Raw genomic sequence first — 57,671 nt, forward strand, 5'->3', positions numbered from 1 at the left:
TTCTTGTACGCCACAATGTACCTCAGCCGAAATTTAATTGTAATTTTTTGTATTAAAAATGACTCGGAACTCAAACAATTTTTAGGCTATCTGCCTAATTTTTAAAAAATAATCTCAATTAGAATAAATATTTATTCTATTTTTATCAACAACTTAATGTGATACTTTTAAAACTGGTTAGCAGACTGGGATCACTGAAGGATACTAAAAGGCATCCTTCTTTTTTTCCCTAATAATTAATATTTACTGAATCTTAAAGACTTTAGTTTTAGAGATTCAGTTAGTAACACAACCTAAAACATTATTATTTTTCGATGGTTATTACTAATGAAACTACTAAGCAAATTTTTTAGTGTGTATTTGAACAATATAAATGTAAACAATAAATACTTTAATTTTAGAGATTTTAAGGAAAATAAAAAACCTTTGATTTAACAGAATAATTTTAAAAAAAACTTATCAGTATTTAGATCTGATCTAAACTTTCTGCGAGACAATAAAATATGTCAAAATCAAAAAAGGGGATTCAAAATTACCGTGTAGCTGTAAAAAATCTGCACTTAAAGTGTTATCCAAAATGTATGCATGCATATCAAATATGGATAGCTTTATTCCTCCAATTGAGTGATAAACAACAGAACTACCATCTTGATTTAGCTTTTAAACAGAATATCGACATTCCACTCATTACCACTAACACACTGGGTCACTATTTTTTTAGTAGTCATTTCAGCTGGATCTATGCCTATTTTTACAACAAGAATAAAAATGAATTTACGTTTAGAGCTTATGAGAAAAATAATTCCTACGAATTCACAATCCAGGCTTTAAGCGAAGTAATGGCCTTACTGTGTTCCGGATTACATCACTCAATTCATGGCTTAGATATCATCGCGCATTGGCTAAATGAACAATACTTAGCCGCACATCTTCAGGAAGTTTTCGGACAGGAAGTTTTAACTATCAATCATCTAAGAGAATTATCAGGGCTATCTAAATCCCAAAGTCCAGTAAGTTCTATTTCAAATTATGCTGGTCCACTTTCATTAGAAAAAATTCTGGCTGGAATATCATCATGAACGGATATAGTTACTTAGAAGATACTCAAGAATTAAAGCTTGAGCCATTTCGAGACTTCTATCAAGCACTGGCAGAAGCAAAGCTAGAAAGTTTTCAAAATTCAATCAAACTCAATGACTTCATTAAACCTACTGAAATTATTGAACTTAACAATATTATAAATCAAAAACTTATAGAAAAATCAATCAGTGAATATCCTCTGGTTCATTATCTTATTGCAGTCATTAATACCCCTTCAGCATATCAAGCTAATGCCCTGAAATGGGCCATTTTCAATACTAGATGTATTGAATTGCTTGATAGCAAAGAACATGCAGCCACCGTAGCAAATCTTTGTATGCGTTTTCGTTTAGCCTGCAGAAAAAGGGAATACCATTGGCTTTATAACTTCTTACCAGCTCTCCCGATGGAGTTGGAGGATCTACTTGAGTTTTTAAATAAAGCTGAAACAGAGAATAAAAATTTACTTGAACGTTCTACTCCAAAATTAACAGCAAAACAAATTGGACAATTGGCAAATATCCGCGTTATTTATACGTATGCGCATACGCAATCAGATCGGCAAAAAAGACACAGGCAAAATAATCCAAGCGCCCAGGAGCCTCCTCAAATCGATGTTAGGAAAACATCAAAAATAACTATCGATGATGAGCAAACACATCAGACTTATTTTGAACGCGGTATAGCAAAACAACCACGTGAGGATAAAACTATAGAAAAAGTTGAAGACCATAATTTTGAATTCAACCCACTAGAGCAATCTTCTATTACAGCTCAGATCAATAATCTCAAAAACAGAATTCTGCATCAAAACAAGAATGAATTAATGAGCAAGTCAAATCCTCATGTCTTCGATTTACCTACCGCACAGTACATTATGCAAATTTTATTAGAACGGGCAGAAAACTCTCCAATTCATGCATTGCTTTTATTCTCAGTACTTAGTTTCACGCATTATGAAGAGCTACTGGTATTCAGAACTCGTTTCTTTCTAAGCTCAAGAAGTAAAGAAATCCGTTTTAGTCATGAAAACTGTTTTTTCAAGCAAGGTATTGATAATTCGAAATTTAAAGATGCATTATTAAAAGAATATATGCTCAACATTGGTAATTCTTTTACCATCCCCTTACCCAAAGTTTATTTAGATCGAATCTTTCAGTTAAAAAATTGGGATAAAGCTGATATTGCTTCTGATGTACAAGATTATCTACGTAGAATCAGTGATGATCTTACTTTCCCTTTAACAACTCAAAATCTTCCTCGTTTAATCAGTGACATTACATTGAATGAACTAGGATATGAATTAGAAAGTAAATTATTCGCTGGAGAAAATGTTAATAACTACACTCCATGCCATTATTTCTCAACGAAAATTATTGATATCTTAGATATTTATATTCAAACACTTGATCTGGTTTGCCCTCAGCTTGACACTGGATATATTGAGGAATTTAAATCCCCTATTACGTTTGGCAGTCAGCAAGTACCGAATCTCCCATTCGTCCAGTCTTTTTTTTACCAGCTTGACCACAAAGTTAGGAATAATCTCAATCCCTTTCAGACTTTAAATCATTATTCGATGTGGCTTTGGCATATTTGCATGTTGACAACTTCAGCACGGCCGAGTGAGTCCTTCCCGCCCAGTCTAGATTATATTGACCTTGACAACAAATTGATGGCTGTTGCAGATAAAGAGCAGCGTTATTCAGGCACCATTGGACGCTATTTACCTTTTAATAATTTTCTTCGTGATGAAATACAGCATTACCTAAAGTATTTGAAATATTTTCTGCAGCTCGCAAAAGCCTATTTGACGCAAGAACAAGTACAAGCAATCCAAGAGGTCTTCGATGGTGAACGTCTCTTGCTCTTATTTTACGATTCGAAAGGATATGTCCGAAATCTGGAACTTTCTGATATTCAAAAATACTGTACCGAAATAGCATTACAGCGCAATTGGACCCGCCATTTCGCTCGCTATTTTTTTGCCCAATACTGCAATGAAGATCTAATAAATGGCATCTTTGGTCATGATGAAGCTATGCAGGAACTGTTTGACCGCTATTCAGGTTTTAAGACAATAGATTACGATCAGATTAGAGCAGCACAAGACAAGCTGGTCGAAATCTTAGCGCTTAAAAGCATGTCTACGTTTACAGGAATGACTATTGCATGAGCAAACATCCGCACTCGCTAAAACGATTAAAAAAGCAAAGAGAGAAAAAAAAGTTTTTTTTGCAATTATTTAGCGAAAAATTCACAGAACTCACACCCGAAAATTATCCAGAAATTTTTCGACAAGTTGACGATCGACTTTTAGAGCACTGTAAGTCAAATATCCGAAGCTACCAAATCGCACGTATAGAATTTGCTAAATATATCAAGCGCTTTAATCTTTCATCGAATCACCACTATCCGGTGCCTGCCGCCCCCGTGAGGTACGAAAGGTCTCTGCCACTACAAAATATTGAAACCTTAAAACATGGCAAAAAGGTGACTCAATTTGCCAAAAATTTGATTGCTCACTGGACAGAACATAATGACTTCAGTCCAACTCAATCCCTCGCTTTTTGTTTGATCAGTTCAATATTATTTAATGGCATTTATAACCATGCCGAATTGCAATTTTTTTTAAAAATTATTTTAAAAACAAAGAAATTTCAAAGTTTTTTAAACCTAAATCATATGGTAACACTCGAAATCCCGAACCGGAATTTCGGTAATCAGCGTATAAATGACCCTGATTTTTCAGTCAGCTATACAAAAACGTTTGTGCTACACGACATTGTGAAATGCTGGATCTACAGACTAAAACATCAAAAGTTTGATTTATTTTCGGATATTGAAGATGCAGAACATCTGATTAACGCTTGTATTATTGAATGCTTCCCCGAGGAAAAGCTACGTTGTAAAGACCTGTTAAAATACGGTTTTTACTATACACAGTTCCTGAAAAACAGCGGACTGGATCAAATGTCCATTTGTATCTTAAAAAATGAAATTTACAGTTCCAGTCCTCTCGAAAAACAATTAGAAGCTTATTTTGTTCAGTTTGAACAAAAGCACACCAATAACATTAAAGTTGAGAATACTTGTGAAAACCATCAGGCCCACTCTAGAGTCAATATCGCATCAGATATAGCAGAAACTCTTGTAGAAATACGTCAAGCCATTCGTGCAAAAAACTATAAAGATCAACTCATAGGGTTATATTCCAGAGAACTGTCTCCTGCCTTAGAGCGTTTGTTGCTGTGGAGCATTCTACGTTCAAAATTAACGGAACCTCAACTGGACCTTCTCAATCATATTATTCAGCAGCAGCAACGATTTAAGCGCAAGCTTATACGTGCAGATTTTCAGCCGCTCAAGCAAAGTTCTCTGAAGACCATGTTTTCACAGTTTGCAGTCCATTGGCTGCAGGCAACGCAAGACAAAGATATTTCATCATTTTCAAATGCTGATTTTGAAGATCTGTATGGAGAAATGCTTTTATTAAGGAAGGAAACAACTAGAGAGACTTTACAAAAACGTCTACAGGAGTTTCATCACAAACAGACATTATTTTTTAACGCGCCCACTGTGGATCTGGATAGTTTAATCCAAGTAAAAATCTGCAGAACCGCATTGATCTCGCCCCATATTTTTTACCGCATGCTAGAGCAGCTCGAAAATACTCAAGATATTTCAATTCAGGATAAAAATATATTTAAACTGATTTTTATTCTGGGGTTCAGAGTCGGACTACGGATCAATGAAACATTGAATATCTTCGTACGTGATCTATTTATTGGTGCAGATGCTGTGATACTCACCATTCGCAACAATCGCAATAAAAATCAAAAAAGCTACTCAGCTTACCGCAAGATTCCTTTACATCATCTACTTAAAGCCGATGAATTACATGCATTTAAAACATATAGTCAGAATAGAAAACGCCTGCTAAAAGAACAAAGAAAATCAGTTACTCAACCGCTATTTTTAAAACAGTCCCTAGAAGAAACTCACGAAAATGAAGTCAATGCTCTCTTGAAACAATTGATCCAGTCTGCTTCTGGAGAACACAGTTTTACTTACCATACTCTGCGTCATTCAGCATTTAATCATCTCTATCTGGTTTTAAAACACTCACCGCTTGCTGATGCATTTACAGACTATACGCCAAATGATCAACTACGCATCCGTTATGCATTGCTGCGAAACAAAAATACTCAGCAAACCTGGTATGCGCTTTCTCATTTTGCCGGGCACCTAACGCCTGAAACCACTTGTTCAAGCTATCTGCATTTAATGCATCTAGCAATTAGCTACCAGCTGAATCAAATGCACAGCCCGCTTCCTAAAGAAGCCTATTTTAATATTCTGAAACATGATGATTCTATTAAATATCCTGTTCAGCAGCGGGCGATCAAACAGTTTTTATTTGAGCAACTCACTAAAGACCGTTACAGGCAACATGATCATCAATTTCAACTAGGTCAACAGAAATCGCCTGATTCACTGATGCTAGGAGCTCATGACTCAGAGATGACTTTTGAATTATTGCATCACATTCTTGCAGTAGAAAAAGAACAAGACCTTATGTTACCTGAAGCCATTCCTTTGCAAATCGCGCAAAAATTACGTGCTAGAGCCCAGCATTTGAAAACCTCCTGTGTAAACCAAAAAAAATCATCGAGGTTATTTACCACAGATTTTTTAAGGAAAACTCCGAATGCATTGGTCACCATGTTGCCAACCAATCAGGAGGAAAAAAAGGTCATTCAACATGTTCAGGAGCGTTATGCAAATGTACAAAGTAAATACAAAAAACAGCTTCATACGATCTACTCAATTTATCTTGAAAAAGTTCAGCCCAATTCAGCCCAGTTAATTTTTGAACTCAATGAAAAACGGCAACTGAAGAAACTTCTTTCTTTTATTCATAGCCTATTTCCCAAAAAATATCTTCATTTAGAACTCTCTCAGCAGAGCAAGACAGAGCTCAAAAGCACATTACAGGATTTAGCATTACGGACAGAAAATTTTAGCCTGAATGAGGAGGAAGAGCGAATCAAGTTCTCTTTCAAGTATAAAGATGCAAAAGCACTTGGGGTATTCAAACTACTGATGTATCTCATGATAGTTTCTCATCTTTAATGCAAATTATTGGATAAGTTTGCCACGCATTCTTATTCGTGGTTTACCAGTCATTCCTGTAATGATTTAATATAGACTTCCAAGCGTGAGTGATTAAATTAATCATTTTAAAGAGCAATAACTGTTTGTCCCACTAGCCAAAAATGTCTGTCCAAGTTAGCACAAAATTTAATGATCATTTAAACAAGAATTTGCAGTATTGATTTACAATTTGAAGTGAATAAAAAAAGTATAAATTGCCGCAGTGGGATGAAATTGAAGCAATATTTTCAGAATATGATGAATAAATTGTGAATCGGTACTAAATTAAGGTATCAGGCAAGGCAAAGCGCTGCCCATCGACCTCATTGCTCCAAACCACTTGTACCAGATATTCCAGATTAACCTGATAGCAAATACCGGTTCCTCGCGACAACAGGCGAAACTGATTGAGCTTAAAGCAGGTTGTTAGGCTCTATTAGATTGTAAATGTCTAATTAGACTTCTTTAATCTAATAAGATCTAATCAGGCCAATTAAGCACCCTCCTTACCGATCAAATGGCTTATTTTATAAATCCATTATTTTGTGTTTTAATAGATATATATAGATATAAGACCCAATATTATGGATTTAAAATTCAAAAAACCTGAAGAGGTTGTTACTTTATTATGTGAAAGGCTTCGCAAAGAACGACTTTATCTAGAAATGACTCAGGCAGACGTCGCTACACGTGCTGGTATTAGTGTGAATACAGTATCTAATCTGGAAGCTGGTCGAAATGTTTCATTTGAAAATTTAGTACGCGTTGCCATGGTATTGGGCCGATTAAAAGAATTAGAGGAACTCTTCAAACCTCATTTAAACAGTGTAAATGACATTCTCCGCTATGAGAGCAATACGGCTCGCCAACGTATCAAAAGGAAATAAGTGCATGCTCAAAAAACTTAATGTTTACTACAATGGATGGGGTGAATATTGGCTTTGGGGTACACTGGTCTCCTCAACCGCAATCACAGGTCGGCCATTAATCGCCTTTGAATACAGTGCAGAAGCGATCAGTAAAGGTTTAGAACTTTCCTCTTACCTACTTCCATTAAAAGGTGACTCATTAAGAACGAACTTTCCTACACATCAAATGGGATTGCCAGGTCCTATATATGATGCCCTACCCGATGGTTGGGGCATGCTTCTTATGGATCGCTTATTTAAAAAAAATGGACTCAATCCAGCACGGATTGGGCCATTAGAACGACTCACGTATATTAATACACATGCAATGGGGGCATTATCCTTTGAACCTTCAGCACCTGAGTTAGCATTAACTGAAAATATTCCACTGATTAAACTCGCTCAAGAAGTTCAGGAAGTTCTCAAAGGAGAAGGTGCAGAATTTTTACAGCATTTATTAATTATGGGTGGATCTCCACAAGGTGCAAGGCCAAAAGCGCTCGTCTACCGTGATCCTGTCACCAACGAATTCTCAACAGTTAGCTCACATCAACATGAAGCATGGCTGATCAAATTTCCCGCTCAGCAAGAGCATCCTGAAGTTTGTGCAATTGAAGCTGTCTATGCAGAATGTTTGCGTCATTGTCATATTGACACCCCTGATACTCAATATTTTACTCTTCCGAATGGATTAACCGCATTTGCATCAAAAAGATTTGACCGCCATGAAGGTATGCGTATCCCTATGCAAAGTTTAGCTGCCTTCACCGGAGCTGATTTTAAATCACCAGGGAGTTTAGACTACAGTAACTTTCTTCGCGCTGCACACTTTTGCACCAATGATGTTCGCGAAAAAGCAATTGCATTCAAGCGAGCTGTTTTCAATGTAGTCTTCAATAATCGAGATGATCATTGCAAAAACTTTTCATTTCTGATGTCCCAAAATGGGCAATGGAAACTCTCCCCTGCCTATGATGTTACTTTCTGTGAAGGGCCAGGTGGATATCATCAAATGGATATCATGGGTGAGGCACTGGATATTCCTCGACAAGCTCTTGTAAAACTTGGTACTCAGGAAGCGGAACTTTCTGCCCAAGAAGTCGATGAAATTATTAGTTCGATTTGTAAGGTTGCAATCCGATTCAGCAATATCGCTCATGATCTATTACCTGGACAAATTCAAGCAGAAACTATCCAAATGATCCAAAATAGGATTGAGCATAATATTCATTTATTGAATTGAATATAAAACATTTTCATGAGGATTAAGAATCATTATATTAAATCATATAATATTGTTATTTCTCATGAAAATCAGTATCAAAAAATAGGTGACTTTTACAAACTAAAATGTCTAAAATAAAGTGACCAAAATACCCTTAAATGATCTAAATTACTAAAAATTTTACTCCACCAAAAAACACATACTATCAATTAAATCATATACTTATAATTAGCGTCATTTAATGGAATAAATCTCGGTGACCTTGCCAAGGTTGGGGTCGGGAGTTCGAGTCTCCTTTCCCGCTCCAGATTCAAAAAAGCCCTAGTCGAAAGATTAGGGCTTTTTTCTTGTGCTTTAGTTTAATCTATATTTTTAAATCACGGGTTTATTCGCCTCTACCCATGCTTTAAAGCCGCCCTCTAAATGCGCTACATTACGATATCCCAATGCCTGTAATGTCTTTACTGCCAACGCCGAACGTCCACCACCCGCACAATGTAGAATGGTTCTGGTATTCGGTTGTAATTCAGACTTATACAGTGGGCTACTCGGATCAGCAGCGAATTCTAAAGTGCCACGAGAGATATGCAACGCGCTTGGTATTGTTCCAGCAACACGCTCTTCTGCGTCTCGCACATCAACCAAAACTGCCTGTCCTGAGGCCAATTCTTGTTCAACTTGATCTGGGCTCAGATTTTCAATCTCCAATTTTGCCTGTTTAACCCATTCAGCAACGGTATTCATTCTGATCATCCTTTCTATGTTATGGACTCACTCGAAATACTAGCGCATTTCAATTTAAATAAGCCCCAATAAATACACTTTGCAACAAAGCTTAAAAATCAACCCGTTTCTGATACCTAAATATTTGATGCTCCACGTGGAACCTTTTAAAGCCTTCAAAGAAAAAGGTGCTTCTAATGATAAACAAGCACCTTTTCAGATTCATTTCTTATCCTTAAGACGGTTCTGTGACTTTGGCTTGCACACTGACTGCTTTTTTGCGCTCGGTTTGCATCCCCGCCAGCAGTCCATCCCGTGGCATAAAAGTGGTCGAGATAATCGCAATCACCGCCATACTGCCAATATAGATCATAATCAGATGTGGGCTGCCGCCACCGACACTGAGTAGCTTTGTCGCTATCAACGGCGCTAGTCCACCACCCAATACCCCCGCCAACTGCACCGAAATCGAGATACCGCTATAGCGAATTTCTGCGGGAAACTGACGGGCAAAAAGCTGTGCCTGTGGTGCATACATAATCGGGAAAACCACCCCGATCGCCAACACGATTGCAGTCCAGACCAACACAGGGTCTTTGGTATTGAGCATGCTAAAGAATGGATAGCTATACAACGCCAGTACACATAGGCCAAACATAAACATATTGCGCTGACCGACTTTATCGGACAAATGTCCACATAATGGGGTCATAAACATAATCACAATGGCCCCACAAATGGTGGCAAATAGGATCTCTTGTCTTGCAATCCCTAATTGCGTGGTGGTGTAGGCCAAAGTAAAGGTCGAGGCAATATAAAACCATGCATTTTCAGCTGCACGCGCCACAATAATGGTGATCAGTTGCTTCGGATGATTTTTAAAGACCTGTAAAGCAGGGACTTTAACTTCTTCCGCCTGCTGCTTCACTTTTTCAAAATCGGGAGACTCTGGCACTTTGACTCGAATGTACCAACCGACTGCCAGTAACACGATGCTGGCAAGAAACGGAATCCGCCAACCCCAACTAAACAAAGCCTGCTCAGGCAATAAAGACACCAATCCTAGTGCAATTGAGGCGAGCATTAACCCACCGCCAGTACTGGCTTGAGGCAGGCTGCCCCAAAAGCCCTTTTTACCTTCTGGCGCATGTTCAACCGCCATCAGCACTGCACCGCCCCACTCACCGCCCATGGCCATACCTTGGATAAATCTCAGGATCACCAAACAGATGGCGGCCCAATAACCAATCGACTCATAAGTGGGTAACAAACCAATCAGTACTGTTGGAATCCCCATCAACATCAAGGTGAGCAATAACATCGATTTTCGGCCAATCTTATCACCAAAATGCCCAAACACCAGACCACCCAATGGCCGCCCGATGAATCCCACTGCATAGGTGGCAAATGCCGCAAGTACACCCGTCAGCGGATCTAAATTGGGGAAAAATAATTTATTGAAAATTAAAGCTGCTGCTGCACCGTAAATAAAAAAGTCATACCACTCAATGGTAGTCCCAACCATACTGGAGATACCTGCCAATCGATGGGATGACTTTTTAGCAGATGAACCGTATCCATGTATTTTTTGCATCATTCTGTTCCTTTCTTGGATTTTCTTGTTTTATATTTTTTTGCTGATCATCAATCCTGACCATCAGCATGTCTGACGTTTTACTACTCCTTCTATGAGTCAATATGCATGATTGGATTTAGCTGAGTTTTTCCAGAATCTGTTCCAGCTCGGGGTTCCGTTGTTGCCATTGCGGCTGTTTGTCTTTGTCCACAATCAGAGCACGTACTCCTTCAATAAAATCACCGTGTTCAAACCAGATATCTTGTAGGTCTCGCTCCAGTTGCATACATTGTGGCAAGGAAAGACCACGGCCTAAATGTTGTAGTTTCAAACTGGTTTGTTTGGCAATGAATGAGCGTTGCTGCAAGATGCTGAGCATTTTTTCTGCCCAAGGCTGCAATTGCTCATCCTGCTCATTCGCGAGGCTTTGCTCGATTTCGTCCAAATGCTGAAAACCGAAATGTCTGCGAATACCATCTGCCAACTGTTTCAGTTCACTTTCAGCAGGTCGGGTAATAAAGCACGCAACAATATGCTCAATATTCTGTTTGCTTAAATTCGGCTCATTGATCAATGCCTCTTGCAAAGCATCCAACTTGTCACTGGGTACGTGATAGTCGATCAAGTCTAAATAAAGGGCATCACTACTACTGATCTGCTCGCCCGTAATGGCCAGATAAACGCCGATATCATCCAGTCGAGACAGGAAATGGGTCGCACCGACATCAGGGAAAAAGCCAATCGCTGTTTCAGGCATGGCAAATCGAGATTTTTCACTGCTCACCACAATATGACACGCTTGTGCTAGCCCAAAACCACCACCGAGCACATAACCATCAAGCATCACAACAACAGGCTTTGCATAGTCACGCAGCAGGTTCAGCATTTTATATTCGGCACTAAAATAACCTTTATAATCAGCCGTATCATTTTTATAGCTATCATATAGATAGCGAATATCCCCACCTGCACAGAAGGCTTTAGGGCTATTCGATTTAATCAAAACAGCTTGAATCGCTGCATCATACCGCCACAGTTCCAGTTGGCTACAGATGCCCTCAATCATCTCTAGTGACAAGGCATTTAAATGTTTGACCCGATCTAAGCTAATCAGACCAAGACCACCTTTTTGCTCAATCATTAACTGATTTTCGATATTCATTGTTGTTGATCTCTTATCGGTTTTTAAATTTCGCCTGACGTTTTTCCACAAAAGCCTGCATGCCTTCTTTCTGATCCGATGTGGCAAAAATGGAGTGGAACATCCGTCTTTCAAAACGTAAGCCTTCGGTCAGATTGACTTCAAAGGCGCGATTAATGGTTTCTTTCAGCATCATGTTGGCCGTTAAAGAGCGCGCAGCAATGTTTTCTGCGGCTTGCAGGGTTTGTTCAAGCAATTCTTCCTTACTAAACACACGTGCCACCAACCCGCTTTGTTCAGCTTCGACTGCGCCCATTTGCCGTGCGGTAAAGCACATTTCCATGGCTTTGGCTTTGCCAATCGCATGGGTTAAACGTTGTGTACCGCCAATCCCTGGAATCACGCCCAAAGTGACCTCAGGCAGACCAAACTTGGCATTGTCTGCACAATAGATAAAGTCACACATCAGGGCCAACTCACAACCACCACCCAAAGCATAGCCACTGACCGCAGCAATCAACGGTTTACGGCGTTGCGCGATACGATCGGCAAGATGGAAAAAATCATCAAAATAAATATCGGGAAAGTTCAGATCCGCCATTTCCTTAATATCGGCACCTGCGGCAAAGGCCTTTTCTGAGCCTGCCAACACCATGCAGCCAATCTCACGATCTTTTTCTAATTCATCTAAAGCCTGATTCACTTCGCTAATTAATTCACTATTCAGCGCATTCAAGGCTTGTGGACGATTCAGCGTAATCAACCCTACGCCATTACGTTTTTCCAATAAAATGGTTTGCCACTGCATCACGGATTCCTTGTTCTCTGGTTATAAGCTACGGGCGATGACTAAACGTTGAATATCGCTGGTGCCTTCATAAATCTGACAAATTCGAGCATCGCGATAGATGCGTTCAATCGGGAAATCTTTGAGGTAACCGTAGCCACCAAACACCTGTAACGCAGCCGAACACACGCGTTCCGTCATTTCTGAAGCAAACAGCTTGGCCATGGATGCTTCATTGAGACAAGGCTGCCCTGCTTCTTTGAGACGTGCAGCGTAGTGCACCAGTTGTCGAGCTGCTTCAATCTCGGTCGCCATACTGGCAAGTCGGAATGCCAGTGCTTGATGCTCAAAAATCGGTTTGCCAAAGGTCAGACGCTCTTTGGCATAGCGCGTAGCTTCTTCCAATGCTGCACGTGCCAACCCGACCGCCTGTGCAGCAATGCCGATGCGACCACCTTCCAGATTGGCAAGCGCGATTTTCAGTCCCTCACCTTCCGCACCCAACATCAGGCTTTTATGAATACGCACATCCGTCAGGGCAATTTGGCAGGTATCGGAGGCATGTAAACCCAATTTCTCTTCGACCCGAATCACTTCGTATCCCGCTGTATCACGTGGCACGAGAAAAGCACTAATGCCCTTTTTACCCGCACTGGGATCAGTCACGGCAAATACGATAATCACCCCAGCATTGTCGCCCGAGGTAATAAACTGCTTAGCACCATTGAGAATATAGTCATCGCCATCTTTCACGGCACGGGTTTTAATCGCTGCAGCATCTGAACCAGTATGCGGTTCAGTCAGGGCAAAAGCACCGATCATTTCACCTTGCGCCAATGGTTTTAAAAAGCGTTGTTTCTGCTCATCGCTACCAAATTTTAAAATTGGCACACAGCCCACCGAGTTATGCACGCTCATGATGGTTGAAGTGGCACCATCGGCTGCGGCCACTTCCTCAAGTGCCAACACATAAGCGAGATTACCTGTGTCAGAACCACCCCATTGCTCAGGAATCAACATGCCCATAAAGCCGAGTTGGCCCATCTGTGCCAGTGCAGCTTTCGGAAAAGTGCCATGTCGATCCCAGTCACTGGCATTGGGCTTGATTTGTTCTTGGGCGAAGCTTTTCGCCATGTCTCGAATTAAGCTTTGTTCTTCAGTTAATTGCATCTTATCTTCCTTACCCTGCCTTTGCTTGCTGTTTCGCAATTTCCTGATTACGTAATAAAAAGCGCTGAATTTTGCCACTTGGAGTTTTTGGCAGTTCAGTGACGAACTCGACCAAGCGTGGATAAGCATGTGCAGACAGACGTTTTTTCACAAACTGACTCAATTCCTCAGCCAATTGCTCTAAAGGCTGAATGCCTGCCGATAAAATCACAAAGGCTTTCACCACCTCGGTCCGCTCTGGATCAGGTACCCCGATGACCGCTGCTTCAACCACCGCATCATGCTCGAGTAAGGCACTTTCCACATCAAAGGGGCCAATCCGATAGCCCGAAGTGGTGATCACATCATCACTGCGTCCGACAAAACTCATGCTGCCGTCGGCATGCAACTCGGCAGTATCGCCCGTCAAATAGTACTGACCGATAAAAGGCGATTTACGCGTTTCATGATAGCCACCAAACCACATCATCGGGGATTGGCTGATATCCACCGCTAAAATCCCGGGTGTATCTGCAGGCAGTTCTTCGCCTTGCTCATTTACCACGGCAACACGATAGCCTGCACTGGCAAAACCCGCTGAACCAGCACGAACCTCATGGCTTAAACCATGGTGATTACACACCACCATGCCCACTTCAGTTTGCCCATAATGATCATAAATTGGTGCATCCAACACCTGTTTAAACCAGCGAATCACTTCTGGATTCAATGGCTCTCCTGCACTGCTGACCACACGGAACTGGCCTTTTAGCGCGGCCATCTGGGCAGGGTCTGCTGCCATCATCATGCGATAAGCCGTAGGTGCACCTGCCAGATTGGTAATCTGATAATCCTTCACAATTTGACACAGGCTGTCAGTACTAAAACCACCGTCATAGAACAAGATGGCATGCCCTAAGAATAAGGGGCCAGTAATACCAAAGTACAAGCCATACGCCCAACCTGGATCGGCAATATTCCAGAATGAATCCTCTTCTCTGAGACCAACCGCATCTTGCATATAGCGCGCAAATGCCAATAAGGCTTTTAACGGCACTTCTAAAGGTTTTGCAGGTCCTGTCGTTCCTGACGTAAACATCAATAAAAATGGATCTTGAAGGGTTCGCATCACCAAGTCACAGTGCTCAGGTTGATGCTGTACTTCATCCCAGAAATTAAAGTCTTCTGGATTTAACGGTGTCGCTTGCTGATCTGCAACCGTGACAATTGCGGGGCAACGCTCAACTTCATCGAGTTTGCTGCGGTTACCTGTATCCGTCACTACCAACTTACTTTGTGCCAGTTGCAGACGGTGCTCGATTGCCTTTGGCCCAAATGCAGTAAACAAAGGTTGATATACCGCACCAATTCGCCAAGCGGCGAAAATCGTCACCAACAGCTCTGGTGTTCTTGGCAGTAATCCTGAAATACGATCACCTGCTTTTACACCCTGCGATTTTAAGAAATTGGCAAATTGACTCGACCATTGCTGTAACTGGCGAAAGGTATACTGTTCTTTTCGGCCATCTTTGCCTTGCCAATACAATGCGATCTTGTCGCTTTGTGCATGGCGATCACAACATTCATAACAGGCATTCAATGCATCGACTGAACCTGACAGCATCTGTGTTGCTGTACTTTGCAAATCAAAAGCCTGTACCGTCTCTTTATAATTCAACATCTATGTTCCCTCAGTCTGGTTTGATTGTTATTCATGACAGGGTTTAATTTTTTGATAGCCATCCTTTGGCTTGAGCTGTTATGCCTCTGGCGGCAGGTATTGCTGAATAATGCTGGAAAAATCGAGATGCGCATTGCCACGCATACACATTTGCTGATACAGCTGCTGTACCATCCCACCCAACACAATCGGTTGTTTGACTTGCCCTGCCGCTTCTACCGCAAGACCCAAGTCTTTCAACATCAACTGCGTGGCAAAACCATCTTGATAGCCGCGCGAAGCGGGCGCATTTTCATTAATCTGTGGCCATGGATTACAGACTTCCGAACTCCAGCAACGACCACTTGAGGTGTTAATCACCCCAGCCAAGGCTTTTGGATCAATGCCCAGTTTGGCACCGAGCGCCATGCCTTCTGCCACGGCAGCCATAGAGATTCCGAGAATCAGGTTATTGCAGATTTTGGCAATTTGACCTGCACCCACCTCACCGCAATGCACCACGTTTTTGCCCATGTGACTGAGTACGGGTTTGACTTCATCAAAAGTCTGATCATTGGCACCCACCATAAAGGTCAAGGTCCCCGCTTGTGCACCAATGGTGCCACCCGAAACAGGTGCATCACAAATGTGAATATTTTTACTTTGGGCAACCGCAGCAATGTCCTTGATGGTTTGTGGGTCAATGGTACTGCTATCAATACATAAGCTGCCTGCTTTCAGTACTTCAAGTACTCCATTTTCACCAAGATAGACCTCTTTAACATGTTTGGCCGCAGGTAACATGCTGATCAGCACATCGGCTTGTTTGGCCGCTGCTTGAGGGCTGTCACACACCACGCCACCTGCCTCGGCAAAGTGCTGAATGGCCACTTCGCTGAGGTCATAACCATAGACGGTAAGTCCGGCTTTAAGTAGGTTGTGGGCCATTCTGCCGCCCATATTGCCTAGACCGATAAAGGCGATATTCATCCGTGATCCCCTTGTTAACGTAAACTGATGGTGGTATTGACACCGCCCACTTCATGACTGTCTTCAAACCAGCGACTGGTAATGGTTTTGGTTTGAGTATAGAACTGCACGGCTTGTTTGCCGTAAGGGCCTAAATCACCGAGTTTTGAACCACGAGAACCCGTAAAACTGAAGAACGGTACAGGGACAGGAATTGGGATATTGATGCCGACTTGACCGATATCAATCAGGTTCTGGAAAGTACGCGCAATCGCACCACTTTGGGTGAATAATCCCACACCATTACCAAATGGATTGGCATTGATCAGCGCAATTGCTTCTTCAAGCGTATCGACACAAATAATCGCCAGCACAGGACCAAAGATTTCTTCTTTATAAATACGCATATCCGTACTTACACCACTGAAAATCGTCGCCCCGACAAAGTTGCCTGACTCATAACCGTGTACCTGAACATCGCGGCCATCAAGCAGTAGTTCTGCACCTTGTTCAACACCACTATTGATCAAATCCAGTACACGCGCTTTGGCACGTTTTGAAATCACAGGGCCAATATCAGTATTCGGTTCATGCCCTGCATTAACAGTTAATGTTTTGGCCTTTTCAACCAACTCTGCAATCCAGTGTTTACTGTCTCCGACCATCACCGCAACTGACAACGCCATACAACGTTGCCCTGCTGCACCAAATGCCGCACCGACTAAAGCATTCAGCGTTTGTTCTTTATTGGCATCAGGCATTACCGCGACATGGTTTTTCGCACCCATCATCGACTGCACACGTTTGCCATGTTGTCCTGCAAGGTTATACACATGTGTGCCCACTGCGGTCGAACCGACAAAGGAAATCGCTTTAATATCAGCATGGGTACACAGGCGATCAACCACCTCTTTACCACCATGTACCACATTGAGCACCCCTGCTGGAATGCCCGCCTGAATCGCAAGTTCGACTAACATCATGGTCGAAAGCGGATCTTGCTCAGAAGGCTTCAATACAAAGGTATTGCCACATACAATCGCCATTGGGAACATCCAGAGCGGAATCATGGCAGGGAAATTAAATGGCGTAATACCTGCACACACACCCAAAGGCTGCTGTAAGGTATAGGTATCAACACCACGTGCGACACCTTCAACATATTCACCCATTTGCAAGGTGCCAACTGAACAGGCATGCTCAACCACTTCTAAACCGCGTTGAATATCACCTTCTGCATCCGCCAAGGTCTTGCCTTGTTCCGCAGTCAATACCTGTGCAATCTCCTTCATATTGGCACGAATCAAATCTTGCAGTTTCAGCATGATACGCATACGCGCCTGAATCGGGGTCTGACGCCAAGACGCAAATGCTGCTTGTGCAGACTGAATTGCCGCATCGACTTCCTGTACCGTCGCAAATGGCACACGACCAATCACTTCCTGCGTTGCAGGATTAATAATGTCTTGCCATTGTTGAGTTTCAGATTCGATAAAACTGCCGTTAATGAGTAACTTGGCTGTTTCCAATTGAATATTTTGGATTGTGTTCATAACCTCTCCATAGGCCGTATTTTTATTGTGTTCAGTGTTCAGAAAATATCGATCGTCGTATTTTCTTTATTCAGGTTTTATTCGAGACTAGCAAAGAAAGCTTTGACCACCAACGCAAATTAATGCACGATCGTTGTGCAAATATGCACATGGACGACAATAACAATGAAAGTGGATTGGGATCATCTACAGTTTTTTTTAGTGTTGGCACGGACTAAAACCTTGACCAATGCAGCACGGATCATCGGCGTGGAACACAGTACCGTGGCACGGCGGATTCAGGCGTTGGAGCAAGCTTTAGGGGTGACCTTATTTAAACGTGAGGCCTCTGGTTATGAGCTGACGCTGGAAGGAATGGCATTGGTGCCACGGGTTGAGCAAATGGAATATGCCTTTCTGCAAATTGAAAAGCCTGATCAACCTTTGCAAGGCCGTGTGCGAATTGGCACACCTGAGGGTTTTGGTACCGCATTTTTGGCGCGCTTGTTAGCGGAGTTTTCCATACAGTATCCCTCGCTGACCATTGACCTGATTCCAGTGCCGAAAATGATCAAGCTGTCGCATCGTGAAGCAGATATTGTGGTTTCAATTGAACGACCCACCTCTGGCCCCTATATCATTACGCGACTCTCAGATTATTGTTTAAAAATTTATGGCAGCAAAAGCTATCTGTCTCAGCATCCCCCGATTCGGCATTTACAGGATTTAACCCCACATCGCTTCGTCAATTATATTGATGATTTGGTCTATAGCCCCGAGTTGTACTGTCTGGAACGCTTACCTTTAAAACTGAATGCAAACTTTCGCAGCAGCAGTATTTTAGCGCAGCAGATTGCAGTGAGTGCGGGCGCAGGATTGGCGATTTTGCCCAAGTTTTTGGCCGATGATAAGCCCGAGCTTGAAGCCGTACTGGAGCAACAGGTACGCTATACCCATACCTTTTGGATGCTGACCTTTGTCGATCTACAGCATGAGCCCCGTATTAAACTGGTCTGGGATTATCTACGCAAACAGGCTGATCAATATCAGCACTTATTGGTGGATTAAACACATTGGCTAGACCATAAAAAAACCGATCAATGTAGATCGGTTTTTTACTGAATAGACAAGAATTATTGTGCCAATTCACGACCCAGTTTTTTCATGCGTGGTTTATACATCAGCTGATAGGTCACAGCCAAAATAACCACCCACAATGGACTAACATACAGGGCTTTTAAGGTATCTGGTTCAAGTGCCAAAATCACCAAAGCGAATAACAGGAAAGCAATCACGATATAAGACATGAATACGCCACCCGGCATTTTAAACTTCGATTGTGCATGCAGTTCTGGACGTAGCTTTCGGTAACGCAGATAGCACACCATGATCAGGCTCCAAACACTGATGAATAGAATCACACACAATGAACTTGCCAGCGTAAAGGCCTCAAGGGTATTCGGTACAAAATATTGTAGTACGGCTCCGCCCATGATGAAGACACAAGAGAAAATCAAACCATTGGCTGGGACGGCACTTTTGGATAAACGACCAAAAGCATTCGGTGCCTGACCATCTTTAGACAGACCAAACAGCATCCGACTGGTAGAGAACACACCACTGTTCATGGAAGACATTACTGAAGACAATACCACCAAATTCATGATGATGGCCGATGTCACAATCCCAGCATTTAAGAATAACTCCACAAATGGGCTCTTATCTGCACGGATAATGTTCCAAGGTGTCACTGACATCACCACCAATAAAGCCAACACATAGAACAAGATAATCCGAATCGGAATCGCATTAATGGCCTTTGGCAAATTCTTATGCGGGTCTTTGGTTTCAGCAGCAGTGGTTCCAATCAGTTCCACGCCGACAAAGGCGAATACAGCAATCTGAAAACCTGCCAAGAAACCATCCAGACCTTTTGGAAACATACCACCATGCGACCAGACATTACTGAGCGAAGCGACAGCACCATGAGGTGCGTGGAAATGGCTAAAGATCATATAGCCACCGACACCGATCAAGCCAATAATCGCTAAAATCTTGATCAGGGCAAACCAGAACTCAATTTCACCAAATAGGCGCACGGTGAGCAGGTTTAAGAACAACACAAACAGCACGCAGCCTGCACTAATAGCAGCCTGTCCAATTGGAGTAAACATGGTGCCTTCAGGCAGCCAGAAGGTGAGATAATTGATCACGGCGGCCAGATCGGCAATCCCGACCAGCACCCAACCTAACCAATAAGTCCAACCCATGTAATAGCCGGCCCATGGTCCAATCAGATCATGCGCCATATCGACAAAGGATTTGTAATGCAGGTTGGCAAGCAACAATTCACCGAGCGCCCGCATTAAGAAGAAAAACATGCCACCAATAATCATGTAAATAAACAGAATTGATGGGCCTGCCAAAGAGATGGTTTTGCCTGACCCCATAAAGAGCCCTGTACCAATGGCACCGCCGATGGCGATCAACTGCAAATGGCGATTGGAGAGTTTACGTTGTAAGTCTTGGGGCGACTGTTCGCCTTCTGACTGATGAGATGTAACCGTCATATAAAGTTCCTTTTACTTTTTTCCTAAATGAGTCAGCACTTGATTTATACGCCATACCCTAGCTGTCTTTTAAAGACGGCTGACTCATTTCGATTGCAAGAAAATACGTATCTGACTACGTTTTATCTACTGCAAATACGTTACTTTTCTTCTTTTTTTATATTTTTTAAACAAAAATAAAGCGGATCGCTTTATTTTTGTGCTGCAACGACTGCAATTTCGATCAACCACTTCGGATTGACCAAGTCTGCCTGAATGGTGGCACGCGAAGGTGCAACATGACCTTTTAACCAGTCAATCCAGATGGTGTTGACCACTGGGAAATCGGACAGGTCTTTAAGAAATAATTGCGCCGACAATAAACGTGATTTATCAGTTCCTGCTGAAGCCAAAAGTTGTTCAATGGTGGCCAACACTTCACGGGTTTGCCCTTCAATATCTAAGTCGGCATTTTTAGGCACTTGTCCTGATAAATACACCACTTGATTGAAGACCGTCACTGCGCTCATGACTTCATTGGTATTGAGCTTTTGAATATCTGAATGAGACATAAGAAATCCTTATTCCTGAGTAATAAATGAAACACGTGCAGTCACACCACACATCAGTTCATAACCGATGGTGCCTGAACCTGCTGCCACTTCATCAATGGCTAAAATTGTGCCTGAACTGGATTGGCCCCAAAGCACCACTTCACTGCCAACATCGGCATCGCTGATTGGGCTGAGGTCTACCGCCAGCATATCCATGCTGACCCGTCCAATGATCTGGGTCCGAATCCCATTGACCAGTACTGGGGTTCCTGTTGCTGAAATACGTTGATAACCATCGGCATAGCCACAGGCAACGATGCCAATTCGGATCGGCTGCTCGGCCACATAACTGGAACCATAACCGACACTTTCATTGGCACTGAGTTCTTGTACGGCAATAATCTCGCTGCGCAAACTCATGCTCGGCGCAAGGCCCCAGTCCTGAATGGTATGTTTGGGATAATCGGGCGAACTGCCGTACAGCATGATGCCGCCACGGACATAGTCCGACTGTAATTGAGTTTGATATCTTAAGATTGCAGCACTGTTACTAACCGATCTTTCTCCCGGTAAACCTTCAATGCTGGCTTCAAATTGCTGCAGTTGATAGTCAATGCCAGTTTCACCAAAACGGTCACCATCGGCATCGGAGAAATGCATCATATGGGTGATGCTGGCAATGTTGTCTGACTGACTCAGCTGCTGCCAAATGTCACGATATTGTTGTGGTTTAAACCCTAAACGGTTCATACCACTGTTCATTTTCAGGAAAATATCGAATTGAGCAGGATAGGCATGCTGCTGTATCCAAGCCACCTGTTGGGTATTGTGTACGGTAAAACTCAGTTGGTATTGCACACAATCAAACAGGTCTTGGGCCGAGAAAATTCCTTCCAACAATAAAATCGGACCGGTCCAGCCCAAAGCCCGCAGACGTTTTGCTTCGTCCAAATCCAGCAAGGCAAAACCATCGGCGCTTTTAAAAGATGCATAAACACGTTCAATTCCATGCCCATAAGCATTGGCTTTGACCACCGCAAACACTTTGCTGTTCGGAACCGATTGCCTTACCACCGCAAGGTTTTGACGTAAGGCTTGGGCATGGATCACCGCAGTAATTGGACGAGGCATAATTAACTTCCCTGTCTGTGCAATTAAGCGGCGTGCGAATAACGTTGAATCGACAAACCATCGGTACTGATGTCAGGGCGATGGTTCATGACCAGATCACTGATCAACTTGCCTGAACCACAGGCCATGGTCCAACCTAAAGTGCCGTGCCCTGTATTCAGGAACAGATTCTTGTACTGGGTTGCACCAATAATCGGCGTGCTGTCTGGGGTCATTGGACGTAGGCCAGTCCAGAATGAGGCTTGAGCGAGATCTCCACCTGGGAACAAGTCCTGCGTCACCATTTCCAAGGTAGCACGACGATCTTGATTCAATCCAAGATTGAAGCCGCTCAATTCAGCCATACCACCAACACGAATTCGTTGATCAAAACGGGTAATCGCAACTTTATAGGTTTCATCCAATACCGTTGATTGTGGTGCAAATTTTGGCTCTACAATCGGAATGGTCAGCGAATAACCTTTCACTGGATAAACCGGTAAATTCAGTTCCAGTGGTTTCAGGAAGTCACGAGAGTAACTACCAAAGGCCAAGACATAACGATCCGCAGTAAGAACTTCACCATTGACCTTGACGCCTTTGATTTCATCGCCTTCAACAATCAGGTTTTCGACATTTTGGTCGAATTTGAATTCAACACCCAAATCTTGCGCCAGTTTTGCCAAGGCATTGGTAAATAAATAGCAATCGCCCGTTTCATCATTCGGTAAATGTAGGCCACCGACCAATTTATCAGTATGGGCTAAAGCAGGCTCTACACTCGCCAGTTCTTGGGCATTCAGTAAAGTGAAGTCGACACCACACTCTTGCAACACTTGAATATCACGTTGTACCGCTTCAAGTTGCGCGTCGCTACGGAATACTTGTAAGGTGCCCTTCGAACGGTTTTCATAGTTGATGCCGGTTTGTGCTCTTAAATCACGTAAGCAGTCACGGCTGTATTCTGCCACACGCATCATGCGTTCTTTGTTCACCGCATAGCTTTGTGGATTACAGTTTTTCAACATCTGTGCCATCCACTGCAACTGCCACATACTGCCATCAATATTGATCGCTAATGGCGCGTGATGCTGGAACATCCACTTGACTGCTTTAAAAGGGATACCCGGTGCTGCCCATGGGGTTGAGTATCCTGGGGAGATTTGACCCGCATTACCAAAACTGGTTTCTTTGGCAGGTCCTGATTGACGGTCAAGTACCGTCACTTGCGCACCTTGTTGTGCAAGATAATAAGCACTTGCCACACCAATGACGCCACTTCCTAAAACGATTACGCGCATAACAGATCCCTCAAGCACACACTAGGTTATTTAACTAGTATATTTTTGGATCAATAGTTTTTTTCACTGATTTTATGACTATAATCTAGGTAATTTAATATTTTCGTCGCGAAAAAATTAAAATAAAAGGGAATCTTCTATGCGTAAATTAGACCGGATTGATCGCCAGATTTTAGATATTTTGCAACGTGAAGGCCGCATTGCCATCAGTGAGTTGGCATCTCGGGTCAACCTGTCCACCACGCCCTGCTCAGAACGAGTGAAGCGTTTGGAGCGCGAAGGGATTATTGTGGGCTACTATGCTCGACTCAACCCAGCTTATGTTGATCGTAGCCTACTGGTGTTTCTGGAAATCAAACTGTCTGCCAAATCTGGCGATGTATTTGATCAGGTGGCACGGGATCTGGTTGATATTCCAGAAGTACTGGAATGCCATCTGATTTCAGGTGAGTTTGATTATCTGGTCAAAGCACGCTTAAAGGAAATGAGTGCCTATCGCCGCCTATTAGGTGATTTATTAAAAAAACTGCCAGCCTCCGCCTCTTCACATAGCTATATTGTGATGGAAGAAGTCAAAGAGTCTTTATATTTAGATATGGGGATATAAACTTGTACCCAATAAAAAAGCCCTGATTTAAGGGCTTTTTTGTTATTTCATCCAGAAATTTTTGCCGTAATAGGCCCCATTTAATTGGGTTATTTCAATCAGTTTTTCTCTGAATAGATGAAAATAGGCTTCATCGGGTGGAGTCGGATTACACCAGAACGCATCCAGATCACCTTGTACGGTTAACCCAGGCAGATCATATAGCGAACGCCCCAGAGTCTTTACCGGGATGTGGTGATAAAGTGCCTGAATCCCCGTTGTACTGTTAATCGTGACCAAACCTAGACCATGTTTTAATAAAGTCGGCAAATGGATATCACAGAAATAATGAACCCGATCCTCTATCCCCAGCTTTGCTGAGACGTCCTGAATCAACTGAGCATATTGACGATAACCACGGTCCATTGGATGATGCTTGAGTACTAAATGATGCGCTGGATTGGCATGCTGTGCAAAAGAGTGAAGAATCTCGACGATACAGTCGCGAATATCCGTGTAATCACTATGTACACGAACCTGTGAATCATTATGCACCTGTAAGGTATAGATAAAATAATTCTTACTGTGTTGCTGAATAAAGGCATCAAAGCGCTTCGGCTCAACCAAAGAGTTTTTAAAACGACGTAACATCGCCATAAACCAGTAGCCAAACTCTTGTACTGGGTTATACCCCCGATGATGTCGATAAAAAGGATAAAGCCAGAACAGCAAAGCCCAACACAGATAATATTGAAAACCGCTCCACAGCATCAGGTGGTAGTGGTTATCACTGGATTCGCGATGCAGCTCTACAGCGTCCTGATTATTTTCAGCTAAGAACAGTTGTTTAAAATTCGAAAAGTCATTGACCCCATCCGCCTCAAAGGTGAGGTAGTCTGGGCGAATATAACCTTCCTCAAACACATAGAACTTGATCTGCAACTGTTGCGCAACCGCGTGTGCCTGTTGATGGTAGAAACGGCAATCGCCGAAACATACAATCGCATCAATTTGATTCTGCTGAATATGTTCAGACAACCAAGCGCCAAAATCAGTTGATTTTTTTCGGTAATGCCAAATATTCGGGCGAGAGTGGTAATAACGCCAGTCCCCCGCATTAAAATTGACTTTAAAACACTCAATTTGTTTGGTTGTAAGCCAGTCTGACAAATCTGTGAAGAATGAGCCTATTGGACCTTGTAATAACACAACTTTTTTGGCTGACAATAGCTCATCTAGATATATAGACAATCTCTAATCCTAAAACTTTATTTTCAATTCACGCAAGCGTGTAAACATCCATGACCAAACGCTTGATGGAGATTTCTCGGCCGTTTGCTGTAATTTGCATATCTGTTGCATCACATGTTCTGGTGTGACCAACGGAATCTGTAATATACGCGTCTGCGGTAAATTATAAACAGGATATTCTACCAAAACACTAAACGCTAACTCGTCCACTGTGAGCTTACGTTGTCTTCTCTCACATGTGTGTCGATCAACTGTAACTCCCCAACCTGCATAAAACGGCATACCATAACAGTATACTTTAATGTTTCTTAACAGTGCTTCAAATCCAGATAAAGAGGTGATTGTGTGCAGCTCATCAATATATTCGAATAGTGTGATAATTGATACGTTTTTTTCAACCCGATCGACCAGATGCTTCATCTCATCCCATGCAATTTTGCCCTTTCTAAGGCCTTCTTCGACATCTGGGTGAGGTTTGTAAATAATATAAGCATCAGGGTGGTTTTTTCGAACTTCTTCGATCAAAGCCAGATTGGTTTTAATATCGATCCCACCCAGCTGAATCGATAAGTCATCCTCGACCTGCCCCACCACTAAAATGATTTTTTTCTCAATATTCTGAAGCGCTTGAACACCATATGAAAGCTGCTGACCAACGTTATATTTAGTCAGTTTATTTTGAATGATCTGCTGTACCAACGACTGAATACGGCACTGCTGCTCTGGGCTGAGCTGTACCTGATTCAGTAGCTGTTCCAAGCGTGATGGACGCGTGGCATCGTAGTAGATTCCGACATCATCAAAGACCAATGAAAAAGGCCGAATAAGTTTAGCACCGAGTCCCAACGAGCGAAGAAAACCATCTTCAACCGTCCATACCTGTTGGTAGCCTTGTTGCTTGAGTAGCGCAGCCTTTTTCCCCCACGCCACAATGGCTTGATCTTTAGCTGGTTTACGCCAGTGTTTAAAGCGTAGTTCAACCTGAGGAAAGGCCAGAAACTCTTTAATAAAGCTCTTCTTCCATCGACTAAAACCATAAGCCACCACAGTTGTAGCGGGGATTTGTTTTTGAAATTCAATATTAGGAATCAGAGTATCTACAATTTCCTGCAATTCACAGACCTGCTGCGAAACAGGCGAAACATATTTGGCATAGCGTAAATAAGCCGCGGCAAAAAGCTGTTCAATACTCCGCGAGACATGTCTACGGTTTTGAATCGCTTCAGGCAATTGCATACGATCATGTGTTAACCCCCAGCCTGCATACCACGGTATGCCAAAGCAATTCACAGGCTTGCCGCACAATAATGCTTCGAAGCCCAATTGAGAACTCACCACATAGACTTCCGACATGTGCTGGCACAATTCGATCGGATTATAATTCTCTGTCAGTAGCTTGATATTGGGTGCGTTGAGGTGCTCAAGTGAAAAGTGGCTTTGGGCTTTTCCGGCTAAAACATCAGGATGTATTTTCACCCAAATAGTTGCATCAGGATGATCAGTTAGCGCTTGTTGCAGCATGCGATTAAAACTTTCTGCCGATGCCATTGCATAGCGAATCGATTGATCCCCCATGGTTTGATCAACCACAAGGATATTTTTTTGATTATGAAATTCGCTTAATTTAAGTGATTGGTAATGTAAATTGTATTTGCTGATACCCGCATTCAAAATCTTCTGAATCAGTGCTTGCGCTTGTAATATCTCATCTTCAGAAAGTGATAACGCCAAGATGATCTTTTCTAAATCCGAGAATTGTGTCGCATCAAAATAGATACCCGATTGATCTAAAACGACAGAAAGTGGTTGATAACCCGCTTTACCGAGACCCAAAGAACGGATAAAGCCATCTTCTGCACACATGGCAATGCCATGCTGCTCCAAAGCGAATGCTTGTGCTTTTTTAAAACTGTTCTTACGCCCCCAACCCCAAAATATTTTATTATTTTTCGTGTTTGTGCGTTTTTCGATTTCTTGTGTCAATGATTTATATAAATCATTGTTTTTAAAAAAATATATTTTCTTAATCCCAGAAGGAATGTAATCTAACATATGAACGTTTACAATGTTGGCGCAGTTCATTTACTATTATATCACATATTCTTTTCAAAATTTTTTCTACCCTATGGTGGGGGATATTTGAAACTAAGCCACTAATTCAAATTAAGTTTTTTAATGGAAAAATCAATTAACATTTTAGCTGTCTTGGATGACTTTACATTTAGCGCGCTTAATTTAGAAGCAAATGTAAATTTAATTTCATACCAACACTGGTTCTATCATTTTTTCCCAGGGAAGATTGATTTTGTCTTAGTTGAATCTGCATGGTTAGGTCAGCAGCGGAAATGGCAATACCATATCGCAGACTATCCCGAGCATCCAAGACGCAATAATGATAAAGTCAAAGCATTGATTCAATGGGCTAAAAAACATCAAATTCCAACAATTTTCTGGAATAAAGAAGACCCGTATCATTTTGATCAATTTATTGATTCTGCACGTTTATTTGATTTTATTTTTACCACTGACCGTGCATCCATCCCGAATTATCAACGCTTGTGTCCAACAGCAAAAATTAATTATTTGAATTTCCCGTTTCAGCCCAAAATTCACTATCCTGCCCCAATCAGCCAAACAGTTTCTCGCTCTAGCTTATTTATGGGCAGCTATATGCATCATATGTTCCCAGAACGTCGTAAATGGCAAGATATCTTATTTCAAGCTGCAGCACCGCATGGTCTATGCATCATCAACCGACACGATGACAAAAAAGACAAAAACTATAAGTTCCCCGCAACGCTAAAAGCTGAATATTTACACTCGGTCCCTTATCGTGAGACGGGACATATTATGCGTAAATTTCAACAAATCATTAACGTCAACTCAGTCACCACTTCCCCAACCATGCTCTCAAGAAGAGTGGTCGAAGGCATGGCTTGCGGTCATCTGGTGATTAGTAACCCGAGTCTTGCCCTACAGAATTTATTTCCAGATCTATGTGAAGTGGTTGAAACACAGGAACAGGCAGATGAATTATTTACCCAACTCAGCTATGGGTTAAGTCAGCAACAAAACGAAAAAATACGTTATGCTTGTGATCATGTATTCACCCACTATACGGTGAAACAATGGTTAAAAGACATCCTCAACAGTTGCCAAATCGATCACCCCTACTTATATGCTTAAATTTTTTTTCTCGAAAAAGAAAAGACCAGATTATGGTGCGGTTGATTTATCAATCGTCATTCCGATCGACTTAAGCTATCGTAGCCATGATATTTTGCAACGAATCAAACGTCTGGTCGCAATCGCACAAGACCAGTCCATTAGTTTTATTTTAGGCTGTAATGCACAGCCAGAACGCCAAGTACAACAACTCCAAAAGATCATTGCAGGCTGCCCACAAATTATTCTGGTGATTGACCACAGTGCTAGCGGCCATCTTTCACGTCTAAGAAATATTGCATTGGCGCAGGTACAAACACGCTATGTCATGTTTCTTGATATCGATATTCATATCAATCTTCAGCAAATCCATAACGCATTTACCGAGGTACAACAGCATCCTGCACAGTTGTGTATGTACCCATGTTTGTATTTGAGTAAAAAAGGCAGCAAGCAGGTCAACCGCCTGACATTAGCAGCGTTTAGACACGCATATTATGACTTTAGGCGAGACCTGATTTTACATCTCGCCTTCCCATCGTCCATCATCATTACCGACTTGAAGTCTGTACACGCAATTCATGGTTTTGATGAACAGTTTATAGGACATGGCTATGAAGATTTTGATTTTATGCTGCGCTTGTTTCAGCATAAAGGCTTAATCGACTATCAACCAGCCTTATTACTTGATGAAACCTATCTCGCACCGATGATGGCTACAGGTTTTCGAGCCATTTTGGCAGTGAGCCAACTAGAACAATTGCTTAAAAAACAATACTTTTTACATACCCATCATGAAAAAGATAAAAAGAGTCTCTATCACCAACAGCGGCAAGCCAACCAGCAACGCTTTGAAATGAAACTCAAACAACAGATAAATGCAGAAGCGAAAGTCACTGATACAGCCCCACCGTATCTGTTGAAAGCATTCTTTCAGTTATTAGCACAGCATTCTCTCAATCGCCCTGAATACTCAGCACTTTGGGCGGAGATTCAAGGGCATAAATTGAGAAAATAATTATATGAATTGATAAAGTTTGTTTAAAGTTTTACAACACTATTTTGAAATATGAAAATTATGATAAAATTAACAAATTAAGCAAGCATATTAAACGGGAACTAATGCAAAAACGTAATATTCGACTTAAAGAACTAGGTACTAATATCAATAAAATATATGCACCGACTCTAGAATATTTAGAAAACTGCCCCCGTCTTAATAAAAATGAAGTCTATGAAATAACAACAGATAATGAAGGCAATCAACCAACTATTTTTGGAAATGAATCAAATAATAAAATCTTTATGATTGGAGATTCATCTATAGAATGCATGTATATCCGAAATAGTAAAAAAGTACATACAGCATTAGAAGAAATTTTGCTAAAAAATGGATATGACTATGAAATAAAAAACTTAGGAACTTCAGGCTCTCAAACTTTGAATATTATTAATTTATTAATAAATAAATTAATTAATAAAACAAATTCTACTGTAATAATAGCTCTTCCATCAAATGATGAAGGTCCTTTACTTTACGAAGAAGATTATTTTTCACCACATATATATCATGCTACAATTTTACCAGCCACAGAAAGAAAAGTTAAAAGAAATAATGAAATAAATATAGAGATTTATAAAAGAAATTTAGGTCTTATAAAAGCAATCTGTAATCAACTGAATTTAAAGTTACTTTTTACTTCAATTTGTTATACAACTGATGCCCCTCACCTGAAAACTATAAACAATATTGCACGAGAATACTGCAATATCAATAAAATACCATTCTTAGATCTAGAAGAAGAATTTCAAATCAATTCACATTTCTTTTATGATAAATTGCATTTCTTACCCGAAGGGTCTGTCTTTTTTGCACAAAAGCTTTTTAATTTTTTGAAAGACCAACTTATTCAAAATAGTAAAAAAAATTTAGAGATTCTTAAATTCAATTGTTCTGGCATGTTGGAGAAAAATACCATATGGAGTGAAACTATTTCCAACATAAATAGCCAAACAAAAATCAAACTAGTTATAGACTTTGAACATTTAGAGAATACCAAAACACCTGCATTATATGCAATTGATTACTTTAATATTAAAACAAAAGTTTCATTGATTAAATCAGAAAATCCAGATATTGGATATTACAAATATTTCTCTGGACAACCCAGTAAAAGGGTAGAAAAAGTTTTTAATATTGAAATCCCATCAGATTGTAAAGAAATTAAAGTTGGAATTAGAAAGTGGGATGGAAGAGGAATTTATGTCCATAATGCTTTTTTATCAGTACTTAAATAATTAGCATAGCAATTACCATTGATGAAATTAAGTTATTAAATATTTCATTAATGGTAATAAATCAATCAAATGAACTAGTTATTTCCTTAAAGTTTATATCCTTATAAGCAATACGGAAATTTTTTGATGGTTCCTGATATTTATATACACCAAACTTTAACCTAAAATTAGGCTCAGCGTTACTATTTTCTGGATAACCCATAGCTCCTGTCCAATTCAAAACTTCCTTATTATTTTCAAAAATTATAATTTTCCCTTGCATATCCGAACTAATCTGAAAATTTACTTTAAACTTTTTCCATTGCGGACTAAGTTTAACATTCACTAAATTCTTTCCAGCAATACTATTTTGAGGATTCCTGATCATAAATGCAGCATGGTCACTACTCCCTCTTTTCATTCTCAATCCAAAAATTGGTGAATATTGAGGAGCTTGCCATATTTGTAATAAATAAAAAGACTCATTCGTTATATCCGAATCTGGAAAAACTTTTAGCTTAAAATTAATCTCATAAGCTTTTCCAAACTTAATCTTAGGATTTGCAAATGTTAATTCAACCCTATCATTGACTTGTTTATTATCAGCAACCGACGCAGAGTTCATCATAGCTTTTCTTGTATTACTGAATTTTCCAACTAGGGGTTTTTCAGCTGGCACTGCAAAAACGACAGCATCTCCGTCTAATTTTGGAGCAATAGCATTACCTTGACACTTTCCTGAAAGCCGCCCATTACTTTCAGAGATATAATTTCCTCCATTACCAATTTTTTCCGAGCAACCATCTGCATTTAATATCTCTAAAGCATATGCTTGTGAAAATTGACATGCGATTAGAAATAGAACAAATCTTTTAAAAATCATATACTTTACTTCCTAAGACCATAGGGTATATTTAACAAATTCTTTAGACTGTTCTATAAAAATATACATCATATCTTAAAGAAAGATTAAATTTTAACCCACTCTTTATGATTCATTATTCGATTTATGACATCTATATAGTTATAATTCATTAAATCCAAAACTGTAGCTTTTAATAAACCATTAATTAACAAAGTCTGCATAACAAGATGGGAACCACCTTTAACTGGTATGAAATATGGTAATGGATAGGCCGTTAATATCGTTTCTTTCATAAACCTTATATCTCCAGATTCTAATGGATCATAAATAATAAAAACTGGTTTTGATGTTTTAGGTACATTACTGATCGGAACATGTTTATATTCGACATCCTGATAATCTGGATGGCTCATAATCGGATGAACTGGTAACATTGGAGCGCCAGCAATGATAGTTGCATCTAAAATACCACCGAAATAGCAGGCACAATATCCTCCTAAACTGGTCCCATATACAAAAACTTTTTTCCCAATAGTTTTATCTTTAATTACTTTTTCAAATAGTTCTAAGCTTAAATCCTGATACTGGTTTTTATCATGCTTGTGTAATGCAATTAGATTCCAACCATTAGACAAAATAAATTCAGCTCCAAAAGGAGAAGTCGTTTTATCTGTTTGCGCAGAATTAAATGTTACAAATGTTATGTTTGACTCTTGATTAAATTCTGTGATCTTTAATCTTTCCTCTTCATGTAAAACTTCTTCATTAACAACAAATACACGCCCATACTTGTCTAAATAAAAAAATCTTTTAATGATTACTTTATCACTTTCTAAAACAGTATTTTCACATTCAGGCCTATTGAATAACTTTAAACAATAAACTTTATTCTTTTCAAGTTTTACCTCTAATTCGGAATAAGTTTTCTTAGTATAGGATTTTGCAGCAATCCTTTTATTTCCAGATAAGATATAAAATGCAAAATCTGAGCCAAAATTTTTCTTTACGTGTACTGTAAAGTTCGGCTCTGTAAATGTAACTTTCTCAAACTCAAAACTCATTTTTCTACCCTTAAAGAAGCTTAATACAATTCTCAATTTCTTGAAAATCTTCCCCAATAATAGAACTTAAGAGATTATTATTTGAAACAGATTTCTTTATATCTCCCATGCGCGATTCTTTGTAACTAGGTTGAATATCATTTGAATCATATCTATTTTTTATGACCTCTACTAATCGGTTAATAGTAGTACTCTTACCAGACCCAGTACAAACCACTAAGAAGTTATTGTCATTTAGATTATAATCCATCAATTTTATATTAGCTTTAGCTACATCTTTAACATAGATGAAATCACGGTATTGTTCACCATCACCATAAATCGTTATTGGAAGTTTTTGTCTAATACGATTATCAAATATAGAAATTACTCCACTATACTCACTATGGGGATCTTGCCGAGGTCCATAAACATTAAAATATCTTAATGCAATACATTCTAATCCATATTGTGAAGCATAAAGCTTCATATATTGTTCTGTGACAAACTTCTCTAGACCATAAGGTGAGATAGGTCTAGTAATAGATTTTTCATCTTTAGGTAATGCTGGTTCATCCCCGTAAATAGCCGCACTACTTGCAAACAAGAAACGCTTTACAGCATTTTTTCTTGAAGCTTCAAGAATACTTAGAGAACCTTTAATATTAACCTCATTCGTGAGCAATGGGTTTTCTATTGATGTTTGGACAGATGCTATAGCTGCTTCATGAAAAACATATTGGACATCATGCTTCTTAAAGATTTGACATATCTCTTCATGATTACAAATATCAGTTTTATAGAAGATAAATTTACTTGATATATCTTTCAATAAATCGATATTAGATTGCTTTCCTGAATAAAAGTTATCAACACCAATTACAATATTTGAAGGTTCTTTTAACAACTCTTCACAAATATGAGAGCCAATAAAGCCAGCAGCACCAGTAACTAAATAGATCTTTTCCATATTTTACCTCACGCTCGCATATATAAAGTCTAAATATGCTTTAATTGTAATATTTAAATCAAAATTATCTTTTGCATATTTTTTTACTTTATTAATTTCAGCTTCAGAAAAAACATCATTATTAAATATATATTCAGCTGCCAATTTTACATCATTAAAAATAGGTGCTTCTCTATAAACATCTTCTGCACCGGGCCAATCAAAAATTACTGGTTTGGCACCTGATGCCATTCCTTCTGCAACAGCAGTATGGCAACCTTCAATATCACTAGTCGAAAGCATCCAACCAATTTTTCGGAACCAAGCTGCAACATCAGCTCCATAATCATCAAAAATAACTCCACCTTTTAAAATAGGGCTATTCTCAATTCGTTGATATTGTTCTATGAAATATTTTTTCTCATCTTCTTTAACCCATACGAAAGGAATATCCCATGGTTGTTTAGACTTTATACGCAGTGTATATCTAGAATCTAAATTACGTAAATATTCTAAAGTATCTAAAGCACGATCCAATCTTTTTAAAGTTGGAACCATACCCAATAAACCTAAAGTATATTGATATGATTTTGCTTTCGGTCTGTCAAACAAATCTATATCTGCATATTGAGGAATAGTAGATATTTTTTCTTCTAACCATCCATAATTTTTTATGCAGTGATCTTTTATATAATCACTTACAACTATCATTTTGTCTACATTATCAAATTTTATTAAATCTGGTTGACTAGTCGTGATTTCAAAACGATGTAAGCGAACTAATAACTTCTGATGAGATAATTTATTTTGGCTATAATAAACAGCTGCTCCTACAGCCCATTCACATAAAATAATATCAGCCCATTCCAATAACTCTTTTGATTTTTTTGCATCATGACGAAGTGTAGTATTCCAATTATCAAATCTAACTTCTAGGTTATTATCTTTTAGTATTTCATCGATGATTCTAGTAAAGAACTTATTATCATGAGATGCAATCAATACTTTCTGTTTTTCTTTCAAAATAGGTCTAACGATTAATTTTTCCTGCTCGTAAAAAGGAGCCAATCGCACTTTATAAGTATTAGAAAAACTATACTCTTTAGCAACTTCCTGCAATTTTTTCGACCAATAAACATAAAGTTTAGGGTAGTTTACAAAACTATCAACTACAGTAGGAATTTCTTCTATTGTATTAACAAACCCTGGATAATCATTTCCAACTAGTCTAATATTTGCAGCAGTTTTCTTTAATAAAGGTAATGTACCAACGGACATTGCTTCTAAAAGCTTGGTTGAAATCTCATTACTTGTATCATAAACATCTTGTCTTAAAGAAAGCATAAATGAAGCTTGAGATACTTTTTGAATAGTACCTTTACGATCTAATTGTTTGATCCAAGTAAAATTTGAGCAAGTTTCTGAATTTAATAACTTATCCTTAATTCTTCCTACAAAACTTTTATCAAGTTTTGATGAATTGATCTTAGAACCAACATACATAAGTTGATATTTATTAAATCCATCAATCAATAGTAAATCTAAAAAATCTTCTACATAATACTGTTTATCTAATTTTCCCGCATATATTAATATAGGATTTTTAATTTTCTTCTGTATTGTTTTCACCATTGACTTTTTAAAATCTGGAACAATTGGATTTAAAACAATAACCTTTCCTATAAAATCTGGATATTTGTAATCGAAGTATGACCGCATTTCTTCAGTTTGCAATATCACTCGAGAAATATAAGGCAGTGCTTTTTTTATGATATCTTGCTCGTAATCATCTTCATAAATATTTAACTTAGCAAAATATGTATCAACTTTGGATAAGATTTTCTTATAAGATGGATTTTCAGCCTTACTTACTAATTCCTTTAAATATCGTGGTGCTCTCAATATAATATGATCTAAATGAATTTTTTTGTCTAATCCATTTAAAATAGTAAACAGTTCATAACTAGAACATGGATTCTCATTACCCTTATTTATATAAGGATTATTAAAAAGATCAATAATATTTACATGAGGGATTTCATCCAACAGAATACGAGAATTAATTTTATCTCTTAAAATCAAATAGACATTGAATTTATCTTTAGGAAAAATTGATGATATTGATTGTAACCAGATAGATGAGCCATCTATACCATTTGTTGATATATCACCAAATATAGCAACATTTTTCTTATTTACAATCATTCTTAAACACTCTCATCAAACAACACATTATTAAACAAAGACAATCTATCTAAAATAATAGGAAACAGAGCCAAATCATTTTTATGAACTAGCACCTTATTAATTCTATTATTTTTCAACAATAAGTCTAAAAATTGATTTGTTTTAGGAATATCATCATAAGTTCCAAAGTAGCTCCACAATGGATTATCAATTATGTGAGATAGATTTAACTCTATCTCATCAAAATTACCATAGAGTAATAACTCTCTAAAATTATTAGGAGTAAGCAATGTCCAACCATTTTGTTTTGCTAGCTCATTACTAAACGTTAAGACCTGCTTTCTATCTTTTAAAATTGGTAAAAAATAAAACTGAGGACTTGGTTCTTCATTATTTACTCTAACTGGGGAATGATTAATTGCTACTTCCTGTTTGAGTATTACTCTACTTTCATTAAGCAAGGTATTTTTCACATTAGCTTTTTTTGTCGCAGCTAGAAGTTCTTTTATAAACTTATTCAACTCTAAAATTTTTATAGAATTAGGTCTATCATAGAATTTCATAATCGCCATTCCAACACGGAAAGCATGAGTATTCTGTAATTGAAAAACCTTTTTCTCTAAATCATGAATATAGTTTTCAATTTCATTGACCGATTTTAGTTCTTTCATTATTTTACCTAATTATCCCACGAAGCTCATCACAGAATCAGCTGGCAGCTGAATAAACTCGGTATGCTTCACTAAAACTGCACGCACATCTGCTTGCTCTAAAGCTTCATCTAAGTCAACTAAACGACCATTTGTGATTTCAGCTGGTAATTTATGAATATTCGGTTCAACCAAAAATAGCTCTACGTCATGCTTCAAACCAAATTCTTTCGCAATTTCGACCGCTGGGCTTTCACGTAAATCGTCAATATCAGGTTTAAAAGCTAGACCTAATAAAGCCACTTTTGGTTTACGTCCTAAAGCGCCGAGTTTTTCAATCTCATTTTCAATTTGCTGAATAACCCATTTTGGTTTGTAATCATTCACTTCACGCGCTGAACGCACCATTTTTGCCAACTCAGGCGTTTTGTTGACAATAAACCATGGATCTACAGCGATACAGTGTCCACCGACACCCGCACCTGGTCTTAAGATATTGACTCGTGGATGATGGTTGGCCAGTTTAATTAACTCCCATACATCAATATCGAGACTGTCACAGATTAAAGAAAGCTCATTGGCAAAAGCAATATTGACATCACGGAAAGCATTTTCTGTCAGCTTAGTCATTTCTGCAGTACGTGCATTGGTCTCTAACAACTCACCTTTAACAAAGATACGATAAACATCTTTTGCTTTTTGGGTACATGCTGCTGTCACACCACCAATGGTACGGTTGTTTTCAACCAATTCACGAATCACATGACCAGGCAGGACACGTTCAGGACAGTACGCAATATGTACATCCACTTCAGTATCTGTTTCATGCTTTGCAAATTTCAAATCAGGACGTAGGACAGATAACCACTCGACCATCTGTTCTGTCGCTCCGACTGGCGAAGTTGACTCTAAAATGATGATATTGCCTTGCTCTAATACAGGTGCAATGGTATTTACTGCAGCTTCGATATACGAAAGGTCTGGTGTGTAATCTTCACCTTTAAATGGTGTCGGTACCGCAATCAAGAATGCATCTGCTTTTTCTGCTTGAAGAGAAGCTCGTAAATGACCAGAAGACACTACTTTTTTTACGATTTCTTCTAAACCAGGCTCCACAATATGAATCTTACCTTCATTGATGGTATCAATCGCATATTGATTAACATCAAGCCCAATCACTTGTGCCCCAGCATTTGCAAACATGGTTGCTGTTGGCAAACCAATATAACCCAAACCACTAACTGAAATTTTTAACTCTGACATGGAGATTCTCTACAATATTTAAAATATGCTTCTACTATTCATTAACGATTTGCGATTAAGCAAATTGCTTTAAATGCTCAATAATTCTTTTACATGATAGTCCATCGCCATAAGGATTATGCGCAAGACTCATTTGCTGATGCAGTTCTTGGTCATCTAATAACGCAGAGGTCTGCTGAATAATTAATTCTTTTGAAGTGCCCACCAGTTTTACCGTGCCAGCTTCCACAGCCTCTTGGCGCTCTGTGGTATCACGCATCACCAAAACAGGAATACCCAAAGATGGTGCTTCTTCTTGGATACCACCAGAGTCAGTTAAAATGATATGGCTATGTTGCATTAACCAAATAAACTGGACATATTCTTGCGGTTCAATCAATTTAATATTTTCAACACCATCAAGATATTGATAAACAGGTTGCATCACATTCGGGTTCATATGTACAGGGTATACAAATTCGACCTCTGGATAGCTTTCCGCAAGTGCCTTAATCGCTTTACAGATATTCTCAAAACCCTCACCAAAGTTTTCACGACGGTGGCCAGTAATCAAAACTCGTTTTTTATCGAGATCCAGCATATGAAAATGCGCACGCATTTCCTGCTGTAACGCTTCATTATTATTAAGCTGATCTTTCACATAAAAGAGCGCATCAATTACGGTATTACCGGTAATACAGATTTTGCTTTTGTCGATATGTTCTTGGAGTAAATGGTTGGCAGAGGTCTCTGTTGGACAGAAATGCCATTTCGCAATCACACTAGTCAATTGACGATTGGCTTCTTCTGGCCATGGCGAGTAAATATCATAAGTACGCAAGCCTGCTTCAACATGACCCACATCAATCTTTTGATAGAAAGCTGCCATTGCTGTGCTGAGTGTAGTAGAGGTATCACCATGTACCAAGACTAAGTCTGGTTTACAATCCACCAAGACTTCTTCCAACGCCAACATCATTCTGGCATTCAGTTCAGTTAAGCTTTGGCCTGCTTTCATGATATTAAGATCATAGTCAGGTTGGATATCAAATACAGATAAAACGGAATCCAGCATTTGTCGATGCTGAGCTGTGATACAGACTTTTGTTTCAAAAAATGGATCTGCACTTAATAGTTTTACCAAAGGCGCCATTTTAATCGCCTCAGGTCTTGTTCCAAACACAACTAACACTTTCATACTTTCACCAAATTATTCAATAATTTATTAGAAAATTATTGTTTCAACACCATATTCTATCAACATGTTTGTTTTAACCCTGACTCATTTATGCATCAGAGAATTATGTCTATACATGCAACAATCAAATTATCCCTATAAATCCAATGCCACCTTGGCTGCAACCGCAATTTGGAACAATACTTGAGTAATCCCACGCGTTAATTCCACAACTTTGGTCTGTACTTTAGGAAGGACTAAAATTTCATCCCCCTGTTGAATCTTATAACGCTTACTCACCAGTTCAGACTCACCATTTTGATGAATCACCACCAATTTTGATTTATTCGATTTCTGGGTAAAACCACCGACCTGATCAATATACGATGCCGCAGTCATATTCGGTTGCCATACCACCCCATTCGGGAAAGTCACTTCACCGTGGATCATAACCACTGAGGTTTTTTCTGGAATATTTAAAATATCGCCATTTTCCAAAATCACGTCATCAAAATCTTTAGGATTCAAGACCACTTGGCCTTTAGGCTGAATCGTACGTGCTTTGGCAATAAACTGTTTGACCAACTCGGCATCTTTTACGCGTAGATTAGCCTCTTCCTGCGTGGTTGAGCGTACAGAAAGTGTTGCTTCTTCAAGTTTATCTAAAGAAACGTTTAACATTTCCTTTTGTCGCTTAGCAACCGATGGACGGAAAAGCTGTAAGGCATCCACCTCTGATAGGGTATTCGGCTGAATCTGCTTCATCACTTCTGACAGTTTAGAACCATAAGGTAGTACCACCGCATGGGCGCCATTATGTGCCCCTTCAATCCGTACCTGAATAGTGCCTGCAAAACGATCAGCCGTAACAGTTAAAATATCCCCATCTTCAATCACCACATTATTGGCAGCAGAGAGTGGATAGTATTCACTGCGATACTCTGTACCCTGACGGCGCATAATACTGACATTGGTCGCGCCTGGTTTCAGTTTTGCTACTGATAATGCCTGAGCAACTGTGACTTCAGGAACGTTAAATTCAAAGTCATAGGCATTAAATACTTCACCTGACACCGAGAAGGTATGGCTACGCGGCGCTACCACAATCACATCGCCATCACGGAAGCTATAAGGCTGTAGTTTGCCTGCAATTAAAAAGTCATAGAGATTGACGTATTGCTTGAGCTGCCCATTACGCATAATGCGGATATCGACATAGCTACCACGTTGTGCGTCAACTCCACCGGCACGGTCCAGATATGCCAGTACACTGTCATTGGCGACACCACCATAAGCACCCGGTTGATTCACGAAGCCCGTAACCATGACTTTCACGGGTTGCGACTGAACCAAGGCTGCATAGACCCCTACATTAGCGACATAGGTTTTACGAACATAGCCTTCAATCAAAGACTGTAGTCGACCATTGGTGGTACCCGCGACTTTGACAGGTCCGACATTGGGAATAAAAATATTGCCTTGCGGGTCCACAGTTAAAGTACCCGCAAACTGGTAAGCACCCCAGAGGCGTAAATTAATATTATCGCCAGGGTTCAGCACATAGCTATCATTAAAGGTCGAACCTGCAGTACTGGCAAAAGCACCTTTAAATAGCTGTTCACCAAACATTTTGGTTGCTGTTGGGTATTTTTGTGCGCTACTTGGAGAAAGCCCAACCACCGATTGACTTGGTAAAATCGTATTATCGACCACATCATTATTTGTTTGTAAAACATTACTTGCTAAATCTTGTGGTAAAAGAGACTGTGTATCTGCCGCAAAACTATAAAAAGAAGACAATGCAAGCATACTGGTCAATAATATTTTTTTCATTGTGTTTACTCCTTATGCTCACGGATAATCGAGTAAATCAACATCGTGATACCAAATAAAATATTTAAAACTAAAAAATAGGTTGCAATCAGATAAAGCGTACGTGGATAAAGTGCGTCTTGTGCTAACTCTGGGGTAGATATAACAACTAATTTTTTCAGTTTGCGAGACGCTTCCAAACGGGCTTTTTCAAGCGATGCCAATGAAAGCTTATAGAGATCCGTTGCAAAGTCGACATTGGCTTTTAAGGCCTCAAAATCCGCTACACTTTTATTCAGCTTACTGGTATTTGGTGAGGTGAGTTTGGCTTTCTCATCGGTGATTTGCTTCTGTACCGATTCAATCTGACTACGGATTGCTACCACCTGAGGTGCGGTTTCATTTAAATAACTTAATGATGTTCGTTCTTCAGTACGTAACTGCGCCAAATTCGACTCTAGGCTGGCAACCACTGTTGCAACTGCTTGAGCTTGCGCCTGTGGGTCAAACATCTGATTTTTATTTTGATAATCCAGCAAAGTATCACGCGAAGCATCTAATTGTTCTTTCGCCTCATTTAACTGTTTTTCAGCAAACTTAAGTTGCTCTTCAGCAATCTGCTGCGAAAGATCATTAATAAAACTTTCACTATTTTTTAGAATTTCCTGGTTAAGACGCAAAGCAAATTCTGAACTAAAACCTTGTGATGCGATGGTCATCATCATGGTTTTCTCATCCAAAGAGACTTGCACTCGTTGATTAAAATACTTGACTAAATCTTCAACTGAAGCATCAGAGTCTAAACCGAAAACTGGATCATTTTTAGCAATAAAGGCTTTACGCAAGTTGATTTTCTTATCTAAGCTTTCAACCATATTTCTCGAAGAAATATAAGCTGTTAAGATATGTGCATCCTCATTACTGGTATTACTAACACCAAGCAAAGTACTCAACCCATTCGTGGCTGATACGTTTGATACCTCACCCACCTGTTTAACTAACAGCGTCGATTGAGATACGAAGCGCTCTTGAGCAAAAAAACAGAGATATATAATGATGAGCAATAGTGGCAACATCACAATTGCAATATAGCTAATCACTAAACCTTTATTTGTTATTGACCGCATACGCTTTATAAACCTCTATTGCCTCTGCAATATTTTCAAAAAATTCTGCTTGCCCGTTCCGCATTAAAAAAGCCACATCGCAATTGCGGGTTAAATCATTGAGATCGTGCGAGACCATAATAATATTGGATTTCTGTTTTAACTCATCCAACAGAGCTTGGCTCTTCTTTCTAAAATTGGCATCACCTACCGCTCCAGCTTCATCAAGTAGATAATAATCAAAATTAAACGCCATACTCATCCCAAAACCAATTCTTGAACGCATACCAGATGAATAGCTTTTAATCGGCATATCAAAGTATTTACCAATTTCGGCAAAGGATTCAACAAAATCAATAATCTGGTTCACTTCATCTTCATTGCTTAGATAAAGTCGAGCGACAAAACGAACATTTTGACGTGCGGTTAAACTGCCTTGAAAGCCACCCGATAATGCCACAGGCCAAGAAATAGTCTTATTGGTCACGACTTTGCCACTGTCAGCGAAATCGATACCACCAATAATTCTAAGCAGGGTACTTTTACCCGCGCCATTTTTGCCTAAGATCGCTACACTTTTGTTTTCAGGTAAAGTGACATTTAAATCTTTAAATACATAATGACGCCCCTTCGGTGTCACATAGGATTTTGTTAGATTGCGTAGCTCAATCATTTTGTTTTTACCATACGCTGTTCAAAACGCTTATAGAGCAGTAAACCCAGAAATAAAGAACCGATAATCCATTCCAATACATAGGTTAAAGAAATACCTTGAACCAACGGATAATTCGGTGCAACTGTATGGCGCATCAACTCCAAGAGATGAATAATTGGATTCCATAGCAAATATTCTTGATACTCAACAGGAACTAAATGAATGGTATAGATTACTGCTGATAGGAAATACAGAATGAAAAATAGCATTGGAATAAATTTATTCAGCTCTTGGGAAATATCACCAACAACCATAAAAATCAATCCTAGACCAAAACTGAATAAACTTAACAATACCCAATAACCCAATAGTGTTGGAATTGCCTCAAAACTTATAGTAAAACCAAACCACAATAAAATAGCGCTAAAAAATAAGTACGCTACAAAATATAAAAACAACTCAAGAAAACATCGTGCAATCAGTGTGTCAATGGGCTTTACGGGCTTATAACTAAATAGCCCTTTATTGGCTTGTACTGCACTTAATGATTGTATAACGGTGGTTCTAAATAAGAAAAATGGGATAATCCCATTGACTAGAAAAACCTCAAACTCCATCCCTGGTATGGTATGGCTAATTCGACCAAATAGAAGGAGTAAAACACCAATATGTAGTGCGGGTTCAAGTAGAATCCATAAATAACCAAGGCGAAACTGACCAAAACGGGTTTGCAACTCGCGTAAAAAAAGTGCACGAACTGCCGCATACATGACTTGCAGTCCGCCACGGGGTTTTAACCGTGGTAATCCTTTTAAACTGGATGTTTGCTCATCCATCCGACCCCCTGTAAGTGCTTATTCTTTGCACTAGCCTTATTTTCCAGCGAAGCTTAAATTATTTTTTCGAAAAGTTAAAGTTTCAAAATGTTCCATAATTTATGAATACGAGAAAGTTCTTCTATTAAAAAAATGTCAAATTACGGCACGGATTAAAGCAGAAGAGATTAGTAGATCACAGAGATAACTAAAATACCTATCTTTCAAAAAGTTATAAATCGAAAGTCAACCACCCCAATGTGCAAGGTGGGCAAAAATAGTGTAGTGAATTGTTATTTCAATAACAATTCACATAATTAAGTTACTCGTCTTCGTCGTAAATATAGCTCATACAACCCCAACCATCATACTCGCCATTGAACTCTTTGGCGATCTTGGTCATCCATTCTTCCAAGTCTTCAATATCTTCATATTCCAAAATCATGTTGACATGAATGTTCAGCACCCAAAGATCTGAACCATCTGAATGTACTTCTTCCTGAAAAAGTGAAATTTTTTGTTCTTGGTGTAAAAGATGCAAGGCACATTTTTCAACCTGTTCTTGTTTTTCAAAAACAATCGAAAATTCGACTTCATGTGGCTCGTTGAGTTCATTACCATCTTCAACCATCTGCCATAGCACGTTGCCATTATCATTGTCTGGGAATTGGTCATAGTCGCGAGTCATATAAATATCCTTTGTTGTGTTTTGGACTTGATATTTGGCTATAGATTAACCGATTTTTATGTCATTTTTTAGACGGATTAATAGCAATATTGTAGTCAAAAAACGATCAAAGTAAACGTCCTGAGACTCCCGTGTCTCAACGTAATACGATGCTCAGTACGATCTGATCAAGGCAAGCTATACCATTTTCAAAGATGGGTTCTGGATAGTCTCTAAAAACATCTCGCTCAATATGCGACAGACGAAATCCACATTTTTGATAAAGCGCCAGTTGATCTAAACTGGAGTTGCCCGTTTTGACCCATAATGTTTGGATATTTTGATCTCTTGTATTTTCAATGGCAAATTGAATCAAAGCTTTAGCAAGCCCCTGTTTTTGATAGCGTGAATCTACGGCTAGATTTTTAATTTCAGCTTGATCAGCCGTTCTGAGTAAACAAAGTTGCGCAATGATTTGTGCCTGATCATTCAACATGACGAACAGATTCGACTGCAATAAATAGGTTAAGACCTGCTGCCAACTTGGATCGGCCTCTAATAAAAGTGCCTTTAATTGACTTTGCTGTATCTCTGAAAGTGCTGCCCATTCAGTATATTGAATCGAATACATGCGCTTGCCTATTTATTGTAGTGTTTAGAACTTTAGCTCAGAATGGATTTCGACTGCATGCATTTTTAAAGGATGTTTGAATGCCAGATAAGCCGCATGCAGCGCCATCCGTTGTAAATGGAACTTGGCAGGTTCAGGATGATAAAGTTTATCGCCCATAATCGGATGACCAATGTGCATCATATGTACACGCAGTTGGTGTGAACGACCCGTGACCGGCTCTAAACGGACACGGCTTTGATCAGTTTCAGCATCATATGCCATGCATTGAAATAAGGTTTTGGCAGACTTACCCAATTCAAAATGCACCATCTGACGCGGACGGTTTTCCCAATCAGTAATGAGCGGTACTTCCACACTGCCCTCGCTTTGAATCTGTCCCTGTACCAAAGCCACATAGTATTTTTTGACGGTACGCGCCTGAAACATTTTACTGATTGCCACTTCTGCATCACGGTGTTTGGCAAACATGAGTAAGCCCGAAGTTGCCATATCCAGACGATGCGTGACTTTGGCAGCAGGGTATTTTTCCAAAACCCGTAAATAGGCACTGTCCTGATGTTCAGGTAACCGCCCCATGACCGACAATAGCCCAGCAGGCTTATTGATCACCAGTAAATCATCATCTTCATAGACGATCTCTAAAGGATCTTGTGGCGGTGTATAAATAAAATTGTCGTTTAGAGCCATGGCAACAGAACAAATTGAATCAGGTACAGGATGGGGAGTGATTATAGTTGCACCAACAGCTTTCGCAACCGCTGATTTTCCTCATCACTGTTACGATCAAGACGGTGTTTTCAGCCCCTTGCCCAAGCCTTGTTTATAGATCTCTTCTAATGTGGCAATGTCCCGATTTAAAAAAGCAATCAGATAATCTTTGACACGCGCCAAGCTCAATTGTTTAAACGAAATGCTGTCTTTGCTTTTACGCGTGACCAAGCCAAACAAATCTTTTTTAGGAATAATGACGGGAATATCACTGTCCAGTTTGAATTCAAGCTGCTGTGACTTGGCATAGGCATCAAGGGTAATGGAAATGGTCTGTTCTGTCCGATGATCGCTGACAATAAAACTGGTATCAGCACCATTGAGTTGTAATTGACGAACCAGTTGCTGACGCCAAGTCATCTCGTCAAACTTGGTTAAAATCGTTGCCAAATCAAAGCGACCGACATGATCGATGTCATTGTGATTCATTTGATGTGGATAGCGGATTTTAAGCTCGAACTCGTTCATTATAGTGCTGACCTATAGCTGTGATTTTTTGATTTATTAATATAAAAATTATTATATCATTTTGTTTTTTAATATAAAAATATCGACTTATATTCACAATATTCAGATTACAGGATTAGTTTCACACTCAGTTTTAGTTTTATTGATCTAGTTTTTATTATTTTGATCGAATTATTAATGTTCTCTTCAATTAAATTTTTTAGGGTATCAAGGGAAAACAGAGGTTGTTTACTTCAACACCTATGACTTTGTAAGCCATAACCTTTGCCTATAAACTTTTGATCTATAGCGTCCTAAGCCGAATCGAGACCTTTTGGGTTCGTACACACTTGCTTTATAAGCGTCGGTGCATGCTACTCTTTTCGATCCCTTTCACACCCTTGAGACATAGTTTAGGCAGATCACGGTGGGATTGTTTTCCTAAAAACTGCTATTTTTAGCAATCAATGAAATAATTTTGCATACTCTATTCTAAAAGTTAAAATATTTCCCACATCCAATAAAAAACTACGATTTATATTCCGATAAATTCAAATTTACATGTGTATTTTTTCAAATATAGCTTCTCATCTAAGCCCAAATCACCATAATCGCTGCCACAATCACCAGCCACAGGCCTAAATGATCAGTTTTGGCGAGTTTTTCCTTAAAAAAGAAGGCTGAGATTAATAGACTAAATAGAATTTCGACCTGACCCAGTGTTTTGACAATTGCCACGGTTTGCATACTCATGGCACTAAACCAACCAACGGACGCCAAAAAGCTACAAATACTCACTCTTAAGGTTAAGCCAACCCGTTGCCACATCTTATACAGGGTCGGTCGGCTAAAAAATCCGAGATAGATCAACAGTACGATACATTGAAAGCTGATCAGACTACACAGCACCCATGCAGCACGATGCAAAAATGGCAACATGCTCAGTTCTAAACTGGCTTCACGCACCAACAAAGAAGTGATGGCAAAACACAGGCCACTCCCGAGTCCAATCATCAAGGTTTTGAAAGACAGATCAGACTGTTGCTTGCCTTTACTGAGTAAGAATACTGCAAGTCCTCCAATCACGACCCCAACCCAGCCCCATGTACTGAGATGTTCCTGTAAGAACAGCACACCGACCAAGGCCGCCAAGATGGCTTCACTTTTGGCAAGTCCCACCCCAATGGCATAGTTCTTTTGCTGAAACAGTTTGACCATCAAAGCAGTGGCATAGATCTGGCTAATACCTGCAATCATGATATACAACCAGAATTTATCGGAAAAATGCACAGGGGCTGTGACAGGTTGATGCCAATAGAGAAAGGCTAAATAGCTAAAGGCAAAGATCGGTGAAAAGATAAAGCGAGCCAGTGTGGTGCCATAAACATCCACGCTCGTACTGAGTTGTTTTTGAAATGCATTGCGCCAAGCCTGCATGAATGCAGCCATGAGGGTGAACAGAATCCAAGTGATCATCATAAGCTTGAACGCAATATTATAAATGCCGCTAATTTACGCTGTTCTGCTTATTTTTTCGATGGTCATCTTCAAATCTTAAGTTCTACTGCATATTTTTCACAAGCAATTGCAACACTAGCCTGTGTTCATTCAATCCATCATCTATTGTTTCTTCTTGCTCATTTCAGTCAGTAGGTCGAGCTGTATTTCCTGAATTTTTGCCAATCTATCCCATTGATGCATCAGCAAATGATCCATTTTCTCATGTAAGTTATGGATTTCCAGCTCTGCTTTGAGATTCACCTTATAGTCATTTTCTGAGCGTAAACGGTCTTTAGCTTCCTGACGGTTTTGGCTCATCATAATAATCGGGGCTTGTACTGCAGCCAAACAAGATAAAATCAGATTCAATAGAATAAAGGGATAAGGGTCCGCAGGATGTTTCACCATAACCACGGTATTGACCAAAATCCAAATCGCCAGAAAAGCGGCAAAACAAATCAGGAATGTCCAACTGCCACCAAATGATGCGATTTTATCTGCCAGCCGTTCGCCCAAGGTCCAATCTTGATCAAATTTACTTTCTATATTCTTATTAATTAAATCATGATGTTGCATACTCTGTAACACATCATTCTCTAGATTTGAAACCTCACCTTGCTCTGAATTTAACAGTGAATGTACATATTGCATTCGATACTTGGTTAAATCGGGTAGACAAATATAATCCTGTGGCCCCCATTCTGGAAAATCCTGCTCAATTTCTTCTGTAATGACCCGACGCAGCGTTCCAAGTGGGATCAAACTTTTAATAGAAAAGCTTTTTTTACAAACAATACAGTTTTGACACTCTGTTTTCCCATTCATGTCCTACCCTCTCTTTCTGAGATTTATTCATTTATCTGGTTATTGTTATTAAATTTTATCCTGCGGCATCGAGTTGCCCATGATGCTTTTGTAAGCTTAAGCCGAAAAGCTCATATTTTAGAGCAGCTTTAAAGCAAGATAAGGCGCGAGACCGAATAATAAGATACCGATTTTATAGATCGCCATGCCACCATAATGAATCGTATCAAACTGTTGCTCGGAGAGACTAAACCAGCGCCCATGCAGTCGCTTGATTGAATCTTTTGCAAAGATAAAGGCCAAGAACCAAATGATTAAGACGATATAATTCAAGATCGTCATGTAAAGAAAAAATTGTGTGAGTTGGAAAGTATTCATGACTGTTTCCCTCCATTTTATCGTTATTATTTTAAGCGCCTTTTATGATGCAAAACTTAAAATACTTCCCTCAACGCTCGGTGCTTTGTACGAATCCAACAGGTGGCAACAATCATCCAAATAATCGCCAGTCTTTAAAAACTTAAATCATCAAAGTCTTTCACTTTGGATAGATAGATGGGCGCCTGATTGATTTTGCTCCATGTTTCTTTAAACCTTGGATTTTCTTCAGGGTCTTGGCTTAAATTGTCACGAACAACTTTTTTGCCTGTTAAAAAATTAATACTGGTTTCACTTTGAATAAGCGGTCCATGATTGCTTGAATCATCATAACCAATCAGGCGTAGATCATTGCCTTCCAAGCGAAATAAGTAACTCCAGTAACCATAACGTCCATGTGAATAATAAATCCTGAGTAGGTTATTTTTGATTTCCATCCATAACTCAGGCGGGAAATAGACACCACCATCTTCATTTTCCGAGCTAAAACAGCTGAGGTTACTCACAACAGCTTTGTATTTGCCTTTTTCATTGAGTAATACAATCGCACCACGGCGGTTGCGGTCTAAATGTCCATAATATTCATGTTCAACCAAGGCTTTGGGATCGGTGGCTTTGACTATCAGCACCACATCCTTCAAGCCATCTTTATTCAGATCGCCTTCAATGGCTTTAAAGAGTTGATATTTTGCAGGGATATAGGCTTGATAGGTGACTTTATCTTTACGCAGTTTCAGTTCTTCCGCTGATGGTTGCTCTTGGGCAAAGCTGACTTGCGGCAGTGCAGATAGGCTTGAGAATGCTAATAATGCGGCAATGAGTCGAGTCTTTATCATCTGTTTATTTCATCATTCGGGTTGTTATCAGAATTATTGCATTTATATGGAATGGCTCAGTTTCTCTTGGTGTTTTGCATGAATCCAACGTGCGGCAACAATAATAAGAATAATCACCAAGACTGTAATCACCACAGGCATGATAAAGGCCAGAATCGATAATACGACCGAGCCAATCAACTCACCTGTCGAGATCACAAAATTACCCAGTCCACCTGTGGTTGCCGTCGAAACACCCCGTGCTGCTACGGTACTCATTTGTACCACGCCTGCTGTTCCACCACCGACAATCAGTGCCGCTGCCCAAGTGGCAAACTGGGACATTTCACCACTACTCACTGCCATAGTGGTCAGTGTACCTGCCACCACAGCCGCAGGTGTGGCAATGGTATCTAATAGGTTATCCACCCACGGCACATAGTAAGCTGCAATTTCACAAATCGTGGCAAAACCCAGTGCCATACACACCGAAGGAAGTGCCAACCATTCAAAACCTTGAGCAGGTTGATACCATCCCATGAGGGTAGCAATACTCATCGCCAATAGCGGAACAAAGACACGAAAACCACAGGCTGCGCTGAGGCCTACGCCAATACAGAGTCCTAAAATTGTTTCCATCACGGATTACCTTTCTATGCCTATGACAGGTCTTGTTATTTAAATCTTATTTTTAAGGTAACAAAAAGCCCTATCAAGGGATAGGGCTTTTATTCAAACAGTGGGTAACTGTTTGGTATTTTGCGGCTTAGGCATTCTTACTGTTGAATTGATTGCCAAGGCATTTGGTACACGGAGGTAAACGATCAGTACCAATTTCTAAATAGGTGCGGTGTCCGCATTGAACACAAAAATAGAAGCCTGTTCCAGGTTTTTCGCCAGCAGTTACCATCTTTGCTCTCCATAGATTTTAGAAATGGTACATATACTATAGCGTGATAGTTTTGATTATTTATTGACCTTTCCGACGAGTGGTGATGGCGGAAAGGTGAAGAATGAAATTTAGATATTTTCTCTATACAATTTTAGGATTTTGCGGGTTGGCTGTCTTCATCTTTTCCCCTCTAAGATGAGGTCCTATAGGAGCTGGAATTACAGAACATAAAATAATAATAGGTTCAAACATCAGATATTGAGATACGACAGGAGTCCTATCTAGCAACCAAATACGAAAAAGCCCAACAGGATGTTGGGCTTTTTTTATGAGTTTAGAATTTTTATAAAAACTAATTATTTTTCAAAAGAACTAAGCTTCAGCAATAATTCTTAATGTATCATTAAATAAATATCTATATTTATTTAGATCATTTTTCAAAAAAGCTCTTTGCTCAGTTCCGTTACCAATATAAATATTCTTTGCTTTACCTTTAAAAAATTGAAAATTTAATATTTTCAAATTAACTGCTTTTAATGGACTATTAACAATATTTTCTTCTTTCACATGTTCTGCAATCGAAATAAAAGTCTGGGTATCTAAAGGTAAATTTTTACTAATAAAAGAGAAAATATCATTTAAACTTGTTTGATCTATATCTTCTTTCAAAATCCCATCTAATAAGAAAGGCAGTCTATGAATATTCTTTGTTTCCCCTATAACTTTATTGAATGCAAAATGATATGCCATAACTGTTTTATGTAACTCAACACCTTGATAGGGGAATGAGTTTATTTTATACAAGTCAAGATAACGATTTTGGTTTAAACTATTAATTTTCAAATCACTAAGATACTTTTTGAATATCTTTGCGAACTCTTTTTCCTTTCCAATACGATTTTGGATGACTTTCTCGTCAGTAGCCATATCCTTTAATTTTAAATTATATTCTTCTTTCTCATTAATTTTTTTATATAAGTCTAATTCTATTTGTCGATGAAATTGAAAGTTAGCTTTTCCTTTCACCCAACTATTAAATGATATTTCACCATGAAATTTATCCCCTAAAGCTTTATAATTTTCATTAATAGTATTTTCTTTTTCATTAAGCCTCTTCTTTGTGTTATTAACAGAAGAATAAGCTTTTTTAAGTTCATCTTTTATCTTCTCTTCCAGTTCATTAGTATCATTTATCTTCTGATAGTAACTATACAATCCTTCTAGAGAGTATGAAAGTACTTGTGTACAAGCTGGGCAATGATCGAGATCATTATATCTCTGTCTTTTTAAATTATTTTTTGTTTTTATTAAAATTTTATACTGATTTTTTAACAAAGCTAGTTTATTACTATATTTTATATAATTATTTCTCTCTTCCTGTAAATCATCAATATCCTTAACATAATTTTCCAAGTATTCTTTTGCATCCTCACCAAACTCTTCATCCATAAATGAAAAGAAAATAAACTCTGGTTTTTTAGTAAATTTTTGCAAAGTTTTTATTTCATAACCCAATTCTTTAACAAGTTCGACCAATTTAATATATTCTTCTTTATTGAAATTATTATTAATACCAAGATAATAATCCAAATAATTTTCTTTAAACCCTTTATAAAACCCAAGATTTGAAAATGACTCTCTTAAATATACCCAACCAACAGATTGAGATACATAGTATGGTAAATAAGCACATTCTAAAGATGCTTTTTTTATTTCCCCTTTTTGTTCTACCATTAAATTAAAATTTAGTAGCGAACTAATAAACTCCTTTAACTTTACATGTGCAATCCCATTGTCAGAGTTAATTCCATTAAATGATGAAATTTTCCCATTATAATCTTCAAAATAAATACTTAGATTATCTCTAACAACTTTATATTCTTTATTATTAATAGTAAAGTCCAGTCTAAATATTGGATCATACTCTAAAATTTCTTCTAAATTTTGTTTAACATCATTAATACCTATTACATATAATAAACTCTGTAATAATGTACTTTTCCCAGCCGTATTTCTTCCCCCTATAAGATTTAAACCCAATGAAAATTCTTCTAAGAAACATTTATTAAATTTCTCAGAAGCAACAAACAAACGATTAAAATGGACAACTGCTTTCATCAATAACTATCCGCCATAATACTCAACATATGAACATAAACATGCAAAGAAACAATCTTTTTCACTTAAATTAATGTCATTAACTTTCTTTATATTTTTAATATAGCCTTGAAACATCTCAGGATAGTCAGAATAAGAAAATGAATAATCGTTATTTCTTACATAATCTCTAATTAACTGGTGTTCATAATTATTCATATCTTTAAGATATTCAAATGTAGTTGATATTTCAATTTCTGCATTTTTACGTATCGCAATAGAAAACCTAAATTTTGCAATTACTTCCTTAGATATCTCACGCCACAAATCAAAAGTCTTCTGCTCAAACTCAATAACATCAATAGCTTTTTTTATAACATCGCCTTCTACTCTTTTAGAAACATCTAATAATTTCGCTAAATTCTGGCTATTATAAATTACTTCTACCTCTTTAAATAAATTGATTAATAAATCAATCGCCGCTTTTGAGTCTGTAACGTTTGGGAATTTTTCTTTCATTAGACCAATTAAAGATCTTTTTTGCTCTTTTGGAGTTTTAGGAAAATCAACCCATTGAATAAAAAGATTTTCCAACTCAACAGAATTAAATTTACCATCTTGATTTTGACAATATTCTTCTATTTTTTCTTCTATTTTAACTCTAATATCTTTATGAACATCTTTATATCTGCAAATTGGATAAGTTTCATTAATTCGAGTTATAATATCAATTTTTCCATTTTCTTTTTCATTTTTATTAGGTTTAATTTTCAACTCAAACTCAGTATTAGAAATAAATGTTAATTTATGATTATAATCCTCTGTTTTTAAAATATCATCATTTCTTAGATCTTCGCCTACACATAAAATTTTATTAATAATTTCTGAAAATCTTGTATCAATTTTCCAGATATTTCCTGATAATTTTTTTACTTGATAAGCATTAATATTCTCAACACCCTCAATTGATCTAAAACAATATAAGAAGTCATCATGATGCTCAATGCAAACAAAAAAGTTTTTCTCTTTAAAAGAACCATAATCATCAAGTAGCAAATATAATGCGCAATTACGTTGAAAATCAAAACCAACCTGTGCATCTACGCCACCATTTACAGACTTCTTATTCAAAATTATCAGCCTTAAAAACTATATAATATAATTAAATAAACCCCATCATTAAGATAGGGCTTTTATTAAATAGAATCAATCACTTTCAGATCAAAGTATTAAGCCACTTGACCTTCTAAAAAGTCTTGTGCAAAACGCTGTAATACCCCACCCGCTTCATATACAGAAACTTCTTCTTCTGTATCTAAACGGCAAGTCACAGGCACCTCAATAATCTCTTCCTTACCATCCGCTGTGGCACGTTCAATCACTAAAGTTAAAGTCGAACGTGGCGCAATATTACCAATTACGCTATACAACTCAGTACCATCCAGCTTTAAGGTTTTACGGTTTACACCAGCTTTAAACTCAAGCGGTAGAACGCCCATACCGACTAAGTTAGTGCGGTGAATACGCTCAAAACCTTCGGCCACAATCGCTTCAACACCTGCAAGACGAACACCTTTCGCTGCCCAGTCACGACTTGAACCCTGACCATAATCCGCACCCGCCACAATAATCAACGGTTGCTTACGGTTCATGTAAGTTTCAATCGCTTCCCACATGCGCATCACTTCGCCTTCAGGCTCGACACGTGCTTTTGAACCTTGCTTAATGGTACCGTCTGAACGAACCACCATTTCATTAAACAGTTTCGGGTTAGCAAAGGTTGCACGTTGCGTGGTTAAGTGGTCTCCGCGGTGCGTTGCATAAGAGTTAAAGTCTTCCTCAGGCACACCCATTTTCGCCAAATATTCACCAGAAGCACTGTCTAACACAATCGCATTCGATGGAGACAAGTGATCGGTAGTGATGTTGTCACCCAAGATCGCAAGCGGACGCATGTTGGCTAAAGTACGTGGTGCAGCCAACGCACCTTCCCAATATGGAGGACGGCGGATATAGGTACTCATTGGACGCCAATCATATAAAGGGCTTGCCGCTTCTTCATTGACACCCAAATCAAACATTGGAATGTAGATTTTACGGAATTGCTCAGGCTTCACTGCTTCTTTCACCAGCGCATCAATTTCAGCATCCGAAGGCCAGATATCTTTCAGGTAAATTGGATTACCGTCTTTGTCATTTCCAAGCGAATCTGTTTCGATGTCAAAACGAATGGTTCCTGCAATCGCATACGCCACTACAAGTGGAGGAGATGCCAAGAATGCTTGTTTTGCATATGGATGGATACGGCCATCGAAGTTACGGTTACCCGAAAGCACAGCAGTGGCATACAAATCACGCTCAATGATTTCTTGTTGAATCACAGGGTCAAGTGCACCTGACATACCATTACAAGTGGTACATGCATAAGCCACGATACCAAAACCAAGTTTCTCAAGATCACCCAACACACCTGCTTCTTCTAAATACAGCGCAGCTGCCTTAGAACCTGGTGCAAATGATGATTTCACCCAAGGTTTACGTACCAAGCCCAATTCATTGGCCTTACGTGCCAATAAACCTGCAGCAACGGTATTACGTGGGTTAGAGGTATTGGTACAAGAGGTAATTGCAGCAATAATCACGGCACCATCAGGAATTAAACCTTCTGCTTCTTGTGCCTTGGCAAGATCCAAATTCCCTGCAATGCCTTTTGCTTTCAAATCAGCCGTAGAGACACGTGCATGTGGGTTTGATGGGCCTGCAATGTTACGGGTCACCGTTGAAAGATCAAAACGAAGTACACGTGGGTATTCAGCTTTGGTCATATCCGATGCCCAAAGACCGATTTCTTTGGCATATTGCTCAACCAATGCCACTTGCGCATCTTCACGACCTGTTAGGCGTAAATAGTCGATGGTGTTCTGGTCGATATAGAACATTGCCGCAGTTGCGCCATATTCAGGCGTCATATTCGAGATGGTAGCACGGTCGCCCACAGACATGCTGTCAGCACCTTCACCAAAGAACTCGAGGTAAGCACCAACGACACGTTCTTTACGCAAGAACTCAGTCAATGCCAAGACGATATCCGTTGCAGTAATGCCTGCTTGACGCTGACCGACAAACTCAACTCCGATGATGTCTGGAAGACGCATCCAAGACGCGCGACCCAACATCACGTTTTCAGCTTCCAAACCACCAACACCGACTGAAATCACGCCAAGCGCATCGGTATGTGGGGTATGTGAATCTGTACCAACACAGGTATCAGGGAAAGCCAAACCATCACGGTTTTGGATCACTGGAGACATTTTCTCCAAGTTGATCTGATGCATGATGCCGTTGCCCGCAGGAATCACGTCGACATTTTTAAATGCAGTCTTGGTCCACTCAATAAAGTGGAAACGGTCTTCGTTACGACGATCTTCGATTGCGCGGTTTTTCTCAAATGCATCAGGGTCAAAACCACCGAATTCGACTGCCAAAGAGTGATCGACGATCAACTGGGTTGGCACCACAGGATTGACCTTGGAAGGATCACCGCCTTTATCGGCAATCGCATCACGCAAACCAGCCAAATCCACCAGTGCGGTTTGACCCAAGATGTCATGACAGACTACACGTGCTGGATACCATGGAAAATCGAGATCCTGACGGCGTTCGATCAACTGGGTTAAATAGGCCGTTAAATTCTCGGCATCAGCTTTACGCACCAGCTGTTCAGCCAGTACTTTCGAAGTGTATGGCAGCTTTTCGTATGCGCCTGGCTGAATATCTTCAACGGCTTGACGCACGTCATAATATTCGAGCTGGGTACCTGCCAGCGGTTTACGATATTTTGTGTTCATTAACCACGCTCCGCCAATGGTTTGAATTCAAGATTTTCAGGGCCAGTATAGTTCGCGCTTGGACGAATGATTTTGCCGTCTTGACGTTGTTCAATCACGTGTGCAGACCAGCCAGCAGTACGAGCAATCACGAATAATGGCGTGAACATTGCCGTTGGTACGCCCATCAAGTGATAGCTCACCGCACTGAACCAGTCGAGGTTCGGGAACATGTTCTTCACTTCTTTCATCACAGCTTCTAAACGTTCAGCAATCACATACATCTTGGTATTTTCTTGCGCTTCAGCAAGTTCACGCGCCACTTGCTTGATCACTTCGTTACGTGGATCAGAAACGGTATACACCGGATGACCAAAACCGATTACCACTTCTTTTTTCTCAACACGGCTACGAATGTCCGCTTCTGCTTCGTCTGCATTGTCGTAACGTTGCTGAATCACAAACGCAACTTCATTAGCGCCACCATGTTTAGGCCCACGTAACGCACCGATACCACCTGTGATTGCCGAGTACATATCTGAACCTGTCCCTGCCACCACACGTGAAGTAAAGGTAGATGCATTGAACTCATGCTCTGCATACAGAATCAAAGAGGTGTGCATGGCTTGAATCCACTCTTCCGATGGCGCCTCGCCATGCAGGAGATGCAAGAAATGTGCAGCAATCGAGTCATCATTGGTTTCAACTTCAATACGACGACCGTTGTTGCTGAAGTGATACCAGTACAACAACATTGAGCCTAGGCTTGCCATCAATTTATCCGCGATGTCTTTTGCGCCCGCTTCGTTGTGGTCTTCATGTTCTGGTGTTAAGCAACCCAATACAGATACGCCAGTACGCATCACATCCATTGGGTGTGCAGACGGTGGCAGTTGCTCTAGTGCTGTTTTCAATGCTGCTGGTAAGCCACGGAGTGCTTTTAATTTTGCTTTATAGGCTTTGAGTTCTGCTTTGTTTGGCAATTTGCCGTGTACCAGAAGGTGTGCCACTTCTTCAAATTGACTACCTACCGCAAGGTCAAGAATGTCATAGCCACGGTAGTGTAAGTCGTTGCCGCTACGGCCTACGGTACAAAGTGCGGTGTTGCCTGCGACTTGTCCGCTGAGTGCAACTGATTTTTTTGGTTTGAAGCCTGTTGGCGTTTCATTACTGCTCATAAGATTGTCCTTTTTATATCCTTAGGTTAAAACTTATAAAGTTCTTAATCTCCCTAAATCCCTCTTTCCAAAGAGGGACTTCCCACCAACCCTAGATCATCCAAGATTTAGGTGATTCCCCTCTTTTTCAAAGAGGGGTTAGGGGAGATTGTTTGACTTATTTATTCTTCGCAAAAGTTCCATCAAGATATTGTTCAAACGCATGGTAGTTAATGCGTTCATACAACTCCTGACGGGTTTGCATGGTATCGACCACATTCTTTTGCGTGCCTTCTTTACGCAAGGTTTCATAAACATTTTCTGCGGCCTTGTTCATGGCACGGAATGCAGAAAGTGGATAGAGCGCGATGCTGACATCGGCAGAAGCCAATTCTTCGGTGGTAAATAATGGCGTTGAACCAAATTCGGTGATATTGGCTAAAACAGGGACTTTGGTCAGATCCGCAAATTGCTTATACATGGCCAA

50 protein-coding genes and 1 pseudogene (1 of these 51 running past the window's edge) are annotated in these 57,671 nt (G+C 39.5%); 10 read left to right on the forward strand and 41 right to left on the reverse strand.

What is annotated here, in order from left to right:
- Positions 1-581: 581 nt before the first annotated feature.
- From WA352_RS14335 to WA352_RS14345, 3 genes are read left to right on the forward strand one after another with little or no spacing between them, the layout of a single operon-like run.
- Positions 582-1,079, forward strand: a complete 498-nt coding sequence (locus tag WA352_RS14335; RefSeq protein WP_000543471.1) for a hypothetical protein — start codon at positions 582-584, stop codon at positions 1,077-1,079.
- Positions 1,076-3,256: a hypothetical protein gene (locus tag WA352_RS14340; protein WP_001014911.1), complete on the forward strand. Its 2,181-nt coding sequence runs from the start codon at positions 1,076-1,078 to the stop codon at positions 3,254-3,256. Before WA352_RS14335 ends, WA352_RS14340 begins: the two co-directional genes overlap by 4 nt.
- Positions 3,253-6,216 (forward strand): site-specific integrase, encoded by a 2,964-nt coding sequence (locus WA352_RS14345; RefSeq protein ID WP_000033773.1) that lies wholly within the window; start codon positions 3,253-3,255, stop codon positions 6,214-6,216. The genes WA352_RS14340 and WA352_RS14345 overlap by 4 nt, the downstream gene beginning before the upstream one ends.
- A gap of 304 nt (positions 6,217-6,520) precedes the next feature.
- Here the strand turns inward: WA352_RS14345 and WA352_RS21855 are convergent.
- Positions 6,521-6,625 (reverse strand): annotated as a pseudogene (locus WA352_RS21855) (hypothetical protein); the annotation flags it as partial.
- A 196-nt stretch (positions 6,626-6,821) separates the two neighbouring features.
- On the opposite strand from WA352_RS21855, the gene WA352_RS14350 reads away from it, so the two are divergent.
- Together WA352_RS14350 and WA352_RS14355 are read left to right on the forward strand one after the other, a co-directional pair.
- A complete protein-coding gene (locus WA352_RS14350; RefSeq protein WP_000364388.1) occupies positions 6,822-7,124 on the forward strand; it encodes a helix-turn-helix transcriptional regulator in 303 nt (100 codons plus the stop codon).
- A gap of 4 nt (positions 7,125-7,128) precedes the next feature.
- Positions 7,129-8,388, forward strand: a complete 1,260-nt coding sequence (locus WA352_RS14355; RefSeq protein WP_000914409.1) for a type II toxin-antitoxin system HipA family toxin — start codon at positions 7,129-7,131, stop codon at positions 8,386-8,388.
- A 354-nt stretch (positions 8,389-8,742) separates the two neighbouring features.
- Here WA352_RS14355 and WA352_RS14360 read toward each other — a convergent pair whose 3' ends face one another.
- The 8 genes from WA352_RS14360 to WA352_RS14395 all read right to left on the reverse strand — a co-directional run bounded on the left by WA352_RS14360 (position 8,743) and on the right by WA352_RS14395 (position 17,928).
- Entirely contained in the window at positions 8,743-9,114 is a 372-nt protein-coding gene (locus WA352_RS14360) for a rhodanese-like domain-containing protein (RefSeq protein ID WP_005319779.1), read from the reverse strand.
- 214 nt (positions 9,115-9,328) lie between these two features.
- Positions 9,329-10,687 carry an MFS transporter gene (locus WA352_RS14365; RefSeq protein ID WP_005319781.1) on the reverse strand — a complete coding sequence of 453 codons (1,359 nt, stop codon included), beginning with the start codon at positions 10,685-10,687 and terminating at the stop codon, positions 9,329-9,331.
- 118 nt (positions 10,688-10,805) lie between these two features.
- Complete coding sequence (locus WA352_RS14370; protein ID WP_005319783.1) at positions 10,806-11,831, reverse strand: enoyl-CoA hydratase/isomerase family protein; 1,026 nt, start codon at positions 11,829-11,831, stop codon at positions 10,806-10,808.
- A gap of 13 nt (positions 11,832-11,844) precedes the next feature.
- A complete protein-coding gene (locus WA352_RS14375; protein ID WP_005319785.1) occupies positions 11,845-12,618 on the reverse strand; it encodes an enoyl-CoA hydratase in 774 nt (257 codons plus the stop codon).
- A 21-nt stretch (positions 12,619-12,639) separates the two neighbouring features.
- Positions 12,640-13,767 (reverse strand): acyl-CoA dehydrogenase family protein, encoded by a 1,128-nt coding sequence (locus tag WA352_RS14380; RefSeq protein ID WP_005319787.1) that lies wholly within the window; start codon positions 13,765-13,767, stop codon positions 12,640-12,642.
- A gap of 10 nt (positions 13,768-13,777) precedes the next feature.
- Positions 13,778-15,427: an AMP-binding protein gene (locus tag WA352_RS14385; protein ID WP_005319790.1), complete on the reverse strand. Its 1,650-nt coding sequence runs from the start codon at positions 15,425-15,427 to the stop codon at positions 13,778-13,780.
- Between the two features lie 78 nt (positions 15,428-15,505).
- Positions 15,506-16,396, reverse strand: coding sequence for a 3-hydroxyisobutyrate dehydrogenase (mmsB, locus tag WA352_RS14390; RefSeq protein WP_004801898.1), 891 nt, complete (start codon positions 16,394-16,396; stop codon positions 15,506-15,508).
- Positions 16,397-16,410: 14 nt separating this feature from the next.
- Positions 16,411-17,928 (reverse strand): CoA-acylating methylmalonate-semialdehyde dehydrogenase, encoded by a 1,518-nt coding sequence (locus tag WA352_RS14395; RefSeq protein WP_005319795.1) that lies wholly within the window; start codon positions 17,926-17,928, stop codon positions 16,411-16,413.
- Positions 17,929-18,093: 165 nt separating this feature from the next.
- Between WA352_RS14395 and WA352_RS14400 the strand changes: the two genes are divergently transcribed.
- Positions 18,094-18,975, forward strand: a complete 882-nt coding sequence (locus tag WA352_RS14400; RefSeq protein WP_005319798.1) for a LysR family transcriptional regulator — start codon at positions 18,094-18,096, stop codon at positions 18,973-18,975.
- A gap of 65 nt (positions 18,976-19,040) precedes the next feature.
- On the opposite strand, the gene WA352_RS14405 is transcribed toward WA352_RS14400, so the two are convergent.
- The 4 genes from WA352_RS14405 to WA352_RS14420 all read right to left on the reverse strand — a co-directional run bounded on the left by WA352_RS14405 (position 19,041) and on the right by WA352_RS14420 (position 23,421).
- Positions 19,041-20,477, reverse strand: coding sequence for an amino acid permease (locus WA352_RS14405; protein WP_005319801.1), 1,437 nt, complete (start codon positions 20,475-20,477; stop codon positions 19,041-19,043).
- 191 nt (positions 20,478-20,668) lie between these two features.
- The gene (locus tag WA352_RS14410; protein WP_005319804.1) at positions 20,669-21,028 is read right to left on the reverse strand and encodes a RidA family protein; all 360 of its coding nucleotides are present in this window, start codon (positions 21,026-21,028) and stop codon (positions 20,669-20,671) included.
- Positions 21,029-21,037: 9 nt separating this feature from the next.
- Complete coding sequence (gene alr / locus WA352_RS14415) at positions 21,038-22,141, reverse strand: alanine racemase (protein WP_005319807.1); 1,104 nt, start codon at positions 22,139-22,141, stop codon at positions 21,038-21,040.
- Between the two features lie 23 nt (positions 22,142-22,164).
- Complete coding sequence (locus tag WA352_RS14420; protein WP_005319810.1) at positions 22,165-23,421, reverse strand: D-amino acid dehydrogenase; 1,257 nt, start codon at positions 23,419-23,421, stop codon at positions 22,165-22,167.
- A 139-nt stretch (positions 23,422-23,560) separates the two neighbouring features.
- Here WA352_RS14420 and WA352_RS14425 point away from each other — a divergent pair, with 139 nt between their 5' ends.
- Positions 23,561-24,028, forward strand: coding sequence for an Lrp/AsnC ligand binding domain-containing protein (locus WA352_RS14425; protein ID WP_005200824.1), 468 nt, complete (start codon positions 23,561-23,563; stop codon positions 24,026-24,028).
- A gap of 42 nt (positions 24,029-24,070) precedes the next feature.
- On the opposite strand, the gene WA352_RS14430 is transcribed toward WA352_RS14425, so the two are convergent.
- Both WA352_RS14430 and WA352_RS14435 read right to left on the reverse strand, forming a co-directional pair.
- A complete protein-coding gene (locus tag WA352_RS14430; protein WP_005319814.1) occupies positions 24,071-25,258 on the reverse strand; it encodes a capsule biosynthesis protein in 1,188 nt (395 codons plus the stop codon).
- A gap of 9 nt (positions 25,259-25,267) precedes the next feature.
- Positions 25,268-27,340, reverse strand: a complete 2,073-nt coding sequence (locus tag WA352_RS14435) for a capsular polysaccharide biosynthesis protein (protein ID WP_442892274.1) — start codon at positions 27,338-27,340, stop codon at positions 25,268-25,270.
- A 93-nt stretch (positions 27,341-27,433) separates the two neighbouring features.
- Here WA352_RS14435 and WA352_RS14440 point away from each other — a divergent pair, with 93 nt between their 5' ends.
- The 3 genes from WA352_RS14440 (at position 27,434) to WA352_RS14450 (ending at position 30,721) form a co-directional block, all read left to right on the forward strand.
- Complete coding sequence (locus WA352_RS14440; protein WP_005319823.1) at positions 27,434-28,444, forward strand: CgeB family protein; 1,011 nt, start codon at positions 27,434-27,436, stop codon at positions 28,442-28,444.
- A complete protein-coding gene (locus WA352_RS14445) occupies positions 28,437-29,441 on the forward strand; it encodes a galactosyltransferase-related protein (protein ID WP_005319826.1) in 1,005 nt (334 codons plus the stop codon). The genes WA352_RS14440 and WA352_RS14445 overlap by 8 nt, the downstream gene beginning before the upstream one ends.
- A 104-nt stretch (positions 29,442-29,545) precedes the next feature.
- The gene (locus WA352_RS14450) at positions 29,546-30,721 is read left to right on the forward strand and encodes an SGNH/GDSL hydrolase family protein (RefSeq protein WP_005319829.1); all 1,176 of its coding nucleotides are present in this window, start codon (positions 29,546-29,548) and stop codon (positions 30,719-30,721) included.
- A gap of 61 nt (positions 30,722-30,782) precedes the next feature.
- Here WA352_RS14450 and WA352_RS14455 read toward each other — a convergent pair whose 3' ends face one another.
- The 26 genes from WA352_RS14455 to prpB all read right to left on the reverse strand — a co-directional run.
- The gene (locus WA352_RS14455) at positions 30,783-31,583 is read right to left on the reverse strand and encodes a heparin lyase I family protein (RefSeq protein ID WP_005319832.1); all 801 of its coding nucleotides are present in this window, start codon (positions 31,581-31,583) and stop codon (positions 30,783-30,785) included.
- A gap of 86 nt (positions 31,584-31,669) precedes the next feature.
- The gene (locus WA352_RS14460) at positions 31,670-32,626 is read right to left on the reverse strand and encodes an alpha/beta hydrolase (RefSeq protein WP_005319835.1); all 957 of its coding nucleotides are present in this window, start codon (positions 32,624-32,626) and stop codon (positions 31,670-31,672) included.
- A 10-nt stretch (positions 32,627-32,636) separates the two neighbouring features.
- Positions 32,637-33,575: an SDR family NAD(P)-dependent oxidoreductase gene (locus WA352_RS14465; RefSeq protein ID WP_005319838.1), complete on the reverse strand. Its 939-nt coding sequence runs from the start codon at positions 33,573-33,575 to the stop codon at positions 32,637-32,639.
- Between the two features lie 3 nt (positions 33,576-33,578).
- Positions 33,579-35,759, reverse strand: coding sequence for a glycosyltransferase (locus WA352_RS14470; protein WP_005319840.1), 2,181 nt, complete (start codon positions 35,757-35,759; stop codon positions 33,579-33,581).
- 2 nt (positions 35,760-35,761) lie between these two features.
- A complete protein-coding gene (locus WA352_RS14475; RefSeq protein ID WP_005319843.1) occupies positions 35,762-36,412 on the reverse strand; it encodes a hypothetical protein in 651 nt (216 codons plus the stop codon).
- A 12-nt stretch (positions 36,413-36,424) separates the two neighbouring features.
- Entirely contained in the window at positions 36,425-37,654 is a 1,230-nt protein-coding gene (gene wecC / locus WA352_RS14480; protein WP_005319847.1) for a UDP-N-acetyl-D-mannosamine dehydrogenase, read from the reverse strand.
- Between the two features lie 55 nt (positions 37,655-37,709).
- Positions 37,710-38,831: a non-hydrolyzing UDP-N-acetylglucosamine 2-epimerase gene (wecB, locus tag WA352_RS14485; RefSeq protein ID WP_081401678.1), complete on the reverse strand. Its 1,122-nt coding sequence runs from the start codon at positions 38,829-38,831 to the stop codon at positions 37,710-37,712.
- Positions 38,832-38,966: 135 nt separating this feature from the next.
- The gene (locus WA352_RS14490; protein ID WP_005319853.1) at positions 38,967-40,643 is read right to left on the reverse strand and encodes a polysaccharide biosynthesis/export family protein; all 1,677 of its coding nucleotides are present in this window, start codon (positions 40,641-40,643) and stop codon (positions 38,967-38,969) included.
- Between the two features lie 5 nt (positions 40,644-40,648).
- The gene (locus tag WA352_RS14495; RefSeq protein WP_005319855.1) at positions 40,649-41,749 is read right to left on the reverse strand and encodes a hypothetical protein; all 1,101 of its coding nucleotides are present in this window, start codon (positions 41,747-41,749) and stop codon (positions 40,649-40,651) included.
- Positions 41,730-42,401 carry an ABC transporter ATP-binding protein gene (locus WA352_RS14500; RefSeq protein ID WP_005319858.1) on the reverse strand — a complete coding sequence of 224 codons (672 nt, stop codon included), beginning with the start codon at positions 42,399-42,401 and terminating at the stop codon, positions 41,730-41,732. Before WA352_RS14500 ends, WA352_RS14495 begins: the two co-directional genes overlap by 20 nt.
- Positions 42,398-43,219: an ABC transporter permease gene (locus WA352_RS14505; RefSeq protein ID WP_005319861.1), complete on the reverse strand. Its 822-nt coding sequence runs from the start codon at positions 43,217-43,219 to the stop codon at positions 42,398-42,400. The genes WA352_RS14500 and WA352_RS14505 overlap by 4 nt, the downstream gene beginning before the upstream one ends.
- A 301-nt stretch (positions 43,220-43,520) precedes the next feature.
- Positions 43,521-43,886 (reverse strand): ribonuclease E inhibitor RraB, encoded by a 366-nt coding sequence (locus tag WA352_RS14510; protein WP_004801857.1) that lies wholly within the window; start codon positions 43,884-43,886, stop codon positions 43,521-43,523.
- 136 nt (positions 43,887-44,022) lie between these two features.
- Positions 44,023-44,496 (reverse strand): GNAT family N-acetyltransferase, encoded by a 474-nt coding sequence (locus WA352_RS14515; protein ID WP_005319866.1) that lies wholly within the window; start codon positions 44,494-44,496, stop codon positions 44,023-44,025.
- A 24-nt stretch (positions 44,497-44,520) separates the two neighbouring features.
- On the reverse strand, positions 44,521-45,186 hold the full coding sequence (locus tag WA352_RS14520; protein ID WP_005319869.1) for a pseudouridine synthase: 666 nt from the start codon (positions 45,184-45,186) through the stop codon (positions 44,521-44,523).
- 96 nt (positions 45,187-45,282) lie between these two features.
- A complete protein-coding gene (locus WA352_RS14525) occupies positions 45,283-45,735 on the reverse strand; it encodes a hypothetical protein (protein ID WP_005200864.1) in 453 nt (150 codons plus the stop codon).
- 570 nt (positions 45,736-46,305) lie between these two features.
- A complete protein-coding gene (locus WA352_RS14530; protein WP_005319872.1) occupies positions 46,306-47,193 on the reverse strand; it encodes a DMT family transporter in 888 nt (295 codons plus the stop codon).
- A gap of 141 nt (positions 47,194-47,334) precedes the next feature.
- Positions 47,335-48,039, reverse strand: coding sequence for a DUF1003 domain-containing protein (locus WA352_RS14535; RefSeq protein WP_004801847.1), 705 nt, complete (start codon positions 48,037-48,039; stop codon positions 47,335-47,337).
- A 117-nt stretch (positions 48,040-48,156) separates the two neighbouring features.
- Positions 48,157-48,396 (reverse strand): DUF6868 family protein, encoded by a 240-nt coding sequence (locus tag WA352_RS14540; RefSeq protein WP_005319875.1) that lies wholly within the window; start codon positions 48,394-48,396, stop codon positions 48,157-48,159.
- A 134-nt stretch (positions 48,397-48,530) separates the two neighbouring features.
- Entirely contained in the window at positions 48,531-49,232 is a 702-nt protein-coding gene (locus WA352_RS14545) for a hypothetical protein (RefSeq protein ID WP_005319878.1), read from the reverse strand.
- Positions 49,233-49,274: 42 nt separating this feature from the next.
- A complete protein-coding gene (locus WA352_RS14550; protein WP_005319881.1) occupies positions 49,275-49,850 on the reverse strand; it encodes a DUF4126 domain-containing protein in 576 nt (191 codons plus the stop codon).
- 127 nt (positions 49,851-49,977) lie between these two features.
- The gene (locus tag WA352_RS14555) at positions 49,978-50,121 is read right to left on the reverse strand and encodes a zinc ribbon-containing protein (protein ID WP_004637424.1); all 144 of its coding nucleotides are present in this window, start codon (positions 50,119-50,121) and stop codon (positions 49,978-49,980) included.
- 354 nt (positions 50,122-50,475) lie between these two features.
- Positions 50,476-52,221: a hypothetical protein gene (locus tag WA352_RS14560; protein ID WP_005319886.1), complete on the reverse strand. Its 1,746-nt coding sequence runs from the start codon at positions 52,219-52,221 to the stop codon at positions 50,476-50,478.
- A 6-nt stretch (positions 52,222-52,227) separates the two neighbouring features.
- Positions 52,228-53,331, reverse strand: coding sequence for a dsDNA nuclease domain-containing protein (locus WA352_RS14565; RefSeq protein WP_005319888.1), 1,104 nt, complete (start codon positions 53,329-53,331; stop codon positions 52,228-52,230).
- Between the two features lie 98 nt (positions 53,332-53,429).
- A complete protein-coding gene (acnD, locus tag WA352_RS14570) occupies positions 53,430-56,048 on the reverse strand; it encodes a Fe/S-dependent 2-methylisocitrate dehydratase AcnD (RefSeq protein ID WP_005319891.1) in 2,619 nt (872 codons plus the stop codon).
- Positions 56,048-57,205 (reverse strand): bifunctional 2-methylcitrate synthase/citrate synthase, encoded by a 1,158-nt coding sequence (gene prpC / locus WA352_RS14575; RefSeq protein ID WP_004656677.1) that lies wholly within the window; start codon positions 57,203-57,205, stop codon positions 56,048-56,050. Before prpC ends, acnD begins: the two co-directional genes overlap by 1 nt.
- Before the next feature lie 157 nt (positions 57,206-57,362).
- Positions 57,363-57,671, reverse strand: the end of a protein-coding gene (gene prpB / locus WA352_RS14580) for a methylisocitrate lyase (protein ID WP_005209856.1). The gene runs 576 nt beyond the window's last position; the window shows 309 of its 885 coding nt (coding positions 577-885); the start codon falls outside the window, past its right edge; the stop codon is at positions 57,363-57,365.

Origin of the sequence: Acinetobacter sp. 102 (assembly GCF_037028485.1) — a bacterium.
Classification (GTDB): domain Bacteria; phylum Pseudomonadota; class Gammaproteobacteria; order Pseudomonadales; family Moraxellaceae; genus Acinetobacter; species Acinetobacter higginsii.

Coding starts and splice junctions, on each gene's coding strand:
- WA352_RS14530 (WP_005319872.1), bottom strand. CDS start 47,193: ATGATGATCACTTGGATTCTGTTCACCCTCATGGCTGCATTCATGCAG.
- WA352_RS14350 (WP_000364388.1), top strand. CDS start 6,822: ATGGATTTAAAATTCAAAAAACCTGAAGAGGTTGTTACTTTATTATGT.
- WA352_RS14345 (WP_000033773.1), top strand. CDS start 3,253: ATGAGCAAACATCCGCACTCGCTAAAACGATTAAAAAAGCAAAGAGAG.
- WA352_RS14435 (WP_442892274.1), bottom strand. CDS start 27,340: ATGAACTGCGCCAACATTGTAAACGTTCATATGTTAGATTACATTCCT.
- WA352_RS14515 (WP_005319866.1), bottom strand. CDS start 44,496: ATGTATTCGATTCAATATACTGAATGGGCAGCACTTTCAGAGATACAG.
- WA352_RS14360 (WP_005319779.1), bottom strand. CDS start 9,114: ATGAATACCGTTGCTGAATGGGTTAAACAGGCAAAATTGGAGATTGAA.
- WA352_RS14425 (WP_005200824.1), top strand. CDS start 23,561: ATGCGTAAATTAGACCGGATTGATCGCCAGATTTTAGATATTTTGCAA.
- WA352_RS14545 (WP_005319878.1), bottom strand. CDS start 49,232: ATGATAAAGACTCGACTCATTGCCGCATTATTAGCATTCTCAAGCCTA.
- prpC (WP_004656677.1), bottom strand. CDS start 57,205: ATGAGCAGTAATGAAACGCCAACAGGCTTCAAACCAAAAAAATCAGTT.
- WA352_RS14365 (WP_005319781.1), bottom strand. CDS start 10,687: ATGCAAAAAATACATGGATACGGTTCATCTGCTAAAAAGTCATCCCAT.
- WA352_RS14505 (WP_005319861.1), bottom strand. CDS start 43,219: ATGGATGAGCAAACATCCAGTTTAAAAGGATTACCACGGTTAAAACCC.
- WA352_RS14500 (WP_005319858.1), bottom strand. CDS start 42,401: ATGATTGAGCTACGCAATCTAACAAAATCCTATGTGACACCGAAGGGG.
- WA352_RS14450 (WP_005319829.1), top strand. CDS start 29,546: ATGCAAAAACGTAATATTCGACTTAAAGAACTAGGTACTAATATCAAT.
- WA352_RS14465 (WP_005319838.1), bottom strand. CDS start 33,575: ATGGAAAAGATCTATTTAGTTACTGGTGCTGCTGGCTTTATTGGCTCT.
- WA352_RS14405 (WP_005319801.1), bottom strand. CDS start 20,477: ATGACGGTTACATCTCATCAGTCAGAAGGCGAACAGTCGCCCCAAGAC.
- alr (WP_005319807.1), bottom strand. CDS start 22,141: ATGCCTCGTCCAATTACTGCGGTGATCCATGCCCAAGCCTTACGTCAA.
- WA352_RS14410 (WP_005319804.1), bottom strand. CDS start 21,028: ATGTCTCATTCAGATATTCAAAAGCTCAATACCAATGAAGTCATGAGC.
- acnD (WP_005319891.1), bottom strand. CDS start 56,048: ATGAACACAAAATATCGTAAACCGCTGGCAGGTACCCAGCTCGAATAT.
- WA352_RS14475 (WP_005319843.1), bottom strand. CDS start 36,412: ATGAAAGAACTAAAATCGGTCAATGAAATTGAAAACTATATTCATGAT.
- WA352_RS14460 (WP_005319835.1), bottom strand. CDS start 32,626: ATGAGTTTTGAGTTTGAGAAAGTTACATTTACAGAGCCGAACTTTACA.
- WA352_RS14445 (WP_005319826.1), top strand. CDS start 28,437: ATGCTTAAATTTTTTTTCTCGAAAAAGAAAAGACCAGATTATGGTGCG.
- WA352_RS14510 (WP_004801857.1), bottom strand. CDS start 43,886: ATGACTCGCGACTATGACCAATTCCCAGACAATGATAATGGCAACGTG.
- WA352_RS14560 (WP_005319886.1), bottom strand. CDS start 52,221: ATGAAAGCAGTTGTCCATTTTAATCGTTTGTTTGTTGCTTCTGAGAAA.
- WA352_RS14395 (WP_005319795.1), bottom strand. CDS start 17,928: ATGAACACAATCCAAAATATTCAATTGGAAACAGCCAAGTTACTCATT.
- WA352_RS14470 (WP_005319840.1), bottom strand. CDS start 35,759: ATGATTGTAAATAAGAAAAATGTTGCTATATTTGGTGATATATCAACA.
- WA352_RS14335 (WP_000543471.1), top strand. CDS start 582: ATGCATGCATATCAAATATGGATAGCTTTATTCCTCCAATTGAGTGAT.
- WA352_RS14455 (WP_005319832.1), bottom strand. CDS start 31,583: ATGATTTTTAAAAGATTTGTTCTATTTCTAATCGCATGTCAATTTTCA.
- mmsB (WP_004801898.1), bottom strand. CDS start 16,396: ATGAATATCGCCTTTATCGGTCTAGGCAATATGGGCGGCAGAATGGCC.
- WA352_RS14340 (WP_001014911.1), top strand. CDS start 1,076: ATGAACGGATATAGTTACTTAGAAGATACTCAAGAATTAAAGCTTGAG.
- WA352_RS14520 (WP_005319869.1), bottom strand. CDS start 45,186: ATGGCTCTAAACGACAATTTTATTTATACACCGCCACAAGATCCTTTA.
- WA352_RS14385 (WP_005319790.1), bottom strand. CDS start 15,427: ATGTTGAATTATAAAGAGACGGTACAGGCTTTTGATTTGCAAAGTACA.
- WA352_RS14355 (WP_000914409.1), top strand. CDS start 7,129: ATGCTCAAAAAACTTAATGTTTACTACAATGGATGGGGTGAATATTGG.
- WA352_RS14535 (WP_004801847.1), bottom strand. CDS start 48,039: ATGAATGGGAAAACAGAGTGTCAAAACTGTATTGTTTGTAAAAAAAGC.
- WA352_RS14440 (WP_005319823.1), top strand. CDS start 27,434: ATGGAAAAATCAATTAACATTTTAGCTGTCTTGGATGACTTTACATTT.
- WA352_RS14550 (WP_005319881.1), bottom strand. CDS start 49,850: ATGGAAACAATTTTAGGACTCTGTATTGGCGTAGGCCTCAGCGCAGCC.
- WA352_RS14370 (WP_005319783.1), bottom strand. CDS start 11,831: ATGAATATCGAAAATCAGTTAATGATTGAGCAAAAAGGTGGTCTTGGT.
- WA352_RS14400 (WP_005319798.1), top strand. CDS start 18,094: ATGAAAGTGGATTGGGATCATCTACAGTTTTTTTTAGTGTTGGCACGG.
- WA352_RS14490 (WP_005319853.1), bottom strand. CDS start 40,643: ATGAAAAAAATATTATTGACCAGTATGCTTGCATTGTCTTCTTTTTAT.
- WA352_RS14540 (WP_005319875.1), bottom strand. CDS start 48,396: ATGAATACTTTCCAACTCACACAATTTTTTCTTTACATGACGATCTTG.
- wecB (WP_081401678.1), bottom strand. CDS start 38,831: ATGAAAGTGTTAGTTGTGTTTGGAACAAGACCTGAGGCGATTAAAATG.
- wecC (WP_005319847.1), bottom strand. CDS start 37,654: ATGTCAGAGTTAAAAATTTCAGTTAGTGGTTTGGGTTATATTGGTTTG.
- WA352_RS14420 (WP_005319810.1), bottom strand. CDS start 23,421: ATGCGCGTAATCGTTTTAGGAAGTGGCGTCATTGGTGTGGCAAGTGCT.
- WA352_RS14525 (WP_005200864.1), bottom strand. CDS start 45,735: ATGAACGAGTTCGAGCTTAAAATCCGCTATCCACATCAAATGAATCAC.
- WA352_RS14495 (WP_005319855.1), bottom strand. CDS start 41,749: ATGCGGTCAATAACAAATAAAGGTTTAGTGATTAGCTATATTGCAATT.
- WA352_RS14375 (WP_005319785.1), bottom strand. CDS start 12,618: ATGCAGTGGCAAACCATTTTATTGGAAAAACGTAATGGCGTAGGGTTG.
- WA352_RS14380 (WP_005319787.1), bottom strand. CDS start 13,767: ATGCAATTAACTGAAGAACAAAGCTTAATTCGAGACATGGCGAAAAGC.
- WA352_RS14555 (WP_004637424.1), bottom strand. CDS start 50,121: ATGGTAACTGCTGGCGAAAAACCTGGAACAGGCTTCTATTTTTGTGTT.